Here is a 42,486-nt window from a genome sequence, read left to right as displayed (position 1 = left end):
GGCCAGGACTCCCCCGCCGCCCCGGTGCCCGAGGGCGGCGCCGCCGCTCCCGGCTGGCCCGCGATCAAGAGCGACAACGCCGGCACCAACTACCACGCGCAGATCGGGCTGCTCGGCGACGCGGTCCAGCGGGCGGGCGGCTGCACGCTGGCGGTCGGGCCCGGCGCGGTGTTCGGGCTCGGCGACGGTGCCGGGCGGGTCGACCGGTACGTCCCGTCCCCCGACCGGGCGACCGCCGCCGACTGGGCGGGCTGCCCGCTCGCGGCCGTCGACGTCGACGACCTGTTCCGCGCCTACCTCGACGCCGGCGTCGACCCGGACGGCGAGCAGATCCCGCTGTCGGAGGACGTGCGCACCGCGGCCGTCGCCGCCGCCGACCGCCGGGTCGGGCAGGTCATGGCCGGGCTCCCGGCCGGGACGACGGTCCTGCTCGCCGGGCTGTCCGACATCGGCGTCGACCCGCACCTGCGCGTCGCCATCGCCACGGGCGGCGACGGCGGGGGCATCGCCTACGGGCCCGGCTACATGACGTCCGGCGCCACCCGGCAGGACGGCCTGGTCACGCTCACCGACATCACCGCGACGGCGCTGAAGCTGCTCGGGCTGCCGCAGCCGAAGCAGGCCGTCGGGTCGGTCTGGCAGGCGGAGCCGTCGGCCGACACCACCGTCGAACGCGTCGAGGCCCTGGAGGACCAGGACGTCGCCGCGCAGGGCATCCGGACCGTCCAGACGTCGTTCTACTGGGTGCTCTTCGCGACCCAGCTCGTCCTGTACGGCATCGCGGCGCTCGCGCTGCGGCGGCTCGGCGGCGACCGCCGCTCGCGGGCGCGGATACTCGGCGGCACCCGCGTGATCGCGCTGCTCGGCGGAGCGGCACCGGGCGCGTCGTTCCTCGCCGGGCTGCTGCCGTGGTGGCGGGCCGAGCATCCGACCCCGGTCCTGATCTGCACGGTGCTCGGCTTCGCCGGGCTGCTGACCGGGCTGTCGCTGGCCGGCCCGTGGCGCCGGTCCCTGTTCGCGCCCGGCCTGGTGATCACCGGCATCACCGCGTCCGTCCTCGCGCTGGACGTGATGACCGGGTCGAACCTGCAGCTCAACACGCTCATGGGGTACACGGCGCTCGTCGCCGGGCGCTTCTACGGGTTCGGCAACCAGGCGTTCTCGCTGTTCGCCGTCGCGTCGATCCTGACGGCGGCGTGGCTGTCGGAGTACCCGCTGCGCGCCGGGCGCAGGCGGCTCGCCCTCGCGGTCGTCGTGGTGCTCGGGGCGGCTTCCATTGCGGTGGACGGCCTTCCCGCGTGGGGCAGCGACTTCGGCGGCGTGCTGGCGATGGTCCCCGCGTTCGCCGTGCTCGGCCTGATGGTCATGGGGCGGCGCGTCTCCCCGCTGACGCTCGTGCCGTTCGCGCTCGCCGGCGCGGCGCTGGTGCTGTTCATCTCCTACCTGAACTCCAGGAGCGCCAACCCGACGCACCTCGGCCGCTTCTGGCGCGACCTCATGGACGGCCAGGCGTGGGGCGTCGTCGCCCGCAAGTTCGACGCCATGCTGAACAGCCTCGGGTACTGGCCGTACACGCTGGCGGTCGCCGCGGCGGTCGTGTTCCTGTTCTTCGTGCTGGCGCGGCCGACGCGGTGGCGGGTGTCGCTGCTGCAGCGCGCCTACGAGCACAGCGTGACGATGCGTCCCGCGCTGATCTCCGCGCTGACGGTCGGCGTCATCGGCATGCTGGTGAACGACTCGGGCGTGGTGATCCTGTCGGTCTCGCTCAGCCTGGCGACCCCGCTGATGCTCGCGGCCGGCGTGCGGTCGCTGGAGATCGACCTGAGAAACGAAGACTCTGCACCACCAGAACAGCCAGAATCGCCACCAGCGTCCACGGAATCACCGTCGGCCGAACGAAGGTGAACAGCCACGACAGGTCGTCGGGCAGGCTGATCCGGGCGGGTGCGCGAGCCGGTAGGTAAGCGAGGCTGAGCGCGGCGGTGTGCGCGAGCAGGAGCCAGTCGACGCGCGTCCAGGGCAGCAGCGCGAGCAGCGCCCAGCCGAAACCGTCGTACCAGGGCAGCGCGTAGGGGGCGGCGAACAGCCAGGCGAGGACGAACGCCGCGGCGATGCGGCGGTGCTCCCCGTCCGTCCCGTCCGGGAGCTCCTCTTTCGGGAGCGTCCGGGCGAGCAGCACGAACAGCACGAGCCCGAGGATCAGCGCGCCCGCCTTGATGACGTCGCGGCGCGCACCGCGGCCGAACCACTCGTCCAGCAGGTGCCAGGGCGTGGCGAACGACACCATGCCGCTCGCCTCGCGGACCTGGTCGAACGCGTGCGGCCCGGCGAGCAGGTACGACAGCGCCGCGACGGCCCCGGCACCGCCGGCGAGCGCGGCCAGCCCGGCGATGGAGCGCCGCACCCGGCCCGGCCCCGCGCCGCGCAGCAGCGCCCAGGCGGGGCCGCCGGCGACGAGCGCGGCGGGCAGCTTGATCGCCGCACCGATCCCGGTGAGGACGCCCGCGGCGAGCGCCCGGAGCCACCCGGCGCGCGGCCGGCGGGCGCTGAACAGAGCCAGCGCCGCCACCATGGGCGCGATCGCCAGGACGTCGTTGTGCGCGCCGGCGATCAGGTGGAACAGCACGAGCGGGTTGCACGTCCACAGCAGGACCGTACGGAGCCGCCGTTCGGCGCTACCGGCCGTCCGGTAGAGGAGCAGTGCCGTCACCGCGAACGCGAGCGTGTTGGCGACCGACAGGACGAACACGGTGAGCCGCACCGACCCGCCGCCGATCCAGGCGGCGAGCGCCTGCTCGCCCGTGGCGATCGGCCCGTACACCGACGGGGTCGTGCGCCACTCCTCGGGCGCCCCGGCGACGGGGTCGTGCGACAGCTCGGCCGCGCTGGTGTCGTACGGGTCGTGCCCCGTCGCCGCCATCCGCCCGTAGGACGCGTAGTTCAGGTGGTCGGTGGACCCGACCGGCGGCATCATCATGAACGCGACGGCCGCCAGCAGCCCGGCCATGGCCAGCGGGAACGCCCGGACGCGCCACCCCTTCCGGACGGCGAGCAGGCACAGCCCCAGCCCCGCCGTCCCGAACAGGACGCCCGCGACGACCAGGCCGATCACCAGGTACGGCGACGGGCCGACCGCCAGCGAGTACGGCGGCTCGGCGGCGCCGCCGCCCAGCTTCGGCTGGAACACGGACGGGCCCAGCAGCGAGGTGGCGAGGAAGCACCCGAGGCTGACGGCGATGCCGCACAGCCCGCCCGTCCCGAGACGGGTCACCGGCGGTTGCCGCGCAGGCGGTCCAGGCGGCGGGTCACCGCGGGTTCGCGCACGGCGAGCGCCCGCGCGACGTCGCGGAACTGCCGGGCGCGGTGCAGCTGGGCGCGCAGGTCGGTTCCGGTGGCGCGGTGCGCGAGCGGGACCTCGACCTCCCGCACGCGGAAGCCCTGGCGCAGCAGGTCGATGGTGAGCGCCGTCTCGACCCCGAACCCGGCGGCGAGCGGCAGCGCCGCGTCGAACGCGGCGCGGGTCAGGCAGCGCTGCCCGTTGAGGGGGGCGGTGGCCTCCCAGCCGGTGGCGCGGCGGATCCCGTCGCGGGACAGCCGGACGACGAACCCGTGCCCGCCGAGCTTCACCGTCGTGGTGAACACCGCGATCGTCATGTCCGCCGCACCGGACCGCACCGGCTCGGTGAGCGGCGCGGCGTCCCGTGCGGTCTCGGCGAGGTCGGCGTCGAGGAACAGCAGGTGGCGGGGCTGCTCGCGGCCGTCGTCGAGGAGCCGGACGGCCTCGGCGCCGCTCTCCATCGCGGCGCCCTTGCCGCGGTTGCGGCTGTGCCGGACGACCCGCGCCCCGGCCTCGCGGGCGACCCGCCCGGTGTCGTCGGACGAGCCGTCGTCGACGACCACGACCAGGTCGGCGCCGGGGAGTTCCTGCGCGGCCTTGACGGTGGCCGCGATGCGGTCGGCTTCGTCCTTGGCCGGGATGATCACCGCTACGTCCTGCATATCCGCGATCGTAGCCGGGGAGGGGCGGCCCGCGGGGGTCGCCGCCGCGAACGCCGGGGCCCGTTTCCGGCGCGGTCATCCGCGGGACGGGCCGCCTTCACCGGGGGTACCGAAAGGGACCGCCCCCGGCGCCGGCCGGTGGGCGGTCTTACGGACGATGCCGGACGGACCGGGTCAGCCCGCGTCCATGGCGGGCGCCGCGTCGTTCACGGTGAACACGGTGTCGAGCCCGGTGACCTGCAGGATGCGCTTGACGGCGGGGCGCGGCGCGGCGAGTTCCAGCGAGCCGCCCTGCTCCTTGAGCCGCTTCATGGCCGCGAGCAGGACGTTCATGCCGGTCGAGTCGCAGAATTCGACGCCGCTCAGGTCGACCACGATGCGGTCGACCTCCTCGCGCAGCAGCCCCGCGAGGGCCGCCTGCAGCCGTGGCGCGGTGTACAGGTCCAGCTCACCGACCGCCGTGACGACGGCGTGATCCTCCTGAGACGTGGTCGAGACGTTTAGCTCCACGTCCGGCACACTATCTCGGGAACGGCCCGCGGGCCAGACAGTTGCCCAAGTCCCCTGCGGCATGGGCGTGTCGCCGCGCGGGCAGTCCACACGCTTTGAGAACTACGCACCGTGATGTCGCGATCTCGCCGGTGGCGGGGCCCGGGGCCGGTCCGGGATTCTCCCGGTTCCCGCCTCGCGGGGGCCGCGGATAGGGGAGGCTGGGCAGGTGCAGCAGCGGCATGAGCGGCAGGCCGATCCGCGCGAGACCCGGGTTCGCGACCGCCTGGAAGCGATCCGCACCCGCTCCGCGAAGGCCACGTCGTGGCGGACGTCCACCCAGTACCTCTCCCGCCTGATGAACAAGGGCGGCGTCGTCCCGGTGAAGGCGCGCCTGTCCCGGGAGGACCTCTCCTTCCTCGCGGGCGCCCGCGAGGAGGTCATCATGTTCGCCGAGCTCGGCGTCCGGCTCCTCGACCTGCACCGGCCCCAGGAGTCCGGCGGCATCACCAGCGACCCGGCCGCCCCCATCCACCGCTGCCGCGCCTGCATGGCCCGCTGGCCCTGCCCCACCTTCCGCGCGATAGACGAGACCCTGAGCACCTGACCCGCCCCGGCACCGCCCGACCGGACGCCTCGCGGCCGGCCGCTTTGGGACAGCCGCTTTGGGACGGTCGCTTTGGGACGACCGCATTGGGACAGCCGCTTTGGGACGGCCGGCACTGCGCAGGACTCGCCGCAAAGCCGTGCCGTGGGGGACGTCCCCGGGCCGACTCAGGGTGGGGCTCCGTCCTGCGGTGGGCGGATGGGAGACGCAAGGTCGTCCCCGAGGGTGATGACCTGTGCGGGCCGAGCGCATACGGTGAAGGCATGGGTAAGACAGTGTTGACCGTTTTCGGTGTGATTCTCGCTGTGTGGCTGGTGATGACCGTCATCGGGTCGATCTTCGCGATGATGAAGTTCTTCTTCTTCATCGGGTTCGTCGCCGTGCTGGTGGTACTTGCCGTGACCGCGGTGTCCAAGATGTCGAAAAGTAACTAGCGAAGTGCCTTAGCCCTCTTGCCGGGGCACCGCCGATGGCCGCATGATGCCGGGACAACCAGGCTAAACAGGCGGTTATCGGCGAAGGGGCCTAATCGTGGCGGTTCTGACCGAGGTACTGCGCGAACGCGCGAGTTCGCATCCCGACCGCATCGCGTACATCGCGGGCGATACCGAAATCAGCTTCGGGGACTTCGACCGGCGTGCCGACCGGGTCGCCTCCGCCCTCGCGGGCGCGGGCGTCGGGCAGGGCGACCGGGTCGCCGTGCTCGACAAGAACTCCCTGGAGTACGCCGAGGTGCTGTTCGGCGCGGCGCGGGTCGGCGCCGTCCAGGTCCCGGTGAACTACCGGCTGGCGCCCGACGAGGTCGCCTACATCGTCAACAACGCGAAGGCGAAGGTCTTCGTCGTCGGCCCCGAGTTCGTCCCCGTCCTGGAGGCGATCGCCGACAAGCTGGAGTACACGAGCCTCAGCGTCGTCATCGACGCCGGGGACACCGGCCACCAGGACTACGCGGCCTGGGTCGACGCCGCTCCGGACACGAAGCCCGAGTACGAGCCCGCCTCCTCGGACGTCTTCGTCCAGCTCTACTCGTCGGGCACCACGGGCCGCCCCAAGGGCGTCATGCTGACGCACGACAACTTCTTCGCGGCCCTGACGGTGACCAACGACGTCTGGGAGATCGACGAGTCGTCGGTCCTCATGATCGCCATGCCGATGTACCACGTGGCGGGCAACGTCCTCTCGGTCTCCACCATCTACAACGGCCTCGCCGGCGTGATCGCCCGCGAGCCGGACCCGACGCTCATCGCCAAGGGCATCGAGCGGCACAAGGTCACGCACATCTTCCTCGTCCCGGTCCTGCTGCAGTTCATGCAGCTGATCCCGGAGGTCGGCGAGGCGGACATGTCCAGCCTCAAGCTCCTGCTCTACGGCGCGTCCCCGATCAGCGAGGACGTGCTGCGCGGCGCGATGCGGATGCTGCCGGGCACCGAGTTCATGCAGGTGTACGGGCTCACGGAGGTCACCGGCGCGATCACCATGCTGCCCGCCGAGGACCACGACCCGGACGGCCCGAACACGCACCGGCTGCGCAGCGCCGGGGTGCCCAACGCCAACACGAAGCTCAAGATCGTGGATCCGGCGACGCAGGAGGAGGTGCCGGCCGGCCAGGTCGGGGAGATCGTCTGCCAGACCCCGCAGAACATGAAGGGCTACTGGGGGCTGCCCGACGCGACCGCGTCCGCGCTGTCCGACGACAACTGGTTCCGCACCGGCGACGTCGGCTACCTGGACGAGGACGGCTACCTCTACATGCACGACCGGGTCAAGGACATGATCATCTCGGGCGGGGAGAACATCTACCCGGCCGAGATCGAGAACGTCCTGATGAGCCACCCGGCGGTGACCGACTGCGCGGTGATCGGCGTCCCGTCCGAGAAGTGGGGCGAGACCCCGAAGGCGCTGGTCGTGCTGTCGGAGGACGTCCCCGAGCAGGACATCATCGACTTCTGCCGCGAGCGGCTGGCCCACTTCAAGTGCCCGAGCTCGGTCGAGCGCCGCGACGAGATCCCCCGCAACCCCACGGGCAAGATCCTCAAGCGCGAGCTGCGCGACCCGTACTGGGAGGGCCAGGACCGAGCGGTCCACTAGTCCCGTGAACGAGAAGGGCGCCCCGGACCCCGGGGCGCCCTTTTCATGTCGGCGATCACGTCCGCCGTGCGGTCAGGGGCGGTACCTCACCGCGGCCGAGAGGGGCCGGTGGTCGGAGGCTTCGGTGCGCGTGTTGGGGACGCTGCAGGAGACGGCCGCCGAGCGGGTGGTGAACAGGTAGTCGGTCTTGTCGACGGCGGTGCCCCGCCAGTCCTGCCGGGTGTTGGCGCCGGTGCGGGACGAGCCCGTCTGGTCGCACTCGGCGTAGGCGTCGTAGAGCGGGTCGAGGGACGGGCTGTCCGGGACGTCGGCGAGGTCGCCGCCGACGAGGACGCGGCCGGGGCCGGCGAGGTCGACGAGGGCGCCCGCCTGCTTGCGGCGCCAGTCGTCCCCGTCGGCGGGGTCGAGCTGGGTGACGCAGACCCGGGTCGTCCAGGACGGGACGTCGCCGCACAGGGCGAGCGGGGCCCGGTCGGCGGGGCCGGGCAGCTCGGTGTCCTCGGCGTGGGTGAGCTCGGCGTCGGTGCCGATGGCGACGCCGAGACGACCCTGCCCCTGGACGCAGGAGGGGCCCTTGGGAAGCGGCGCGAACGCCCAGCTCCACTTGCCCAGGGTCTTCTTGAAGGTGCGGACGTGCCCCTCGCAGACCTCCTGGAGGAGGACGGCGTTCGTGCTGACCGTGCGTCCGCCCACCTCGGTCGCCTTCATCCGCTGGACGATCTTCTTGCCGAGGCCGGCGGGGTCCGTGCCGAGCGGGCAGCCGGGCTCGGCGTCCCCGCAGACGTTCCAGGTCATGGCGTTGATCGTCACGAACTCGGCGCCCGCCTCGGTGCCGTCGGCATGGGCCACGGCGCCGTCGGCGTGGGCGGAGTCTCCGCCGCCCGGTATGTCCTCGATGCCGGCGCCGGTGGCGGCGGCGGTGACGACCGCGGCGGCCGCACAGACCGAGAACAGCGGAATCAGGGCGCGGGGGGATCGCACACGGTCTCCATCGGGGGATGCCAGCGGGGGATGACAGCGGCATTCCACCACAACAAGATCGCCGCCGCCAGCGATTCGCGACCAGTCGGTCATTTCACGATTGGCCGCCCCGGACGTGGCAGTTCCCCCAACGAGCAGGGGGCCCGGCGAGTGATCCCGCCGGGCCCCCGTCCCGCTAGCCGAGCACCTCGGTGACCGTGCCGGCGCCCACCGTCCGGCCGCCCTCGCGGATCGCGAAGCCGAGGCCCTCGGTCATGGCGACCGGCTTGCCGAGCTCGACCGTCATCTCGACCGAGTCGCCCGGCATCGCCATGCCGCCCTCGCCGCCGAGGTCGATGTCGCCGACCACGTCCGTGGTGCGGAAGTGGAACTGCGGCCTGTACCCGTGGAAGAACGGCCTGCTCCGCCCGCCCTCGTCGGCGGTCAGCACCCGGACGCGCGCCCGGAACCGCAGGTGCGGCCGGATCGCGCCCGGCGCGCTGACCACCTGGCCGCGGCGGACCTGGTCCCGCTTGACGCCCCGCAGGAGCATCGCCGTGTTGTCGCCCGCCTCGGCGTGGTCCATCGACAGGCCGAACGTCTCCAGCCCGGTCGCGACCGTGCCGAACGACTCGCCGAGCCCGACGACCTCCACGGCCTCGCCGACGCGGACGCGGCCCTGCGCCACGACCCCGGTCACGACGGTGCCGCGCCCGGTGATCGTCAGGACGTTCTCGATCGGCATGAGGAACGGCTTGTCGAGCACCCGCGCCGGGACCGGTACGTACGCGTCGATCGCGTCGAGCAGGTCGCCGATGCGGGCCGTCCAGTACGGGTCGCCCTCCAGCGCCCGCAGGCCGGACACCCGGACGACCGGGATCTCCTCGCCGGGGAACCCGTACTCCGACAGCAGCTCCCGCACCTCCAGCTCGACCAGGTCGAGCAGCTCGGCGTCCTCCACCATGTCGGCCTTGTTGAGGGCCACCACGATGTGCCGGACGCCGACCTGGCGGGCCAGGACGATGTGCTCGCGGGTCTGCGGCATCGCCCCGTCCTGCGCGGACACGACGAGCACCGCCCCGTCCACCTGCGCCGCGCCGGTGATCATGTTCTTCACGTAGTCGGCGTGGCCGGGCATGTCGATGTGGGCGTAGTGCCTGGTCGCGGTCGAGTACTGGACGTGCGCGACGTTGATGGTGATCCCGCGGTCGCGCTCCTCGGGCGCGCGGTCGATGCGGTCGAACGGCACGGCGGACGCGGTCCCGCGCTCGGCGAGCACCTTGGTGATCGCCGCGGTCAGGGTCGTCTTGCCGTGGTCGACGTGCCCCATCGTGCCGATGTTGAGGTGGGGCTTGCCGCGCTCGTACAGCTGCTTGGCCATTGTCTCGTCCTCACTGGTGGGACCGGTGAGAACCCATGCGCGTGCATGCGCATTCCTGACCACCCCCCTCCGCTGGTTCTCCGGAAGGGTGGGACGGAGAGGGGTCAGCGTCGCGCGCCGTCGTCGGCGACGACGGCTGCTGCTGCTGCGACTGCCGAGAAGGCGGCCGGCATCGCGCTCAGCAGGGCGTCGCCTGCGAGCGTCGGGATGCCGGCCGCGAAGAACATGCCTGCAGACTACGAAGCGTCCTTCGTCCCGTCGACGGGTTTTCGACCTGCGGGAACGCGCAGCAGCAGGAACCCTGCGGCGGCGCCCGCGAACTGGAAGCCGGCGATCGCCAGCACCAGGCCCACCGGGCCGATCGCCGCGGCGGACGCGGCGGTCAGCGCGGCGCCGACCGCGGAAGCGCCGATCTTGAGGCTGCCGGCGGTGGTGTTGACCTGGCCCAGCCGCTCCGGCGGCGACTCGCGCTGCCGGAGCATCAGCGTGGCGGCGAACACCGGCCCCTCGCAGACGCCCGCGACGACGAACACCGCCGTCGCCCACGGCAGCGACGGCGCCGCCGCGAGGGCGGCCAGCGACGCGCCGAACGCGACGAGCCCGGCGATCATCACCGGTTCGCCGTGCTTCGGCGTCAGCCAGCGGCTGGACGCGAGCGAGCCGGCCAGCGAGCCGATCGCGAGCGCCACGAGGAGCTGGCCGCCGGCGCTCGGCGCCGCGCCGATGTGCTCGGCGAGCAGGACCGCCGTGACCGCGACACCGCCGAAGCCCATCCAGGCGAGGGTCGTGGCGACGGTCAGCGCGCGCAGCACCCGTATTTCGGCCAGCACGAGCAGCCCGCCCGTGATCATCCGGAACCAGCCGGTGTCCGGGCGCGGGCCTGTGTCCGTGCTGGGAGGCGGGCCGGGGAAGGGCAGGAGCGGGAGTGTCAGGAGGCCGAGGGCGCCTACGGCGATGATGGCGACCCCCGCGTACTGGCCGCCCGCGAGGGAGGCGAGCCCGGCGGCGAGGCCGGGGCCCGCGATGCCCGCCAGGTTGTAGCTGGACGCCTCCAGCCCGTACGCCCGGGACAGCCGCCCCGCCGGGACGAACCGCGGCAGCAGGCTGGTCAGGGCGACGACGATCGGCTCGGTGACGCCGATGACGGCCGCGACGAGCAGCGCGAGGACGATCGGCGACCGGCCCGCGATCGCCAGCAGCACCGCGGTCGCGGCGGTGTACCCGAGCGCCAGCACGACCGCGGCGCGGCGGGGCCGGCCCACCCGGTCCAAGGCGTGTCCGATCAGCGGGCCGCTCAGGACGTACGGGAGCGTCATCGCGGTCTGCAGGTATCCGGCGGTGGCGGCGTTGCCGGTGCGCGCCTGGACGGTCAGGACCAGCGCGGTCGCGACGCCCTCGGCCGATACGCGCAGCAGCGTGGCCGAGGTGAGATGCAGCGGGAGCGCCGCCGGACGGCCGGTCACGGACGAATCCTGACATAGCGCCGATCCGGTCGATCCGGTCGCAGTTGGAGGCGGCCGGCATCGCGGTGATCCGGATCAGCGGCGGCCAGCCGGAGACCGGGCGGGGCGGGCCGCGGTGCATGTCCCGCCCGCTGCCGCGCGACGAGGTCTGATCGGCGGCAGGGGGCCGGTCAGGCGGGGAACGCCCTGCTGGTGGCCGTGCGGCTCCGGTCGTGGAAGCCGTCGTCCGGCTCGTCCAGGAGGTCGGGCCACTCGGAGAGGTCGGGGACGGCCTGCACGCGGTCCGGCGCGTGCGCCGCGCAGTCAGCGGACGTGCTGGGCGCCCGCAGGATCGCCCACACCGTGGTGGAGCCCTCCTCGTGCCGTACGCCCCAGCCGTCGGCCAGCGTCTCGACGATGCCGAGCCCGCGCCCGCCGAGCGAGGACAGGGTCCCGGGACCGCGGCGCGGCTCGGTCATGGCGCCGCCGTCGCTGACCTCCAGTTCGAGGACGTCCTCCAGGCGCCGCCAGCGCACCTTGACCTGGCCGGACGGCAGCGGCCGGGCATGCCGGAGCGCGTTGCTGATGAGCTCGCTGATGATGACGGTCGCGTCATCGACGACGGCGTCGTAGACGCCCGAGTCGATCAGCTCCGAGCTGAGGCGCCGCCGGGCGACCGCGACGCTGGACGGTGCGTGGGGCAGCAGTACTACGCTCGACGCCCTCACCTCCCCGAGATTCCGCTTGCTCGGACGCTTCCCGTCATCGCTCTTCCAGTACGACCGAAATGCCCTTTGGGTACCGACCGGAAACACGAACGAATCAGTCTGCCACCTGCACAACGACTCATCACGCTTCGGGTCACGGCGAGCACCCCCGGATCGGAATCCCGTCACCATCGGCGGCCATCAAAGGATCTATCCACCCGGCGGCGGACTTACTCCTGGCGCACGCGTTTCGTCCATCACACCCCCCGGACACCGCACTTTCCCGCAGAGGCCCACCCTGCCACCGATCGAGGCCGCCGATCGCCCTGGTCACACCGGTCTCACCGCGCTACAGGCGACGGACTGGCCACGCGGTAAGCGCCCGCGGCGGGGCCCGGCGGCGCGCGGGCCGTCAGTCGGCGGCGCGGAGGACCAGCCGCATGCACGTGCCGTCGCCGCGCCGGGCGCCACCTGCGGGTCCTCGTCCGTCGGCGGCGCGGAGCAGGGTGCTCTGGCGCCGCGCGGGCGGTGCGGGCGGGGCCGCCGGCCCACTGCCTCCCCATCCGTTCGGCTGGGTGTGAGATCTATCACCATTGCCGATATGGGCCGGATGTGCAGAGATCGTGCCGCCCTGTGCCTCGGTGAGCCGTTTGACGATGTACAGCCCGAGGCCGATCCCGCCGAACCGCCGCCGGTCCCCGGCCTCGCCCTGGACGAACCGCTCGAAGATCCGCTCGTGGTCGCCGGGCTTGATGCCGATCCCCTCGTCCTCGACCGTCACCACGATGGCGGACCCGTCGCGGACCGCCCGGACGGTGACCGTCCCGCCGTCCGGGGAGTACTTGAACGCGTTCTCCAGCAGCTGGCCGAGGACGATGTCGGTCGCCATCGCGTCCCCCCGGCAGTGCGGCAGGTCAGGGGCGACCTCCAGCTCGACGCGGTGCAGCGGCGACAGCGACCGGAACCCGGCGACGACCCCCGTCAGCACCCGTGCCAGGTCGAACGACTCGATCGTGACCGCCAGCTCGTCGGCGCCCGCACGGGAGCCGAGCAGCAGATGCTCGACGAGGCGGCCGAGCGACTGCGCGCGCTCGGCGATGGTGGCGACGGCGGCGCGGCGGTCGTCGTCGGCCATCTCGTCCCACCGGTTGACCAGCGTGGACGCGAACCCCTGCACGACCGTGATCGGGGTCCGCAGCTCGTGGCTGGTGGTGGCGAGGAAGAGGTCCTTGGCCTCCTCCAGCGCCTTGGCCTCCGACACGTCGCGGAAGTCGACGACCAGCTCGCCGGTCTCCTCGATCTCCGCGGCCAGCACGTTCAGCCACGTCCCCGACTCCAGCCGGAACGTCAGCATCTCGCCGAGCGCGGGCATGTCGAACGGCAGCGGCCGGCCGATCGCGTCCTCCGGCGGGATGCCGGTGATGGTGTGCGCGGCCGGGTTCCACTGCCGGACGACGAGGTCGTGGTCGAGCACGGCGATGCCGTCCGCGCTGGAGTCGATGACGGCGCGCTCGTGCGCCCGCTGCCGGACGACCTCCGCGTAGGCGACGGCGTTGCCGACCGCGACGCCCGCGTGCCCGGCGAGCAGCTCCAGCAGCTCCAGCTCGGTGTGCCCGACCTTGCGGCCGGAGAACAGCGCGTAGAGCGCGCCGTACGGGCGGTTCTGCAGGTAGGACAGGCCGAGCGCGATCGTGTGCAGGCCGGACAGCTCCGACCAGATCAGGTCGCCGAGGCGCCGCTCACCGGTCGCGAGCTTGACGGTCTTGCCGGACCGCAGCAGCTCCCCCACCAGGCTCGGCCGCAGCTCCGCGGACCTGCCGCGCATGTGCTCGGGCAGCCCGGACATGCTGACCAGCCGCAGCCGCTCGCCCTCGATCCGCACGAACCCGCCCGCGTCGGCACCGGTCAGCTCGATCAGCGCGCCGGTGATCCGGTCGAGGACGACGGCGAGGTCCAGCTCGGCGTTCAGGTCGGCGACGATGTCGTTCAGCCGGCGGACGAGCCGGGCCCGCTCGGTCATGTAGTGCTGGACGACCTCGTCCTCGTCCACCGGGTGGTACACGCCGACCCAGCCGAGCAGCGTGCCGGACGGGTCCTTCAGCAGGCTCGTGTCGATCCGCACGTCGATCAGCCGGCCGTCGCGGTGGAACCTGCGGGTGGCGATCGAGATCTGCCCGCTCTCGCCCTCGCCGGCGGGGCGGGTGAGCAGCCGCTCCTGCACGGCGTTGTGCTCGGCCTTCAGCTCGTCCGGGACGATCGGCGGCACCCGGCCGACCATCTCGGCGGCCGTCCAGCCGAACATGCGCTCGGCGGCGGGGTTCCAGACGGTGACACGGTGGCGTTGATCGACGGCCACGATCGCATCGGCGGCGCTCTCGATGACGGCGCGCGCGATCGGATCGTGGACGTGGTGCACGCCTGCAATCGTGCCACCGGACCTGGCGCGACGCGGGGTAACTTGCACCGAAAGTTCCCACGTCACACTTACCTTTTAGTAAGGCTACCGTGCAGTAACCTCTGGTGGCCGCCGCGGATGCGCGTCAGGCCACATGCGGGGGGCCGTCCCCGCCGCCCTCCATCGGACGTCCCGCCTCGGCCCAGCCCTTCATCCCGCCGTCGACGTTCTTCGCCAGCCACCCCGCCTGGTTGAGCGCGACGGTCACCTGCGCCGAACGGGCCCCGGACCGGCAGATCACATAGACCTCCCGGTCGCGCGGCACCTCCCCGGCGCGGTCGCCGAGGCGGCCCATGGGGATGTGGACCGCGCCGGGGGCGTGACCCGCGTCCCACTCGTACTGCTCCCGCACGTCCAGCAGGTAGGCGTCCTGCGGAACGTCAGCGGCTACCACGGCCGGCACGTCGTCCCCGAAATTCATCACACCTCCATGGAACCGCGCCGGGCACCCCTGCGTCGAATCACTCATGCGGTATCGGACGCTCCTCTTCGTGGCGCCCGGGCTGGCCATGCTCCTCTCCTCGGCCGCCTGCGGCAACGAACAGGCCAACGGAAACCCCGCCGCCGAGCCCTCGGGCACGACGTCCGTGCAGCCGTCCAGCTCGCCGGCGGAGACGCTCACCATCGAGGTCCGGGCCTCCGAGCAGGCCCCCGCCGAGTCCTGGACCCTGACCTGCGATCCGCCCGGCGGCGACCATCCCAAGGCCGCCGAAGCCTGCGCGGCGCTCACCAAGGCCAAGGACCCGTTCAAGCCCGTCCCCAAGGACCAAATGTGCACGCACATCTACGGCGGCCCGGAGGTCGCCACGGTCAAGGGCACCTGGGACGGCGAGAAGATCGACGCGAAGTTCACCCGCCAGGACGGCTGCCAACTGAACCGCTGGACCCAGGTGGCACCACTCTTCGGCGACGTCCCCAAGGTCCGCTGACCCCGACCCCATTCCCTACGCCCCACACCCCGGCCATCGCGCACCTTGCCCAGACTCCCCAGTTTCCCGCTAAAGACAAGTGGGCAGTGCAAGCAAACTTGCCTGGATTGCCAACTTGCTTCAGTTGGGCAAGTGGGCAATCCAGGCAAGTTTGCTTGGAGCTGGATGAGCATGCATGCCAAGATGGCAGGGTGAGCCTCGACGACGTGACTCCAGACTCGCTCCTACAGCGAGGGCTGACAGTCTTGCGCGACCTCCTTGGTCCCGACTGGCAGGTCACCGTCCAGGCTCCCAGGCAGGAGGCGAGGGGGGATCACCCCTTTGACACCCTGGTCGAGGTGAAGGCGGATGGCGACAGCGTCTTGACGCAGTTGATGATCGACTTGAGGTCGAGCGTCTCCGCCCGCCTGGTAGAGGAGCAGTTACTGCCCAAGTGGAGCTTGCTGCAACAGGTGAACGACTACACGAACCTTGTGGTGTTCGCCCCCTGGATCTCACCACGTGTCCAGACCCTCCTCCGCGAGCACCGCATCGGCTATATCGACCTCACCCGCAACGCGTCCCTGCATGTCTCGCGGCCGGCCATCACCATCTACACCCAGGGCGCGAACCGCTCCCCTTGGCCAAGAAGCACCGGAAGGGGCAAGGCGACTCTGGCCGGAGTCAAGGCCGGCCGTCTTGTACGGCTTCTCGCCGACGTCACCCCGCCATACCGCGCTACGGAGCTCGCCGACGCAGCCGGTCTCAGCCTTCCCTATGTCTCCCGGCTTCTGGATGCACTGGCGGATCAACTGCTGATTCGCCGTGACGGCCGGGTCATCGCCTCTGTGGACTGGGCGCATCTTCTGCGCGCCCGCGCCGAGCATTACAGGCTGCTGCGGCATAACTCTTACGTGAGTATGGTCGCCCCGAACGGCGTCGAAGCGGTGCTCGAGGCGGTACGTGCACTCTCCGAGGAGGCCAAGCAAGGGATCGTCCTAACAGGGACATATGCCGCACGGACGGTGGCGCCCTTGGCCGTGGGCGGGCAGTTGATGTTCTATCTACCCGCCGGCAGTTCGCGTCTGCCCGACGAGGTCGGGGACCAACTGGGCCTGTTGCGGGTCGACAAAGGGGGCGACGTACTTCTACTACGGGCTCACGACCCGGTGGTGTTCGAACGTACCGCGGACCACAACGGCATCCGCAGAGTTGCTTTGAGCCAGCTTGCCTTGGACTGCCTCTCCGGCCCCGGCCGGATGCCCGCAGAGGGAGAGGCCGTGCTCGGCCACATGGAGGAAAGCACGTCTCTGTGGCGGTTGGACCGATTGCCCTCGTGATCAGGGCCTTCAGCCCTAGGATCGAACACCGAAAGCAATCGGTCGGCCCCGGTAAGGACATGGCCGGTCGGAGAAAGCGGAGGAGTTCGACATGGCCAAGGCCCCTGAGGGCCTCGACCGGAACCAGCTGGTCATCGCCTCCCGGCGGGTGCTACTTGACGGCCTGACCGCCCTCCGCTCGCATTCGGACGCTCTCACCGTCGTTGGAGCCCAAGCGGTCTACTTGCGTACGCCCGGCGCCTCAATGCAGGCCGCCCCCTTCACCTCCGATGCTGATCTGTGTCTCGACCCTGTCATGTTGGACGATCAACCGCTCGTCGACGAAGTGCTACAAACTGCGGGATTCACCCTTAAATATGACAATCAACCAGGTTTGTGGGAGCGCCCCGAGCCGGTCGACGGCAAGGACGTCCCGATTGAACTGGACATCCTGGTCGGTAAGGTTCTCGCGAAGAAGACCGGAAGCAGGAGCGCCAAGATTCCTCCGCACGGGAAAATGACCGCACGGTCGGTCACCGGTCTGGAGGCCTGCGCCGTCGATCGCTCCCCAATGGTGATCCCGAGTCTCGATCCGGCGGATGAGCGCCGTGTCACTGCCAACGTCGCCGGCCCTGCGGCTCTTCTCATCGCCAAGGCGTACAAGATCGCTGAACGTCATGCCAAGGCCCACACCCACCCGGACCGCCTCACCAACAAGGACGCAGGCGATGTCTATCGGATCATGGCCACCGCTCCCATCCGTGAAGTAGCCGAGACCTTCACCTCCCTCTTCGGGGACCCTCGCATGGGCACCATCGCAACCGAAGGATTCGGACTTCTACGTCGGCTTTTCGGTGGGGCCGACACACCCGGCACCGACTTGGCCGTCGAAGCGCACACGGGCGACGTCGCTGAAGAGACGATCCGTCTCGTGGCACCCGCCTACATCGACCGCCTGGTCACGGAGTTCTCGCTCCCTTAACGTCCGGACGGACGGCGCGCGGGCTCCGGCCCGGCAGTGCCGTTCGATCCTCGGAGTGCGAAGCGGTTACTTGAGGAGGCGGGACATTCGGCGGTCGGCTAGCGGCTTGCCGCCCGTCTGGCAGGTCGGGCAGTACTGGAGGGACGAGTCGGCGAACGACACCTCGCGGATCGTGTCGCCGCAGACCAGGCATTTCTGGCCGGTGCGGGCGTGTACCCGCAGGCCGGTCTTCTTCTCGCCCTTGAGATCTTGGGCTTCGAGCCCGCGCGAGCGCTCGACCGCGTCGCGCAGGGTGGTGACGATGGCCTCGTGCAGGGTCGCGACGTCGTCCCCGGTCAGCGACGCGGCGATCTTGAACGGGGACATCTTCGCGACGTGCAGGACCTCGTCGGAGTAGGCGTTGCCGATCCCGGCGATGACCTTCTGGTCGCGCAGCAGCCCTTTGATCTGGGTGCGCTTGCCGCCGACGATCGCGCCGAGCGCCTCGGGGGTGAACGCGTCGTCCAGCGGGTCGGGGCCGAGGGACGCGACGCCCGGCACATCGGCGGGGTCGCGGACGACGTACACGGCGAGGCCCTTCTTCGTCCCGGCCTCGGTCAGGTCGAAGCCGGAGCCGTCGTCCAGGTGGACGCGCACCGCGAGGGGGTTCTTGCCCCCGGGACGCGGCGGCTTGGCGGGGATCTCGTCCCGCCATCGCAGCCACCCGGCGCGGGCCAGGTGGATCACCAGGTGGAGGCCGTCGACGTCCAGGTCGAGGAACTTGCCGTGCCGGGACGCTCCGGTGACGGTCAGCCCGCCCAGGGAGGTCACCGGCGGGTCGTAGGTCTTCAGCGCGGAGATCGCGAGAACATCGATCCGGGCGATGGCATGACCGACCACGCGCTCCCGCAGGAAGCCCGCCAGCGCCTCGACCTCAGGTAGCTCAGGCATATCGTGAGTACTCCATCCCTCGCCCGACCAACATAACCACGGTTCGGACACCCCAACCACCGACCAGGCGACCCGCCTGCCCGAAACGCCCGGTGGCGACCGGGTCGGCTGCGCGTGGGGGGCGTTCTTCGCTGTGCTCAGCGCCGGTCGCGCCGGTACATCGCCCAGCGCTGCGCGGCGGCAGCGTGTTCGAGCGCCCAGCTCTCCGTGTTGGTGACGATGTTGGCCTGCCACTTCTCGGCGAAGACGCGGGCGAACAGGTCGACGGTGTCCGGATCGGCGGCCGTCCAGGCAGGGAACCGGGACGCCCACCTCTCCGCCTCGGCGGGCGTGTGCCCGGCCTTCAGCAGCCACGGCACCAGCAGCGCCATCTCCAGGAACGCGGCGCCGCGTCCGGCGAACGTCCAATCCACCACGTAGACCGTGCCGCCGCCGAGCAGCACGTTGGCGGGGTTCAGGTCGGCGTGCAGCAGCGAGTCCCCGTCCAATGCGGAGACCTCGGCCAGCGCCTCCCAGCGGCGCGCGACCCGCTTATGTCCCAGGACCGGCGGGAGCGGGTGGGCCTGAAGACCGTCGATGACCTTCGCCAAAGCGTCCAGGTCCGCCGAGCCGGGCGTGTAGTCGGCGTGGCGGGCCTGGACGCGCTCGAAGGCCAAGACGAGCCAACCCCCCGCCTCCACCGTCCAGTGCAGGCGGGGGGCGTACTCGGTGACGTGGGGATTGATCGCCGCTTCCCAGCGCAGCGACCGGACCTCCGGGCCGTCGGTGTCCGGGCCGGTCTTGCGGGCGGCCTTGACGAACAACCGCCCGGCCGCGGCGTGCACGGTGGCCGCGATGTCGGCGTGGTTACCGGCCGGCGCCGGCTCGACCGAGTGGATCGGGCCGGTGTGCGCCTTGACCGCGCCGAGCACCTCGGGCGGCAGGTCGGTCCAGTCGCTGCGCATGGATCAGTCCCCGTGGTCTGGTCTGCTCAGGCGGTCATCGGCGGCTGCGCACAGTTCTCCGGGCAGCACGATTCCCCGTCGAGCCACCATTCCAGATCGACGCGGTACCCGGTGGCATGCATCGCCGCCAGGCCCCGCTCGGACGCCTGCCCGGACCGGATGTCCTCGTCCATGATCGGCAGGTGATGCATGAACCGGCCCGCGACCTGGTCGCACACCTCGGCGAAGGTGCGGGTCCGCATCATCGAGCGGTGCCAGATCTTGTCGACGGCCGGCGAGGGCGCGAACTTCACCCAGACGCGCGGGTCGCCGCCGGCCTCGGCCATGGTGTCGCCCCACGCCTTCATGAAGACCAGGAACTGCGCGACTCCCGCCTCGGCGTAGGGGCGGGTGACCTTGTCGAAGGTGACGACGTCGTCGACCATGACCCGGAACTGCTCCGGTGTCACCAGCTCACGCGGGTCTTTGGCGACCGTGGTCGCCTGGTCGGTAGTGATGGTCATGCGAACCTCCAGTGGCGCGCCTCATGGTCTGGTGCCGCGGCCGGAATGCGCGCCGCTGGTCCCGGCCGCGGGGCTCATGTGATCTGCTCGGCGATCGACCGCGGGACGTCCTGCGCGTCCCGCGGGATGTCCTTGAACTCGAAGTTGGGGACCTCGTTTCCAGTCAGGCCCGGGTAGCGGTGTTCGTCCACCGTCCGGGGCCGCTTCTTCGTGTCGTGGGAACTCTTCGCCCACCACGAAACCTTGTGCGCCGTTAGCTTGGTAGGTGCTGCCCGCTGCCTAACGGGCGCAGGCAGCACAGGCAGCGGGCAACGCGGGGCGATACGGGGCGATGCGATGACCTTCGGTGAGAGGCTCCGGCAGCTCATGGCCGAGCGCGGCATCAGCCAGCGCAGGTTGGCCAAGCTCGTTCCATGCAACGACGGGTACCTGTCCAAGCTGGCCCGCAACCTTCAGGTCCCGTCGGCCGAGATGGCCGCCCAGCTCGACGAGGCTCTCGACGCCGGCGGACAACTCGCCGCCTTGCGCACGCCCCCGGCCGTCGGCCGTCGCGTCACCGTCCACGGAAAGTATGCGGACGAGGTCGCCGTCACCGCGTCCGGCATCGGTCACCATGGGCCTGTGGCACCCGAACTCGTCGGCTACTTCCGCCAGCAGTTGCCCGGCCACTACCGCGCGGACATGTGGCTCGGCCCGCACATGCTCATCCCCACCGTCAACGCGCAGACCCGCCTCATCCAGCAGCTCCTACGGACGGCTGACACGCCCGTCCGGCGTGGCCTGCTCGAAATGGGCGTCGCGTACGCCGCGCTACTCGGGTGGCTCCACCAGGACGCCGCCGACCTTGACCAGTCCGAACATTGGCGAACCGCGGCGCTCGACATGGCACACCGGCACGGCGACCCCGAACTCGTCGGCTATGCCCTGGCCAACAAAGCCATGCACGCAGTAGACCTGCGCGACGGCGCGGCCGTCATCGATTACGCCCACGCCGCCCTCGCCGACGAGGGGCGCCTGTCTCCCAAAGTACGGGTCCTCGCCCTGGTCTACCTCGCCCATGGGTACGGCTACAGCGGCGACCGCGATGCCGTCGACCGTGTTCTCGACCGGGCCGAGTCCCTCGTCGACCGGGTCGACGATGCTCACCCGTGGGGCAACGCCTGCCGCCGCACACCCCGCTACATGGACATCCAGCGCGCTACCGCGTATGGACGAGCAGGCGCCCACGCGGACGCCGTCCGGCTCTGGGACGAGATCCTCGTCGACCAGCCGGCGGACTACCGGCGGGACACCGGGGTCTTCCGGGCCCGGCAGGCCGCCGCGCTCGCCGCCGCCCCAGACCCCGAACCGGAGAAGGTCGTGGAGATCGCCGAGGGCGCCGCGGACGCGTGCACGCAGACCGGTTCTGAACGGCTGCGCGGCGAGCTGGCCGCGTTGCCCACGCACGCGTCGGCGTGGGCGCACAGCCCCCACGGGCGGGAACTGGTTGAGATCATCGCGTCCGTCACCTGACCCGGGAGGTAGCCGTGTCCATCCCCGAACCCTTGACGGACGAGCAGATCACCCAACATCTGGCCGACCTGCCCGGGTGGGAACGCGAGGGAAACGCGATCACCCGGACGTTCAAGCACTCGTACCACGAGACGGTGCACCTGGCGATGTACGTCGCGGCCAAGGCCCGCGAGGTCGGGCACCACCCGGACATCCACATCACGTGGCAACGGATCCGATTCGCCATCACCACCCATGACGCCGGGCACCAGATCACCACGAAGGACTTCGAGCTGGCCCGCCACATCGAGGCCATCGCGGCCGGGCACGGCGCCGAGCCCGCTTAGCGGTTGTGCTCGTCGAGCACCTGGCGGACACGTTGCGCCGGAACCGGAGCTACGCCGACAACCGGCCCGGCTCAGCTCGTCCTCCTAGGAGTCAGCAGGCATGATCTGGGTATCCGCGATGGCTTCGCGTCGGCTGTCCACAGGGCTGTGGAAGGCTGTGGAAAAGGCTGTGTACAACTCGGGGGCGGAGCGGACCCGCGGGCTCTTCAGGGGCGATACCTCAGCGAATCCGGGCAAACCGGGGACTGTGCGTGCCAGGCGGCCGTGCACACAGGGTGTGGATAACTTTCCCGCGGTGACCGTCGTACGGCTCGACCGGCCGCTCACCAGGCACGCTGGCGAGTGTGACCGGGGTCTCGGAATAACCCCTAGGGGGTAGGGGTTGTCCGCCGGTGGACGTTATGGCAGCATGAGGCGTGGAAGATACCCCCTGGGGGTACATACGGAGGGAGACGCCCGATGAGCACCGCCACGTACACCGTCACCGGAATGACCTGCGGCCACTGCGTCAGCTCGGTCACCGAGGAGGTCGAGCAGATCGCCGGCGTGACCGGCGTCGAGGTCGACCTGCCGAGCGGCCGGGTGACCGTGACGAGCGACGCGCCCCTCGACGACGCCCAGGTCAAGGACGCCGTCGAAGAGGCCGGATACCAGCTGAAGGCATGACCGGAGCGCCCCGCGTGCCCGCGCGGGCGAGCTCCCAGAGAAGCCAGCGGAGTGAATCGGCATGAACAGCGCGACCAGAGTGGGAGCCTACGCCGTCGGCCTGGCCGTCGTCTTCGGAGGCGCCGCGGGAATCGGCAAGGTCGTCGGCCCGGTGGGCGCCTCGGTGGAGACGGCCTCGCACGAGGGCGGCGGGCACGGCGGGGAGAGCGGCGCGGGCGGCGGGCACGGAGAGGCCGCTTCGCACACGCCCGGCGGCCTGCAGGTCTCTGAGGACGGGTACACGCTCGTCCCGCAGCGGACGACGCTCACGCCCGGGAAGAATACCGACTTCCGCTTCACCATCAACGGCTCGGACGGCAAGCCCGTCACCGAGTTCAAGCCCCTGCACGGCAAGCGGCTGCATCTGATCGTCGCGCGGCGCGACCTGTCGGGCTTCCAGCACCTCCACCCGACCGAGGCCGGCGGTGTCTGGACGGTGCCGATCACGCTGCCGAAGGCGGGGGTGTACCGCTTCTTCACCGACGTCCAGCCCGAGGGCGCGCCGCGCCAGCTCACGCTGGGGACCGACATCACCGCCCCGGGCGAGCTGCGGCCCGCGCCGCTGCCGGAGCCCGAGCAGGTCGCGAAGGTGGACGGGTACGAGGTCGGGCTGTCCGGCGGCCTCACCCCCGGCAGGTCCGCCGAGCTGACGCTGTCGGTGCGCAAGGACGGCAGGCCGGTCACCGACCTGGAGCCCTACCTGGAGGCGTACGGCCACCTCGTGGCGCTGCGCCAGGGCGACCTCGCCTACCTGCACGTCCACCCGGAAGGGGAACCCGGCGACGGCCGGACGGACCCCGGCCCGGGTATCACGTTCTTCGCCGAAGCGCCCAGTTCCGGCACATACCGTCTGTACTTGGACTTCAAGCACGGCGGCAAGGTCCGCACGGCCGAGTTCACCGTGTACGCCGGAGCCGCCGGAGCCCCCGTCCAAGAGCCCGGCCAAGAGCCCGGCCACGACGACCGGCCCCACACGCACTGACCGTCCGATCGAGGCAGAGGAGGAGCGATGAGCACGGACACCGCGTCCGGGCGTGTCGAGCTGGCGATCGGCGGTATGACCTGCGCGTCCTGCGCCAACCGCATCGAGCGAAAGCTCAACAAGCTCGACGGCGTGACCGCGACGGTCAACTACGCCACCGAGAAGGCGAGCGTCGAGTTCTCCGGCGCGGTGACGCCCGACGACCTGATCGCCACGGTGGAGAAGGCCGGTTACAGCGCCGAGCTCCCGGCGCCGCCGCGATCCGAGGAAGAGGCTCCCGAACCCGACGACGGGCTGCGAGCGCTGCGGCAGCGGCTGGTCACGGCGGTCGTCCTGTCGGTCCCGGTCATCGCGATGGCGATGGTCCCGGCGCTGCAGTTCCGCGGCTGGCAGTGGCTGTCGCTGACGCTGGCCGCCCCGGTCGTCGTGTACGCGGGCTGGCCGTTCCACCGGGCCGCGGCGGTCAACCTGCGGCACGGCGCGGCGACCATGGACACGCTGATCTCGCTCGGCACGCTCGCCGCGTTCGGCTGGTCGCTGTGGGCGCTGTTCTTCGGCACCGCCGGCGAGCTGGGGATCAAGCACGGCTTCGAGTTCTCGATGACCCGCTCGGACGGGTCGATGAACATCTACCTTGAGGCCGCGGCCGGCGTGACCATGTTCATCCTGGCCGGGCGGTACTTCGAGACGCGGTCCAAGCGGCGCGCCGGCGCCGCCCTCCGCGCCCTGCTCGAAATGGGCGCGAAGGACGTCTCGGTCATCCGGAACGGGCGCGAGGAGCGCGTCCCGGTCGACCGGCTCGCCGTCGGGGACGTGTTCGTCGTCCGCCCCGGCGAGAAGATCGCCACGGACGGGACGGTCGAGGAGGGCTCGTCCGCGGTGGACGCGTCCATGCTGACCGGCGAGTCGGTCCCGGTGGAGGTCGCGCCGGGCGACACCGTCGTCGGCGCGACCGTGAACGCCGGCGGGCGGCTGCTGGTCCGCGCGACGCGGGTCGGCTCCGATACGCAGCTCGCGCAGATGGCCAGGCTCGTCGAGGAGGCGCAGACCGGCAAGGCGCAGGCCCAGCGGCTCGCCGACCGGATCTCCGGGATCTTCGTCCCGGTGGTGATCGCCCTCGCGCTCGGCACGCTCGGCTTCTGGCTCGGCACGGGCACCGGCGCCGCCGCCGCGTTCACCGCCGCGGTGGCCGTGCTGATCATCGCCTGCCCGTGCGCGCTCGGCCTCGCCACCCCGACCGCGCTCATGGTCGGCACGGGCCGCGGCGCCCAGCTCGGCATCCTGATCAAGGGGCCGGAGGTGCTGGAGTCCACCCGCGCGGTCGACACGATCGTGCTGGACAAGACCGGCACCGTCACCACGGGACGCATGGCCCTGGTCGACGTCGTCACCGCCGACGGGGTGTCCGAGGACGAGGTGCTGCGGCTCGCGGGCGCGCTGGAGAACGCGTCCGAGCACCCCATCGCGCAGGCGATCGCCAAGGGCGCGGCCGACCGCGTCGGCGAGCTCGGCTCGGTCGAGGACTTCGCCAACGTCGAGGGCCTCGGCGTCCAAGGGGTCGTGGACGGCCACGGCGTCATCGCGGGCCGCCCGCAGCTCCTCGCCGAATGGTCGCAGCACCTCGGCCCCGGCCTCCGGGACGCCATGGAGAAGGCGCAGGCGCGCGGCCACACCGCGGTCGCGGTCGGCTGGGACGGTGATGCCCGCGCCGTGCTCGTCGTCGCGGACCAGGTCAAGCCGACCTCGCGGGAGGCGGTGCAGCGGTTCCGGGAACTCGGGCTGCGGCCGGTCCTGCTGACCGGCGACAACGAGACCGTCGCGCGGACGGTCGCGGACGCGGTCGGCATCGACGAGGTCATCGCGGAGGTCCTGCCGCAGGACAAGGTGGACGTGGTCAAGCGCCTGCAGTCCGAGGGCCGGACGGTCGCGATGGTCGGCGACGGCGTCAACGACGCCGCCGCGCTCGCCCAGGCCGACCTGGGCCTCGCGATGGGGACCGGCGCGGACGTGGCGATCGAGGCGTCCGACCTGACCCTCGTCCGCGGCGACCTGCGGGCGGCGGCCGACGCGATCCGGCTGTCCCGCCGGACGCTCCGCACGATCAAGGGGAACCTGTTCTGGGCGTTCGCCTACAACGTGGCGGCGATCCCGCTGGCGGCGGCCGGGCTGCTGGTGCCGATGATCGCGGGCGGCGCGATGGCGTTCTCCTCGGTCTTCGTGGTCGGCAACAGCCTCCGCCTGCGCCGCTTCAAGCCACTGGACGCGGACGCCGGCGCTCCGGCAACGCCCGCCGCCACCGAACCGGCCCGCCAGGAGACCCCGGCGACCCGCTGACCCCGGGTGCGGCCCCCGCCACGGGGGCCGCGCTCAGCCGCGCAGGGTGGCGACGAGCGGCGCGAAGGCGGGGTCGGCGGCGGCCTCGTCGAGGGCCGCGGCCAGGGTCTCGCCGTAGGTGGGGGCGGCCTCCCGCTGGGCGGCCAGCCCCTCCTCGGTGATCACGGTGTAGACGCCCCGGCGGTCCTTGGGGCACATGGCGCGGCGGGTGAGGCCGGTGGTCTCCAGCCGGGCGACGAGGCGGCTGACCGAGCTCTGGTTGAGGCCGATGAGGTCGGCGAGCTCCTGCATCCGCAGTTCGCCGTCCTCGGCGCGCGACAGCTTGCACAGGGCGCGGAACTCCGACAGGCCGATGCCGTGCCGCCGCTGCATCGCCTTGGTGAGCCGCTGCTCGACGAACGCGTGCAGGGTGACGACGCCGTCCCACAGCGTGTCGTCGGCGGTGCGGGTGTCCGCCTGCGGACTCGCAGTGCCAGCGCTCATTCCGGTTTCCCTCCCTCTGTTGACACCAGCCTACATGCGATGACAATCTCTGCATGTACATGCAATCAATGTAGATACATGGTTGGAGGACCGTGATGTCCAGTCCGCTGCTGCTCCCCTACGAGGGACCCCACCTGACGCTGCGGAACCGGATCGCCATGGCGCCGATGACCCGCGGCCGCGCGGACGACACCACCGGCGTCCCCCACCCGCTGACCGCGCGGTACTACGCGCAGCGCGCGGCCGCCGGGCTGATCGTCACCGAGGGGATCTGGCCGGACGTCCTCGGCAAGGGCGGGCCCGGCATCCCCGGGCTGGCCACCGCCGAGCAGGTGGACGGATGGCGCGCGGTCACCGACGCCGTCCACGCCGAAGGCGGGACGGTCTTCGCCCAGCTCTGGCATGTCGGACGCATGTCCCACCCGCTGATCCTGCCGGACGGCGCCACCCCCGTCGCGCCGTCCCCGGTCCGGATCGAGGGGGAGCGGATCCACACCGCCCAGGGCTGCGCCGACCACGTCACCCCCCGCGCCATGACGACCGCCGAGGTGGAGGCGACGGTCGTCCGCTTCGCCGCGGCGGCCCGCAACGCCGTCCGCGCCGGGTTCGACGGCGTGGAGGTGCACGGCGCGAACGGCTACCTCGTCCAGCAGTTCCTCGCCGAGAACACCAACCGGCGCATCGACCGGTTCGGCGGCTCCCGCGCCGGGCGGCTGCGGTTCGCCCTCGACGTCGTCGAGGCCGTCGCCGCCGAGATCGGCCCCGAGCGGGTCGGGCTGCGCATCTCCCCGCACAACCCGGAGAACGAGATCGCCGAGCGGGACCCGCAGGGCACCTACCGGGCGCTCGTCGACGCCCTCGACCCGCTCGGCCTCGCCTACCTGCACATCATCGAGCGGGGCGCCTACGGGGCGCTGGCCGATCTGCGGCCGCGCTGGTCGGGCACCCTCATCGGCAACTTCAACGGCCCGGAGCCGACGTCCCAGCGCGCCGGCGAGCAGGTCCTCGACGTGGGCCTGGCCGACGTGTTCTCCTTCGGCCGGCTGTTCATCTCCAACCCGGACCTGCCGGCCCGCTTCGCGACGGGCGCGCCGCTCACCCCGCACGCGGAGGAGCTCGTCTACGGCGGCGGCGCGGAAGGCTACGTCGACTACCCCGCCCTCGCGCCTCGCCCCTGAAACGACCAGACCCCGCCGGATCTCTCGATCCGGCGGGGTCGTGGTCTTGCGGCCGGTGTGCGGGTCGCCTCTCGGCGAAAGGCTCAACACGGCTCCAGCCGGACGGTATTCCGTGAAGGCGATAGGTGAGGCCCGGGGACACCAGGCACACCGGCTGCCATGTGTAACCGGCGGCCCCCGGGGATTGTTCCCGCCCACGAATATCACTCAGCGTGAACACTCGCGTACAGGTCACACGACGTCCGGAATACCTGCACAATGACCCGGGTGGAACAGGCGGACGAGGAGCGGCTCTGCCGTGCCCTGCGCGCGGCGCAGGACGGCGACGAGGAGTCCTTCCGCGTCCTGTACCGCGAAGTCCAGCCCCGGTTGATCCGCTTCGCCGGCGCTCTCGTCGGCCCGGACGCCGAGGACGTCACGTCCGAGGCGTGGCTGCAGATCGCCCGTGACCTGCCCTCCTTCCGCGGCGACCTCGACGGCTTCCGCGCCTGGACGGCCACGATCACCCGGCACCGCGCCCTCGACCACCTGCGCCGCCGGTCCCGGCGCCCGGGCGGCGACGTCCCCGTCGAGGAACTCACCGCGATGGCCGCCGAGGTCGACACCGAACTGGCCGCGCTGGACGGCATCGCCACCCGGGACGCGATCCGGCTGATCGCCGAGCTGCCCCGCGACCAGGCCGAGGCCGTGCTGCTGCGCGTCGTCGTCGGCCTGGACGCGAAGCGGGCGGGCAAGGTCCTCGGCAAACGCTCGGGCGCCGTGCGCACCGCCTCCTACCGGGGGCTGCGGCGCCTCGCCGACCGCCTGTCCCCCTCCCACGCCGACGCCGCGGCCCCCGCGCGGCAGGCGGGGGAGACGCACCCCCTCCTCCGTCGTGACAAAACCGGCGGAACCGGCGCTGAAGGGGTGATATGAGCGATCACAGGCGAGCCGGCGACCTCGACCGGCGCACCGCCGAGCGCATCCTCGGCGGTGCCGGCGACCATGCCCGGCTCCAGGACCTCCTCGCCGCGGCCTCGGCGCCGGCGCGCCCCGGGGAGCTCGCCGGCGAGGACGCCGCCGTCGCCGCCTTCAAGGCCGCCCGGCCCCCCGCGCGGACGTCCCGCCGGGCCGCCGTGCGCCGCTTCCTCACGGTCAAGGCGCTGGTCCTGGTCGGCGGATCGCTCATCCTCACCGGGGGCGCCGCCGCCTACGCCGCGATGAACGGCCACTTCCCGGGGCACGACAGGGTGCCCTCCTCGCCCCCGACGCTCACCGGCCGGCCGAGCTACGGCGGGCAGAGCGACTCGTCCCGCTACATCCCGCCACGCTCCGGCAGGCCCGCGACGGTGCCGCCGTCCACTCCGCCCGCGACCTCCAAGCGGAGGTCGGCCCCGCCCAGCCCGTCCGCCGACCCCGGCAGGGGCACCGCACCGGGCCAGCAGAAAAAGACGGCCCCGCCGCGCGGGCCCGGCGACAACAACGGCAGCCCGCCGGGGGAGAACTCCGGCAACGGCCAGAGCAGCGGGAACAACGGGAGTTCCCCGGGCCAGAACTCCGGCAACGGGAACGGCAAGCCCGCCTGACCGGGTCAGAGGCAGCCTTCGAACTGCGGCACGTCCACGTCCGACAGCTTCAGGCCGGAGGAACCAAACCACTTCCGCATGAATGCGGCCATCGTCCCGTCCTGGTACATCTGGGTGATCGCCCTGTTGATCGCCTCGCACCCGTCGGGGTCGCCCTTGCGGATCGCGATGCCGGTCCGCCGCTCGCCGAACCGGGAGTTCAGCAGCCGGAAAGCCCCGCCGTGCCGCGTGTTCAGCCCCGCGAGGATCGTGTCGTTCGTCGTGACGGCGTCGATCCGGCCGTCGCCCAGCATCGTCATGCAGTCGTTGTAGGACAGCGCCGCCACCGGAACCGCCGCGACCTGCCGCTCCACGACCACCGCCTCCGCGGCCCCCGACCCGGTGACGGCGCAGATCTTCCGGCCCTCCAGGTCCCGGACGTCGCGGACGTCCCGCTCGTCGTCGCGCACGAGGATGTCCTGGTACGACAGGAGGTACGGCCCGGCGAACGCCAGCCGCTGCTGCCACTCCGGCTCCAGCCAGAACGTCAGCACCATATCGACCTCACCGGTCCGGAGCAGGTGCTCCCGGTCAGCGGCCAGCGCCGGGGCGAAGCGGACCTTCTTCCCCATCCGCTCCGCCAGGTAGCGGGCCACGTCCACGTCCAGGCCCTCGAAGGCGCCGTCCGCCCGCCGGAACCCGATCCCGGGCAGGTCCGGCCGCACCCCCGCAACCAGCGTCGCCTTCGCGAGCATGGACGTGTCCCGCCCGCCTTCGCCGCACGCGACCAGACCGAGGCAGCCCGCCAGCACCAAGGCCATCAGCCGCCGCATCCGCGACCCCCATTCCCCGAGCACACCCCGCTCCCGGCGAGCAGAGGGACACGCACCTAAAAATCACAGCCCGCCTCGCGCGCCTCCACCCTCCTGTCCACATACGGCCTCATCCGACCGCCGGACGTCCCCCGAGGCGCGAAGCGGTCCGCGGAGAAGCCGGCCCGGAGCCGCTGTGGAATTACCGGACGCATGTCCGAGCGGCGCGTCAGCATGCCTGCGGAACGGCCAGGATCGACTGCACGGTCGCGACGACGATACCGGCGGTCTCCTCCGGCCGCAGGCGTCCGGCCCAGTTCTCCTCCGCGGCCCCGTGCAGGACGTGCTGGATGACGCTGACCAGCCAAGACATCGGCAGATCGGTGCGGAACACGCCCTGATCCTGACCCCGGCGGAGCAGGTCCTCGACGCGCTCGGCGGGCGCTGCGTGGAGCTGGCGGACGCGTCCGTCCGGCAAGGTGCCCTGGGCCGCCGCCAGCAGCGCCGTGGACTCGGCCACCAGCGACCAGCTCGATTCGAGCAGCCGGGTCAGGGCCTCGCGCGCGTCCCCGCCGAGATCGACGGCCGACAGGACCTCCTCACCCGCGCGCAGCGCATCGCTCAAAGCCGCCTCGACCAGTTCCGCCCGGTTGCGGAAGTGGCCGTAGAGCGTCATCCGGCCCACCCCGGCGGCCTTGGCGATGTCGTCGATGCTCGCGCCCGGATCTCTGCTCAGGCTCTCGCGGGCAGCGGAGACGATGCGGGCGATGCTGCGCTCGGCGTCCGCGCGCCGGCGCCGCCCAGGAGTGGCCGTGGTCATGCCCGCACCCTAACTCGTACGCCGATGTACGTGTTACTCTCGCCCCATAACTCGTATATCGCCGTACGACTTAGGAGACCGCAATGACGCGGAACGTCCACGAACCACCGGTCACACCGAACCCGTTGCGGTGGCGCATCCTGGGCTTCCTCGGCGTCGCCCAGCTCATGCTGATCCTCGACGTCACCGTGGTGGCCATCGCGCTGCCGAACATCGAGGCCGACCTCGGCCTGGGCCGCCAGGCCGTCACCTGGACGGTCAGCGCGTACACCCTGACCTTCGGCGGCCTGATGCTCCTCGGCGGGCGCGCCGCCGACCTGATCGGCGCGAAGCGCGTCGTCCTCGCCGGCCTGCTGGTCTTCACCGCGGCGTCGCTGGTGACCGGCTTCGCCGACTCGGCGGCCCCGCTGCTCGGCGGCCGCATCGCGCAGGGCGTCGGCGCGGCGCTGCTGTCCCCGGCCGCCCTGTCGCTCGTGGTGCACCTGTTCGACGGCGACGAGCGGAACAAGGCGCTGGGCATCTGGTCGGCGCTCGGCGGAGGCGGCGCGGCCCTCGGCGTCCTGCTGGGCGGGCTGCTCACCGCGGGCCCCGGCTGGCCGTGGGTCTTCTACGTGAACGTGCCCATCGGGCTGATCATCCTCGTCGCCCTCGCCCGGATGCTGCCGGCCTCCCCGGCCACCGCACCGCGCCCCGGCCTGGACGTGCTGGGCGCGCTACTGGTCACCGCCTCGTCCGCCGCACTGATCTACGCGTTCATCCGCGCCGGGGACGACGGCTGGCTCACCCTCGCGACCGGCGCGCTCGTGCTGCTCGCCGCCGTCGGCTACCTCGCGTTCGTGGCCCGGCAGAAGACCGCGAAGTCCCCCATGATGGACGTCGCGCTCCTGGCCCGGCGCCCGGTCGCGACCGGCACGTTCCTGATCCTGATGGCGACCGCCCTGATGATCGCGGTCTTCTTCCTGGGCACCTTCTACTTCCAGCACGCGGAGGACTTCAACGCCCTGCAGACCGGCCTGCTGTTCCTGCCGGTCGCGCTGGCGACGATGCTCGGCGCCCACCTCACCGGCCAGGCGATCGGCACCGCGGGCGCACGCCTCCTCGCCGTCACGGGCCTGCTCACCGCCGCGCTCGGCATGGCCGTCCCCGCCGTCTCGATGCACCCGGCGACGGTCGTGATCGGCACCGCCGTCGCGGGCGCCGGAACGGGCGCACTGTTCGTCGTCGCGTCGGCGACCGCCCTCGGCCAGGTGGCGCCGCACGAGTCCGGCATCGCCTCGGGCATCGTCAGCACGTTCCACGAGTTCGGCGCGTCCATCGGAGCCGCCGTGATCTCCAGCGTCGCCGCCACCAGCCTCGTCGGCGCCACGCTCTCCGGCTTCACGAACGGCTTTATCCTGGCCGCCGTCGCCGCCGCCGTCTCAGCCGGGGCCGCCGCCATCCTGACACCCGGCCGGGCACGATGAGGACGATTACGATGCACGCCGAGCCGCCCCGGAGGTGACCGATGATCGTGCGACCCGCCCGCCAGGCCGATTTGCCGCGACTCGCCCCGCTCTGGCGGACGGCCTGGCTCGACGGCCACGAGGGTCACGTCCCGTCCGAACTGATGGCCGCCCGCGGCCCCGACCACTTCGCCACCCACGCCGAGAAGTACCTCGACACAACCCTCGTGGCCACCGACACCGACGACACCCTCCTCGGCCTGATCATCCTCGGCGACGACGACGGCGAGGTCATCCAACTGGCCGTCGACGCCTCGGCCCGCGGCCAAGGCGTCGGCGGCGCCCTCCTCCAGGCCGCAGAGGACCGCTTCAGAGGCCGCCATGAGCAAACCTGGCTGGCGGTCGTCCCCGGCAACACCCGAGCCCGCCGCTTCTACGAACTGCACGGCTGGCGCGACACCGGCCCCCTGACCTACCAGGCCCCCACCGCGACAGGCACCGTCCCCGTCCCGGTTCACCGCTACGTCAAGGACCTGCAGAACCGCCCTTGATCCAAACGAGCAGCGCCCGCCACGCCTCGGGAGTCAGTGCCAGACGCGGCCCTAGCGGATCCGTCGAGTCCCGGACACCGACAACGGCATCCGGCCCCGGAGCTAGGAGCGCGCATTCGACACAATTCTGCGGCTGGCTGCCACTGCGACTGCTCTTCCGCCAGTGGAGCATCTACATCTCACCCTTGAGCCGGACGAGCAGCGCCCGCCACGCCTCCGGAGCCAAGGCCAGACACGGCCCCTGCGGATCCGTCGAGTCCCGAATGCCGACAACGGCATCCGGCCCCGGAGTCAGAGCCGCACACTCAACGCAGGTCTCAGACTGGCTGGCACTGTAAGTAGTCTTCCGCCAGTGAGGCATCTACATCTCGCTCTTGAGCCGGACGAGCAGCGCCCGCCACGCCTCCGGAGCCAAGGCCAGACACGGCCCCTGCGGATCCGTCGAGTCCCGGATACCGACAACGGCATCCGGCCCCGGAGCTAGGGGTGCGCATTCAACGCAATTCTGCGACTGGCTGCCACTGCGACTGCTCTTCCGCCAGAAAGTCATCTACCGGTCCTCTCGACCACGCGATTCAAGGTTCCGAATGGCCTGTTCGATGCAGTGCCGAGTCTCGGCCTCCGGGGCTGCGACCCGGCACAGTTCCGCCTGGATCTCTCGATAAGCCACGACGTCTTCGTCATCTTCGATGAAGATCGTTCGCCGAAACCCGTCGACGATCACGATGGGGAAGTTCCCAGCTTCAACGTGAAGGATCACGAACGATCCGTCAACACCGGGGTTCTTCGTGGTCGTGAGCGGGAGGATCTGCACCTGGACGTTGGGCCACTCGATGAGCTCGCGCAGGTAGCGGAGCTGGGCGGTCATGACCTCGCGTCCGCCCACCCATTGCCGGATCGCCGCCTCACCGATCACGGCTTTGATCAAGAGGGGGTCGGGTCGAGTGAGAGCCTCCTTGCGCGCCATGCGGAACGCTACCCCCTCGTCGATGTCACTCACTCCGCTGCTGGGAACGGACGCCATGACGGCGTGGGCGTATTCCGGTGTCTGGAGGAGTCCAGGGATGAGGTCGGCGTGGTAGGTGAACAGCTCGGACGAGTCCTGTTCGAGGAGTACGTACTCGCCGTAGTGGGGCCCCTTCCCTGGGAGTTTGTGGCGTCTGATCCAGTCGCGGGAGCGGCCACCGGTGGCGAGGCCGACCAGTGCGGATCTGAGGTCGTCGTCCTCCGGGAGGCCGTACATCATGGCGATGTAGTTGACCTCGTGGGTCCTGGCTACTACCTGGGCGTTCTCCATTCGGCTGAGGGCGCTCTTGGACATGCTGAGGAGAGCGGCGGCCTCGTCCAAGGTCAGGCCGCGTTCTTCGCGAATCTTGCGTAGCTGGGTACCCAGCCGCCTTCGGCGGACGGTGGGGGGTCGCTTCGACATATGACCAAGTGTGATCGACCTGCAACGTCGTGTCATCACCGTCGCGAGATTGGGGATATCCCGCTTTCCACAACTCCCGAAGTCCCTCGCTCCCGTTGTCAGCGAGAGCGCTTGTGCCGTCCCACCTGGCCATTCATGCTGGCGAGCGCCTCTCACCAGAAGGAGTGAAGCGATGACGCAGTGTGAGACCAGAGTCGGAGGTCCGACCCCATGAAGCTGCTCGGGACGATCACGATGCCGGGCGTGCCGAAGTCCGCACAGACTGCACGGGCGTTCGTCCGCGGCCTGGCGCCGCACATCGAGGACGAGGCCATGGCCGACATCGTCCTCTGCGTGGACGAACTTGTCGCGAACGCCTGCGAGCACACCGCGTCCGGGACGGACGACGGCGAGGTGACCGTCATCGTGAGCACCGGCGAGGACGTTCTACGCGTGACCGTCCTCGACCAAGGCGGCACCCAGGGCCGGCCTCGTGTGCGCCACGATCCGTGCTCGGAGGACGGCCGCGGCCTGCTCCTGGTCGACGCGCTATCGAAGAGCTGGGGAACACACCCCGCACTGAACGGCACGGCCGTATGGGCGGAGTTCCACGCGATCCGACCCCTTCGATAACGCCCACCTACGCACGTGAACCCGCCGCACCCGCCCCTGGCCGAGTCAACGAAAATCAGTGGTCGGTGGCGACGGGGGCGCCCCAAGATGAGGGGATGCTCGTCGACCATTTCCCGCTGCTGGGACTGCGGTTGTGTACTCCGCGACTGGAGCTGCGGTTGCCGTCGTCCGAGGAACTGGCCGCCCTGGCGGAGCTGGCCGCCGAAGGCATCCACGACCCTGACGTGATGCCGTTTCTGATCCCGTGGACCGACCGGCCGCCCGCCGAGGTCGCCAGGAGCGTCGTCCAGCACCACTGGCTCCAGTTGGGGACCTGGGAGCCCGGCAACTGGAGTCTCCAACTCGCCGTCTTTCACGGCGGTGCCGTCATCGGGCTTCAGAAGCTCAGCGCGCGTGATCTGACGATCACCCGGGAGGTGACCACCGGCTCCTGGCTCGGCAGACGGCATCAAGGGCAGGGTTTCGGCACCGAGATGCGGGCCGCGGTACTGCACCTGGCCTTCGCCGGCCTGGGCGCCGAGGAGGCCACCTCCGCCGCCCTCTCGTACAACCACGCCTCCCGAGCCGTCTCCCGCAAGCTGGGCTACCGCCCCGACGGCCTCGATCGCCGCGTGGTCCGCGGGGCCTTGGCCATCGACACCCGGTTGCGCCTGAGCCGCGCCGACTGGGAGCGGCACCGCACCACCCCCGTCACCATCGAGGGCCTCGAACCGTGCCTCCCCATGCTGGGGCTCTCCACATGACCACAACGAAGTCCCGCTCTTGCCCGCGACCGTCCCGCACCCGGAACGACTCCACAACCGTGGCCGGGCGGGAGTAGAGGCCACGACACAGCAGCGGCAGACCACGCCTGGATCATCACCACCCGAACCGGCACCGCAGGGGGCGTACAACATCGCCGCGCCAGCCCCGGCCGACACCGGCCGGGGCTCACACGCCACGACTCAGATCTCCTTCAGAAACCCCGAGTCGACCGCGAAATCGGCGCCCGTCGTGCTCGCCGAACGCGGCGAGGCCAGCAGCGCGACCACGTCCGCGACCTCCTGCGGGTCGGTGAGACGCCCGGTCGTGAGGCTCATCATCTCCGCCGCGCCGCGCTCCAGCACCGCGTCGCGATCAGGCCCCGTGGCCCCGGCGATGATGTCGGCGGCGCCGCCCTCGTCCGTCCACCAGGGCGTCAGCGCCGGTCCCGGCGACACCGTGTTGACCCGGATGCCCTGCGGCCCGGACGCGCCTCGCCCCATGAACCGTTCGAAGAATCTCAGTGATCCTCGTTCCTGATTCGCTGGCATCTGCCCCGGCAGGCCGGGGTCTTACGTCGCCTCCACAGGCGTTTAGCGTCTCCGGGGAACTGCCCGGCGACGTGGGGTCACGCGGCCTGTTCGCCTTGTTGCATGGCGGTCAGCAGGTTGTGTGCGGCGTTGACGTCGCGGTCGTGGGTGGTTCCGCATGCGCACTGCCAGGTGCGGTCGGCGAGGGTGAGCGCGGCGTTGACCGTCCCGCAGGTTCCGCACAGCCGGGACGAGGGAAACCACTGGTCGGCAGCCCACACCTGCGCCCCGTACCAGTCGGCTTTGTAGGCGAGCTGGCGGTAGAACTCACCGAACCCGAGGTCGCAGATCGCACGGGACAGGCGCCGGTTACGGGTCATACCGGTGACGTTCAGGGTCTCCACCGCGATCGCGCGTTTGGTTCTCGCGAGCGTCGTGGTGGTCTTGTGCAGGAAGTCGGCGCGCTGGTGCGCGACGTCCAGGTGGACCTTGGCGACCCGGCGGGCGGCTTTGGCCCGGTTCGCCGAACCTTTCGCCTTGCGGGACAGGTCCCGGTTGGCGCGGCGGAGCCTTCGCAACGCAGCCTTGAGTGGCTTGGGGGCGTGGAGTTCGGTGACGGTGCCGTCCTGGTCCACGATCGTCGCGAACGTCTTCACCCCGACATCGATCCCGCACGCGGCAGCACCCTGCGGGACCTGCCGCGCCTGGTTCACCTGGGCGCGGTCGATCTCGATCTGGAACGACACCCACCAGCGGCCCGCCTGCTCCTTCACCGTCGCGCCGATCACCCGCGCGGTGCCGTCGGTGATGCGGCCGGTGAGCCAGGTCATGTCCTCGCGGGTGCGGACCTTCCCGATCCCGGGCAGGTGCACCGCACGGTGATGGGCGGGCCGGGCGCGGTCGGCGTCGTAGCGGAACCGCGACCCGTGCTTACGTCTGCGCCAGTCCGGGAACCCGACGCGGGCGCCTTTGCGGGAACCGGCGCGGGAGTCGAAGAAGTTCTTGAACCCGGCCGCGCGGACCCGGCACGCCTCCTTCGGCACCCGCGACGACAGCCCCTCCGCCGTGAACCACGGGTACCGGGCGGCGTGCTCGGCGCGCCACAGCCGCTCCAGCGCCGGAGCCGACCACGGCACGGCGGTCAGTTCCCCGGCCGCGATGCCGTAGGACTGTTCGGCCTCCCGCTGCGCAAGAGCCGCCCGAACCTTCTCCAAGCAGAAGTTCTCCACCACCCGCGACAGCCCCGCGTGCCGCCCGAGCCGGGCGGCCTGCGCCGGGGACGGGGCCAGCTCTATCCGGTAGCCCTGCCGGGCGGTCACGCCGCCCCCGCCGCATCCAAGGCCGCTGCGGCGCGCCGCTCGGCCGAGCGCCGCCCGTACAGCCGGGCGCAGAACCAGGTGAGGACCTCGGTCATGTCCCGTACCAGGTCGTCCTCTACCTCGGTGTCGTCGATCACCACGATGCGGCGGCCGGAAGCGGCGAGCGCGGCGGACAGGTGTTCCAGCCCGAAGCGGGTGAGGCGGTCGCGGTGCTCGACCACGATCACCCCGGCCGTCGGGTCGGCCAGCAGCCGGGCCAGCTTGGGGCGTTTCCCGTTCAGCGCGGACCCGACCTCGGTCACCACCTCGGCGACCGGTAGGCCCATCCCCGTCGCAGCGGCCACGACACGGCCCGCCTGCCGTTCCAGGTCGGGTTTCTGGTCGGCCGAGGACACCCGGCAGTACGCGACCGTGCGGCGCTCTTGGGCCGGGGCGGATTCCAGGACCAGGTACCGGCCGGTCGCGGTCTTCACCACCGGGACCGGCATCTGCCCGTCCCGCGCCCACTTCCACGCGGTTTGGTAATGCACCCCGTTCCGCCGCGCCCACTCCGAAAGCTTCACCCGCTGATCATCCCAGATGAAGACAGAGAAACACTGATGATTCAGCTAACAGCTAACAACCCCACCGGCCGTCAACCGGATGCACGCTTCTCACCCGACACGTAAGGTAGCCGCACGAACACCGCACAGCCGAACGGACGCCATGAACCGCTCCGCCCTCCTCCCGGCGCTGCTCCCCGCCCTCCTCCTCCCGGCATGCGGGGGCGACGAGTCGGCGATCACTCCACCCTCGCCGGCTCCACTGACGACACCTCCGGTCAGCGCCGCCCCCAGCCAGAGCGCCCCGCGCCCGAGCACGGTCTCGGACGGACGAGACCTGGCCGCCTGCCGGGACGGCGACTGCGAGGTGATCCTCAAGGAGGGCGACGTCCTGCGCTTCGGCACCGGCCTCGAAACGGACCCGCTGACGGTCGTCCGCGCCGGTGAGACCCTCACGATCACCGACCCGTCCGGCTTCACGGCCAGCGTCGGCGGCGCGGGCGGAAAGCTCCAGACGGGCGCCGTCCAGATCCAGGTCGGCGAATCAGCGGGAAAGCGCACAGCCGTGAGAATCTCCCCGCGCCCCTGAACATGGCCCCTGACCTCCCGGGTAGGGGACGCCCAATCGGCCGTCCGGCCGACGAAACCCAAGGGAGGAAGACCCATGAGCGCGACACAGGAGACCGGTGGCATCACCGGCACGAAGGACAAGGACTACAACCTCATCTGGTTCGTGGAGCAGTGCCTGAGCAACGCGCTGCGGCTGGAGACCTACATCAACGACGCCGAGCGCGCCGGCGACACCGAGCTCGCCGACCTCTTCCGCCGCGCCCAGGCCGAGAGCCGCAAGGGCGCCGAGCAGGGCAAGGACCACCTGCGCCGCCGCATCTCCGCCTGAGCCGCGGCAACAACGGGGTATAACCGGACGTTTCCCCGGGTATGTGATCAAGTTCCGAGACCCCGTTTCCCGGGACCACAAGAGAATCGCATGCGAAGGAGCCCGGATGCGCGAGTCGATCCGCCTCGGCCACATCGCCGGTATCAGAGTCGGCCTCAACGTCAGCGTGCTGGTGATCGTCGCGATCCTGGTGTTCGGGCTGTCGTTCGGCCGGTTCCCGGAGGTGTACCCGGACCACGCCACCTGGGCCTACGTCGTGGCCGGGCTCGTCAGCGCGATCGCCCTGCTGGCGTCCCTGCTCGCCCACGAGCTCGCGCACGCCGTCGTGGCGCGCCGCAACGGCGTCGAGGTCGAGGGCATCACCCTGTGGCTCCTGGGCGGCGTGGCCCGGCTCCGCGGCGAACCGCGGACCTCGGGCGCCGACCTGCGCATCGCCATCGTCGGTCCCGCCACCAGCCTGGTCGTGGGCGCGGTCTTCGCGGTCCTGGCCATGCTGGCGGCGGCCGTCAACGCCCCGGACCTCCTCTTCGGGACGCTCGCCTACCTCGCCGGCCTCAACGTGATCCTGGCGGTCTTCAACATGATCCCGGCCGCGCCGCTGGACGGCGGGCGGGTCCTGCGGGCGTTCCTGTGGTGGCGGCGCGGCGACCGCACCGGCGCCGCCGTCACCGCCGCCCGCGCCGGACGTATCTTCGGCCTGACGCTGATCGCCCTCGGCTTCGTCCAGTTCATGATCGGCGCGGGCTTCGGCGGGCTGTGGCTGGCCCTGATCGGCTTCTTCCTGGTCACCGCCGCCGGCGCCGAGGAGCAGCAGACGCGCGTCCACGCCGCCCTGCACGACGTCCGCACCGCCGACGTGATGACCCGCGACCCCCTGGTCATGGACGCGAACACCACGGTGCAGGAGCTCATCCTCAACGTCGTCCTGACGCACCGCTACTCGACCTACCCCCTGGTCGAGAACGGCCGCCTCGCCGGCCTGGTCACCCTGAACCGCGTCCGCGCCACCCCACCGGACCAGCGCCACGAGCTCACCCTCGGCGACGTGGCGTGCCCGCCAGAGGAGGTCCCCACCGCGACCCCGGACGAGCTGCTGACGGACCTCCTCCCGCGCATGGCGGGCTGCACCGACGGCCGCGCCGTGATCATGGACGATTCAGGCCAGATAGTGGGCCTGATAACGGCGAGCGACATAGCCCGCGCGATCCAGACCGCCGACCTGCGCGGCGTCCCCCAGGGCACCTGGCCGTCCTGACCGTAAAACCTTCATGCCCCCTGGTCACGGCGTCCGGAAGCGGGGAAAGTGGAACCATGCCCACGCACCGGCCCAAGCGACCCCCGCCCAACGGCCAGCAAGGCACCAAACCCCCACGGGGGCAAGGGGGCGAAGCCCCCAAGAAACACCAGCCCGCGCCGACCCGCACCAGTAAACGGACCCCGGCCACAACGGACCAAGGGGCGAAAGCCCGAGGGGGGCAAGGGGGCGAAGCCCCCAAGAGGCATCAGCCCACGCTGACCCGCACTACAACACGGACCCCGACCACAGGGGGGCGAGGGGGCGAAGCCCCCAAGAGGCATCAGCCGACGCCGACCCGCACTACAAAGCGGACAGCAACCACAAGGGGGCGTGGGGGCGGAGCCCCCACATCGGGGGTTCCAGGGGGTCGCCCCCTGGGCCAACACGAAGAAGGAGTGCCCGCCTGCGCTTTCCGCAGGCACAGCACTCCCCACTCGTTCGTGGGCGGAGAGGGATTTGAACCCTCACATCCTTTCGGACACACGGACCTGAACCGTGCGCGTCTGCCGTTCCGCCACCCGCCCCGGGTGCGCACCCGTCGCCGGGTGCCTGAAAAGGCTAGCACGGTCAGAGCGGTGGTTAGGTATCCGGATACGCCGAGCGAACCTTTGCACCGATACGATCGTCTACCAGTGGGGAAGGGAGGTGCCCGTGGGCGTCATTCAGCGCTTCGAGCGACGGCTTGAGGGCATGGTCGAAGGGGCCTTCGCACGTGCCTTCAAGTCCGAGCTGCAGCCGGTCGAGGTGGCCAGTGCTGTGCAGCGCGAGATGGACGATCGGGCGGCGATCGTGGCACAGGGCCGCACGCTGGTTCCGAACGACTTCGTCGTGGAGATCTCTCAGCAGGACGGGCAGCGGCTGCAGGTGTACGCCGACAGCCTGAGCCAGGAGCTGGCGAATCTCGCGCGCGAGTACGCGAAGGAGCAGGGGTACTCCTTCGTGGGGCCGGTGCGGGTGCGGTTCGAGAACGCGGGCGATCTCGCGACGGGCATGTTCCGCATCAGGTCGGGCGTGATCAGGGGCTCGACCGTGGAGGGCGGGGAGATCCGTCAGCCGGTGAGCGATGTGCCGCAGGGTGGGCGCGGGGGCGTCTTCAGCGGGCATCCGCGGCTGCTGGTCACCACGGCGGTGGAGGGCTCGGACACGACGCAACGCACCTATGAGATCAATACCCCCGTGACGCTGCTGGGCCGCGGCACCGACTGCGACCTGCGCCTCGTCGATCCGGGCGTGTCCCGGCACCATGCCGAGATACGCGTAGAAGGTCCCGAAATCGCTCTCGTGGATCTAGGGTCGACCAACGGCTCGTTCGTGAACGGGCAGCCGATCCGGCGGGTGACGCTGGTCGACGGCTCCCGGGTCACGATGGGCCGGACCACCCTTGTGTTCCGCCGCGATAGGGAGTAACCCCGACTCCGATGTCCCCATTCACCCTCACGCTGATCAAGCTGGCGTTCCTCGCGGTGCTGTGGCTGTTCGTCATCGCGGCCGTCGGCGTGATCAGGGCCGACCTGTTCGGCTCTAAGGCCGCGTCCAAGGCGGCCGGCCGCGCGTCCCAGCCCCGGCCCCCCAGGGCGGCCAGGCAGCCCAAGCCCCCGCGACCGCAGCGCAGCGCCCAGCAGGGCGCCCCGACGAAGCTGGTGGTCGTGCAGGGCGAGCGGGCCGGCACCGTCATAGACCTCACGGGGGTGCCCATCACCATCGGTCGGGCGAATGACGCCACGCTCGTTGTCACCGACGACTACGCTTCGAGCCGGCATGCCCGACTTTATGCGCAGGACGGTCAGTGGATCGTGGAAGATCTCGGCTCGACCAATGGGACCTATCTCGGACGCACCAAGGTGAGCCGGCCGATGCCGATTCCACCCGGCGTACCGGTCCGTATCGGCAAGACCGTGATCGAGCTGCGCAAATGACCCTGGGAATCCGCTACGCGGCACGCTCCGACGTCGGCATGCTGCGCGAGGGCAACGAGGACTCGGCGTACGCGGGCGCGCACCTGCTCGCGGTGGCCGACGGGATGGGCGGGCACGTCGGCGGCGAGATCGCGAGCGCCGCGGCGATCGAGGCGCTGCGGGCGCTCGACAAGGACCTCCCCGCGACGGAGCTGCTGGCGGCGCTGGAGCACACGGTCAAGGCCGCCAACGACAACCTGCACCGCATCGTGGAGTCCGATCCCGCGCTGCAGGGCATGGGGACGACGCTGACGGCGATGCTGTGGGCCGGCAACCAGGTCGCGCTGGTCCACATCGGGGACTCCCGCGCCTACCTGCTGCGGGACGGCAGCCTGTTCCAGATAACGCACGACCACACGCTGGTGCAGTCGCTCGTCGACGAGGGCCGGATCAGCCCGGACGAGGCGGCCTCGCATCCGCAGCGTTCGCTGCTGCTGCGCGCGCTGGACGGCCGCGGCGAGGTCGATCCCGACCTGTCGCTGCGGGAGGCGCAGGTCGGCGACCGGTACCTGCTGTGCTCGGACGGCCTGTCGGGCGTCGTCACGGCGGAGACGATCTTCCAGGTGCTCACCGAGGTCGACGAGCCGGACCAGGCCGTCCGGCAGCTGATCGACCTGGCGAACCGCGGGGGCGGTCCCGACAACATCACCTGCGTGGTGGCGGACGTCATCGACCTCGACCGGCAGCCCCCGACGGGCGGGCCGGGCCAGGCGGTGGGCGCGGCGGCGAACGCGACGCCGCCGGAGCCGCCGGGCGGGGG

General features: G+C 71.2%; 48 protein-coding genes and 1 tRNA gene. 26 read left to right on the top strand and 23 right to left on the bottom strand.

All coding sequences use genetic code 11. The annotated features are described in order from the left end of the window. A partial coding sequence (locus E1200_RS34670) for a hypothetical protein (RefSeq protein WP_243708374.1) occupies positions 1–1,905 on the top strand: 1,905 nt, incomplete at its 5' end. A gap of 1,362 nt (positions 1,906–3,267) precedes the next feature. Here E1200_RS34670 and E1200_RS06245 read toward each other — a convergent pair. Both E1200_RS06245 and E1200_RS06240 read right to left on the bottom strand, forming a co-directional pair. Further along, a complete protein-coding gene (locus E1200_RS06245) occupies positions 3,268–3,999 on the bottom strand; it encodes a glycosyltransferase family 2 protein (protein ID WP_131950834.1) in 732 nt (243 codons plus the stop codon). A gap of 174 nt (positions 4,000–4,173) precedes the next feature. Next, positions 4,174–4,509, bottom strand: a complete 336-nt coding sequence (locus tag E1200_RS06240) for an STAS domain-containing protein (protein ID WP_207933203.1) — start codon at positions 4,507–4,509, stop codon at positions 4,174–4,176. Positions 4,510–4,717: 208 nt separating this feature from the next. Here E1200_RS06240 and E1200_RS06235 point away from each other — a divergent pair, with 208 nt between their 5' ends. From E1200_RS06235 to E1200_RS06230, 3 genes are all read left to right on the top strand, one after another. Next, the gene (locus tag E1200_RS06235; protein ID WP_131950832.1) at positions 4,718–5,095 is read left to right on the top strand and encodes a hypothetical protein; all 378 of its coding nucleotides are present in this window, start codon (positions 4,718–4,720) and stop codon (positions 5,093–5,095) included. A gap of 293 nt (positions 5,096–5,388) precedes the next feature. Further along, positions 5,389–5,529, top strand: coding sequence for a hypothetical protein (locus E1200_RS33535; RefSeq protein WP_165950214.1), 141 nt, complete (start codon positions 5,389–5,391; stop codon positions 5,527–5,529). A gap of 97 nt (positions 5,530–5,626) precedes the next feature. Next, positions 5,627–7,183 carry a long-chain-fatty-acid--CoA ligase gene (locus tag E1200_RS06230; protein ID WP_131950831.1) on the top strand — a complete coding sequence of 519 codons (1,557 nt, stop codon included), beginning with the start codon at positions 5,627–5,629 and terminating at the stop codon, positions 7,181–7,183. A 72-nt stretch (positions 7,184–7,255) separates the two neighbouring features. Here E1200_RS06230 and E1200_RS06225 read toward each other — a convergent pair whose 3' ends face one another. The 4 genes from E1200_RS06225 to E1200_RS06215 form a co-directional block, all read right to left on the bottom strand. Beyond that, positions 7,256–8,164: an endonuclease/exonuclease/phosphatase family protein gene (locus E1200_RS06225; RefSeq protein ID WP_131950830.1), complete on the bottom strand. Its 909-nt coding sequence runs from the start codon at positions 8,162–8,164 to the stop codon at positions 7,256–7,258. 175 nt (positions 8,165–8,339) lie between these two features. Continuing rightward, the gene (gene tuf / locus E1200_RS06220; RefSeq protein WP_131950829.1) at positions 8,340–9,524 is read right to left on the bottom strand and encodes an elongation factor Tu; all 1,185 of its coding nucleotides are present in this window, start codon (positions 9,522–9,524) and stop codon (positions 8,340–8,342) included. A 104-nt stretch (positions 9,525–9,628) separates the two neighbouring features. Continuing rightward, positions 9,629–9,751, bottom strand: coding sequence for a hypothetical protein (locus E1200_RS35165; protein WP_279484044.1), 123 nt, complete (start codon positions 9,749–9,751; stop codon positions 9,629–9,631). A 9-nt stretch (positions 9,752–9,760) separates the two neighbouring features. After that, positions 9,761–10,987, bottom strand: a complete 1,227-nt coding sequence (locus E1200_RS06215; protein WP_131950828.1) for an MFS transporter — start codon at positions 10,985–10,987, stop codon at positions 9,761–9,763. A 44-nt stretch (positions 10,988–11,031) separates the two neighbouring features. Here E1200_RS06215 and E1200_RS35160 point away from each other — a divergent pair, with 44 nt between their 5' ends. After that, the gene (locus E1200_RS35160; protein WP_279484043.1) at positions 11,032–11,139 is read left to right on the top strand and encodes an arginine deiminase family protein; all 108 of its coding nucleotides are present in this window, start codon (positions 11,032–11,034) and stop codon (positions 11,137–11,139) included. Positions 11,140–11,157: 18 nt separating this feature from the next. On the opposite strand, the gene E1200_RS06205 is transcribed toward E1200_RS35160, so the two are convergent. The 3 genes from E1200_RS06205 to E1200_RS06195 all read right to left on the bottom strand — a co-directional run bounded on the left by E1200_RS06205 (position 11,158) and on the right by E1200_RS06195 (position 14,549). Then, the gene (locus tag E1200_RS06205) at positions 11,158–11,694 is read right to left on the bottom strand and encodes an ATP-binding protein (RefSeq protein WP_131950827.1); all 537 of its coding nucleotides are present in this window, start codon (positions 11,692–11,694) and stop codon (positions 11,158–11,160) included. 391 nt (positions 11,695–12,085) lie between these two features. Continuing rightward, positions 12,086–14,098 carry a PAS domain-containing protein gene (locus tag E1200_RS06200; protein WP_131950837.1) on the bottom strand — a complete coding sequence of 671 codons (2,013 nt, stop codon included), beginning with the start codon at positions 14,096–14,098 and terminating at the stop codon, positions 12,086–12,088. A 115-nt stretch (positions 14,099–14,213) separates the two neighbouring features. After that, positions 14,214–14,549, bottom strand: a complete 336-nt coding sequence (locus E1200_RS06195; RefSeq protein ID WP_131950826.1) for a rhodanese-like domain-containing protein — start codon at positions 14,547–14,549, stop codon at positions 14,214–14,216. Positions 14,550–14,619: 70 nt separating this feature from the next. Between E1200_RS06195 and E1200_RS06190 the strand changes: the two genes are divergently transcribed. The 3 genes from E1200_RS06190 to E1200_RS06180 all read left to right on the top strand — a co-directional run bounded on the left by E1200_RS06190 (position 14,620) and on the right by E1200_RS06180 (position 17,337). After that, positions 14,620–15,057 (top strand): SSI family serine proteinase inhibitor, encoded by a 438-nt coding sequence (locus E1200_RS06190; RefSeq protein ID WP_243708373.1) that lies wholly within the window; start codon positions 14,620–14,622, stop codon positions 15,055–15,057. Positions 15,058–15,248: 191 nt separating this feature from the next. After that, complete coding sequence (locus E1200_RS06185) at positions 15,249–16,376, top strand: helix-turn-helix domain-containing protein (RefSeq protein ID WP_131950824.1); 1,128 nt, start codon at positions 15,249–15,251, stop codon at positions 16,374–16,376. A gap of 91 nt (positions 16,377–16,467) precedes the next feature. Then, positions 16,468–17,337 carry a hypothetical protein gene (locus E1200_RS06180; RefSeq protein ID WP_131950823.1) on the top strand — a complete coding sequence of 290 codons (870 nt, stop codon included), beginning with the start codon at positions 16,468–16,470 and terminating at the stop codon, positions 17,335–17,337. A gap of 66 nt (positions 17,338–17,403) precedes the next feature. Here the strand turns inward: E1200_RS06180 and E1200_RS06175 are convergent, their stop codons facing one another. The 3 genes from E1200_RS06175 to E1200_RS06165 form a co-directional block, all read right to left on the bottom strand. Next, complete coding sequence (locus tag E1200_RS06175) at positions 17,404–18,267, bottom strand: DNA-formamidopyrimidine glycosylase family protein (protein ID WP_131950822.1); 864 nt, start codon at positions 18,265–18,267, stop codon at positions 17,404–17,406. A gap of 137 nt (positions 18,268–18,404) precedes the next feature. Then, a complete protein-coding gene (locus E1200_RS06170) occupies positions 18,405–19,211 on the bottom strand; it encodes a phosphotransferase (protein WP_131950821.1) in 807 nt (268 codons plus the stop codon). Positions 19,212–19,237: 26 nt separating this feature from the next. Continuing rightward, entirely contained in the window at positions 19,238–19,714 is a 477-nt protein-coding gene (locus E1200_RS06165) for a hypothetical protein (RefSeq protein ID WP_131950820.1), read from the bottom strand. Positions 19,715–20,050: 336 nt separating this feature from the next. Between E1200_RS06165 and E1200_RS06160 the strand changes: the two genes are divergently transcribed. The 5 genes from E1200_RS06160 to E1200_RS06140 all read left to right on the top strand — a co-directional run bounded on the left by E1200_RS06160 (position 20,051) and on the right by E1200_RS06140 (position 25,573). Beyond that, positions 20,051–21,226, top strand: a complete 1,176-nt coding sequence (locus E1200_RS06160; RefSeq protein ID WP_131950819.1) for a helix-turn-helix transcriptional regulator — start codon at positions 20,051–20,053, stop codon at positions 21,224–21,226. A 14-nt stretch (positions 21,227–21,240) separates the two neighbouring features. Then, a complete protein-coding gene (locus E1200_RS06155) occupies positions 21,241–21,552 on the top strand; it encodes a 4a-hydroxytetrahydrobiopterin dehydratase (protein WP_131950818.1) in 312 nt (103 codons plus the stop codon). A 459-nt stretch (positions 21,553–22,011) separates the two neighbouring features. Next, a complete protein-coding gene (locus tag E1200_RS06150; RefSeq protein ID WP_131950817.1) occupies positions 22,012–22,218 on the top strand; it encodes a heavy-metal-associated domain-containing protein in 207 nt (68 codons plus the stop codon). 61 nt (positions 22,219–22,279) lie between these two features. Beyond that, entirely contained in the window at positions 22,280–23,239 is a 960-nt protein-coding gene (locus E1200_RS06145) for a hypothetical protein (RefSeq protein ID WP_131950816.1), read from the top strand. Between the two features lie 27 nt (positions 23,240–23,266). Beyond that, complete coding sequence (locus E1200_RS06140; RefSeq protein ID WP_131950815.1) at positions 23,267–25,573, top strand: heavy metal translocating P-type ATPase; 2,307 nt, start codon at positions 23,267–23,269, stop codon at positions 25,571–25,573. A gap of 33 nt (positions 25,574–25,606) precedes the next feature. Here the strand turns inward: E1200_RS06140 and E1200_RS06135 are convergent, their stop codons facing one another. After that, positions 25,607–26,056, bottom strand: a complete 450-nt coding sequence (locus E1200_RS06135) for a MarR family transcriptional regulator (RefSeq protein ID WP_131950814.1) — start codon at positions 26,054–26,056, stop codon at positions 25,607–25,609. A 95-nt stretch (positions 26,057–26,151) separates the two neighbouring features. Between E1200_RS06135 and E1200_RS06130 the strand changes: the two genes are divergently transcribed. From E1200_RS06130 to E1200_RS06120, 3 genes are all read left to right on the top strand, one after another. After that, positions 26,152–27,234: an alkene reductase gene (locus E1200_RS06130; protein WP_131950813.1), complete on the top strand. Its 1,083-nt coding sequence runs from the start codon at positions 26,152–26,154 to the stop codon at positions 27,232–27,234. A gap of 267 nt (positions 27,235–27,501) precedes the next feature. Further along, the gene (locus tag E1200_RS06125; protein ID WP_243708372.1) at positions 27,502–28,149 is read left to right on the top strand and encodes an RNA polymerase sigma factor; all 648 of its coding nucleotides are present in this window, start codon (positions 27,502–27,504) and stop codon (positions 28,147–28,149) included. Then, complete coding sequence (locus E1200_RS06120) at positions 28,146–28,799, top strand: hypothetical protein (protein ID WP_131950811.1); 654 nt, start codon at positions 28,146–28,148, stop codon at positions 28,797–28,799. The genes E1200_RS06125 and E1200_RS06120 overlap by 4 nt, the downstream gene beginning before the upstream one ends. A 5-nt stretch (positions 28,800–28,804) precedes the next feature. Here the strand turns inward: E1200_RS06120 and E1200_RS06115 are convergent, their stop codons facing one another. Together E1200_RS06115 and E1200_RS06110 are read right to left on the bottom strand one after the other, a co-directional pair. Next, positions 28,805–29,635, bottom strand: coding sequence for a transporter substrate-binding domain-containing protein (locus tag E1200_RS06115; protein ID WP_243708371.1), 831 nt, complete (start codon positions 29,633–29,635; stop codon positions 28,805–28,807). Between the two features lie 184 nt (positions 29,636–29,819). Then, positions 29,820–30,410 (bottom strand): TetR/AcrR family transcriptional regulator, encoded by a 591-nt coding sequence (locus E1200_RS06110; RefSeq protein ID WP_131950810.1) that lies wholly within the window; start codon positions 30,408–30,410, stop codon positions 29,820–29,822. An 83-nt stretch (positions 30,411–30,493) separates the two neighbouring features. Here E1200_RS06110 and E1200_RS06105 point away from each other — a divergent pair, with 83 nt between their 5' ends. Both E1200_RS06105 and E1200_RS06100 read left to right on the top strand, forming a co-directional pair. Then, entirely contained in the window at positions 30,494–31,873 is a 1,380-nt protein-coding gene (locus E1200_RS06105) for an MFS transporter (protein ID WP_131950809.1), read from the top strand. A 41-nt stretch (positions 31,874–31,914) separates the two neighbouring features. Next, complete coding sequence (locus E1200_RS06100; protein ID WP_131950808.1) at positions 31,915–32,403, top strand: GNAT family N-acetyltransferase; 489 nt, start codon at positions 31,915–31,917, stop codon at positions 32,401–32,403. Here E1200_RS06100 and E1200_RS06095 read toward each other — a convergent pair. From E1200_RS06095 to E1200_RS06080, 4 genes are read right to left on the bottom strand one after another with little or no spacing between them, the layout of a single operon-like run. After that, complete coding sequence (locus E1200_RS06095) at positions 32,378–32,575, bottom strand: DUF397 domain-containing protein (protein WP_131950807.1); 198 nt, start codon at positions 32,573–32,575, stop codon at positions 32,378–32,380. The two genes, E1200_RS06100 and E1200_RS06095, sit on opposite strands and share 26 nt — an antisense overlap. Next, entirely contained in the window at positions 32,576–32,764 is a 189-nt protein-coding gene (locus E1200_RS06090) for a DUF397 domain-containing protein (protein ID WP_131950806.1), read from the bottom strand. After that, a complete protein-coding gene (locus tag E1200_RS06085; RefSeq protein WP_131950805.1) occupies positions 32,765–32,953 on the bottom strand; it encodes a DUF397 domain-containing protein in 189 nt (62 codons plus the stop codon). Continuing rightward, the gene (locus E1200_RS06080) at positions 32,954–33,832 is read right to left on the bottom strand and encodes a helix-turn-helix transcriptional regulator (RefSeq protein ID WP_165950215.1); all 879 of its coding nucleotides are present in this window, start codon (positions 33,830–33,832) and stop codon (positions 32,954–32,956) included. A gap of 210 nt (positions 33,833–34,042) precedes the next feature. Here E1200_RS06080 and E1200_RS06075 point away from each other — a divergent pair, with 210 nt between their 5' ends. Together E1200_RS06075 and E1200_RS06070 are read left to right on the top strand one after the other, a co-directional pair. After that, a complete protein-coding gene (locus E1200_RS06075) occupies positions 34,043–34,444 on the top strand; it encodes an ATP-binding protein (RefSeq protein ID WP_131950803.1) in 402 nt (133 codons plus the stop codon). A 95-nt stretch (positions 34,445–34,539) separates the two neighbouring features. Further along, a complete protein-coding gene (locus E1200_RS06070) occupies positions 34,540–35,187 on the top strand; it encodes a GNAT family N-acetyltransferase (protein ID WP_131950802.1) in 648 nt (215 codons plus the stop codon). A gap of 201 nt (positions 35,188–35,388) precedes the next feature. On the opposite strand, the gene E1200_RS06065 is transcribed toward E1200_RS06070, so the two are convergent. The 3 genes from E1200_RS06065 to E1200_RS06055 form a co-directional block, all read right to left on the bottom strand. Next, complete coding sequence (locus E1200_RS06065) at positions 35,389–35,688, bottom strand: SDR family oxidoreductase (RefSeq protein ID WP_243708369.1); 300 nt, start codon at positions 35,686–35,688, stop codon at positions 35,389–35,391. A 125-nt stretch (positions 35,689–35,813) separates the two neighbouring features. Then, positions 35,814–37,034, bottom strand: a complete 1,221-nt coding sequence (locus tag E1200_RS06060) for an RNA-guided endonuclease TnpB family protein (protein WP_131950801.1) — start codon at positions 37,032–37,034, stop codon at positions 35,814–35,816. Beyond that, positions 37,031–37,597: an IS607 family transposase gene (locus E1200_RS06055; RefSeq protein ID WP_131950800.1), complete on the bottom strand. Its 567-nt coding sequence runs from the start codon at positions 37,595–37,597 to the stop codon at positions 37,031–37,033. Before E1200_RS06055 ends, E1200_RS06060 begins: the two co-directional genes overlap by 4 nt. A 142-nt stretch (positions 37,598–37,739) precedes the next feature. Here E1200_RS06055 and E1200_RS06050 point away from each other — a divergent pair, with 142 nt between their 5' ends. The 3 genes from E1200_RS06050 (at position 37,740) to E1200_RS06040 (ending at position 39,729) form a co-directional block, all read left to right on the top strand. Next, on the top strand, positions 37,740–38,165 hold the full coding sequence (locus E1200_RS06050; RefSeq protein ID WP_131950799.1) for a hypothetical protein: 426 nt from the start codon (positions 37,740–37,742) through the stop codon (positions 38,163–38,165). Positions 38,166–38,240: 75 nt separating this feature from the next. Next, on the top strand, positions 38,241–38,474 hold the full coding sequence (locus E1200_RS06045) for a hypothetical protein (protein WP_131950798.1): 234 nt from the start codon (positions 38,241–38,243) through the stop codon (positions 38,472–38,474). Positions 38,475–38,580: 106 nt separating this feature from the next. Beyond that, complete coding sequence (locus E1200_RS06040; RefSeq protein ID WP_131950797.1) at positions 38,581–39,729, top strand: site-2 protease family protein; 1,149 nt, start codon at positions 38,581–38,583, stop codon at positions 39,727–39,729. A 483-nt stretch (positions 39,730–40,212) separates the two neighbouring features. Here E1200_RS06040 and E1200_RS06035 read toward each other — a convergent pair. Continuing rightward, positions 40,213–40,295: transfer RNA gene (locus E1200_RS06035), tRNA-Leu, on the bottom strand. Positions 40,296–40,422: 127 nt separating this feature from the next. On the opposite strand from E1200_RS06035, the gene E1200_RS06030 reads away from it, so the two are divergent. The 3 genes from E1200_RS06030 to E1200_RS06020 form a co-directional block, all read left to right on the top strand. Next, positions 40,423–41,178, top strand: a complete 756-nt coding sequence (locus tag E1200_RS06030) for a DUF3662 and FHA domain-containing protein (protein ID WP_131950796.1) — start codon at positions 40,423–40,425, stop codon at positions 41,176–41,178. A gap of 11 nt (positions 41,179–41,189) precedes the next feature. After that, on the top strand, positions 41,190–41,687 hold the full coding sequence (locus tag E1200_RS06025) for an FHA domain-containing protein (RefSeq protein ID WP_131950795.1): 498 nt from the start codon (positions 41,190–41,192) through the stop codon (positions 41,685–41,687). Then, a partial coding sequence (locus tag E1200_RS06020) for a Stp1/IreP family PP2C-type Ser/Thr phosphatase (RefSeq protein WP_131950794.1) occupies positions 41,684–42,486 on the top strand: 803 nt, incomplete at its 3' end. The genes E1200_RS06025 and E1200_RS06020, both read left to right, overlap by 4 nt.

This window comes from Actinomadura sp. GC306, assembly GCF_004348665.1.
Lineage (GTDB): Bacteria > Actinomycetota > Actinomycetes > Streptosporangiales > Streptosporangiaceae > Spirillospora.
The sequence above is the reverse complement of the archived record's forward strand: the minus strand, read 5'-3'. Positions and strand labels throughout refer to the sequence as shown.

Bases quoted from the DNA above. Each gene is read 5' to 3' on its own strand.
- E1200_RS06075 (WP_131950803.1), top strand. From the start codon at position 34,043: ATGAAGCTGCTCGGGACGATCACGATGCCGGGCGTGCCGAAGTCCGCA.
- E1200_RS06065 (WP_243708369.1), bottom strand. From the start codon at position 35,688: ATGGGGCGAGGCGCGTCCGGGCCGCAGGGCATCCGGGTCAACACGGTG.
- E1200_RS06080 (WP_165950215.1), bottom strand. From the start codon at position 33,832: ATGTCGAAGCGACCCCCCACCGTCCGCCGAAGGCGGCTGGGTACCCAG.
- E1200_RS06050 (WP_131950799.1), top strand. From the start codon at position 37,740: ATGAACCGCTCCGCCCTCCTCCCGGCGCTGCTCCCCGCCCTCCTCCTC.
- E1200_RS06145 (WP_131950816.1), top strand. From the start codon at position 22,280: ATGAACAGCGCGACCAGAGTGGGAGCCTACGCCGTCGGCCTGGCCGTC.
- E1200_RS06175 (WP_131950822.1), bottom strand. From the start codon at position 18,267: ATGCCTGAGCTACCTGAGGTCGAGGCGCTGGCGGGCTTCCTGCGGGAG.
- E1200_RS35165 (WP_279484044.1), bottom strand. From the start codon at position 9,751: ATGTTCTTCGCGGCCGGCATCCCGACGCTCGCAGGCGACGCCCTGCTG.
- E1200_RS06025 (WP_131950795.1), top strand. From the start codon at position 41,190: ATGTCCCCATTCACCCTCACGCTGATCAAGCTGGCGTTCCTCGCGGTG.
- E1200_RS06140 (WP_131950815.1), top strand. From the start codon at position 23,267: ATGAGCACGGACACCGCGTCCGGGCGTGTCGAGCTGGCGATCGGCGGT.
- E1200_RS06090 (WP_131950806.1), bottom strand. From the start codon at position 32,764: ATGCCTCACTGGCGGAAGACTACTTACAGTGCCAGCCAGTCTGAGACC.
- E1200_RS06195 (WP_131950826.1), bottom strand. From the start codon at position 14,549: ATGAATTTCGGGGACGACGTGCCGGCCGTGGTAGCCGCTGACGTTCCG.
- E1200_RS06085 (WP_131950805.1), bottom strand. From the start codon at position 32,953: ATGACTTTCTGGCGGAAGAGCAGTCGCAGTGGCAGCCAGTCGCAGAAT.
- E1200_RS06120 (WP_131950811.1), top strand. From the start codon at position 28,146: ATGAGCGATCACAGGCGAGCCGGCGACCTCGACCGGCGCACCGCCGAG.
- E1200_RS06040 (WP_131950797.1), top strand. From the start codon at position 38,581: ATGCGCGAGTCGATCCGCCTCGGCCACATCGCCGGTATCAGAGTCGGC.
- E1200_RS06105 (WP_131950809.1), top strand. From the start codon at position 30,494: ATGACGCGGAACGTCCACGAACCACCGGTCACACCGAACCCGTTGCGG.
- E1200_RS06110 (WP_131950810.1), bottom strand. From the start codon at position 30,410: ATGACCACGGCCACTCCTGGGCGGCGCCGGCGCGCGGACGCCGAGCGC.
- E1200_RS06170 (WP_131950821.1), bottom strand. From the start codon at position 19,211: ATGCGCAGCGACTGGACCGACCTGCCGCCCGAGGTGCTCGGCGCGGTC.
- E1200_RS06135 (WP_131950814.1), bottom strand. From the start codon at position 26,056: ATGAGCGCTGGCACTGCGAGTCCGCAGGCGGACACCCGCACCGCCGAC.
- tuf (WP_131950829.1), bottom strand. From the start codon at position 9,524: ATGGCCAAGCAGCTGTACGAGCGCGGCAAGCCCCACCTCAACATCGGC.
- E1200_RS06180 (WP_131950823.1), top strand. From the start codon at position 16,468: ATGGCCAAGGCCCCTGAGGGCCTCGACCGGAACCAGCTGGTCATCGCC.
- E1200_RS06160 (WP_131950819.1), top strand. From the start codon at position 20,051: ATGACCTTCGGTGAGAGGCTCCGGCAGCTCATGGCCGAGCGCGGCATC.
- E1200_RS06100 (WP_131950808.1), top strand. From the start codon at position 31,915: ATGATCGTGCGACCCGCCCGCCAGGCCGATTTGCCGCGACTCGCCCCG.
- E1200_RS06095 (WP_131950807.1), bottom strand. From the start codon at position 32,575: ATGCTCCACTGGCGGAAGAGCAGTCGCAGTGGCAGCCAGCCGCAGAAT.
- E1200_RS06070 (WP_131950802.1), top strand. From the start codon at position 34,540: ATGCTCGTCGACCATTTCCCGCTGCTGGGACTGCGGTTGTGTACTCCG.
- E1200_RS06045 (WP_131950798.1), top strand. From the start codon at position 38,241: ATGAGCGCGACACAGGAGACCGGTGGCATCACCGGCACGAAGGACAAG.
- E1200_RS06165 (WP_131950820.1), bottom strand. From the start codon at position 19,714: ATGACCATCACTACCGACCAGGCGACCACGGTCGCCAAAGACCCGCGT.
- E1200_RS06245 (WP_131950834.1), bottom strand. From the start codon at position 3,999: ATGCAGGACGTAGCGGTGATCATCCCGGCCAAGGACGAAGCCGACCGC.
- E1200_RS06130 (WP_131950813.1), top strand. From the start codon at position 26,152: ATGTCCAGTCCGCTGCTGCTCCCCTACGAGGGACCCCACCTGACGCTG.
- E1200_RS06150 (WP_131950817.1), top strand. From the start codon at position 22,012: ATGAGCACCGCCACGTACACCGTCACCGGAATGACCTGCGGCCACTGC.